67 protein-coding genes and 1 pseudogene (1 of these 68 running past the window's edge) are annotated in these 54245 nt (G+C 46.7%); 44 read left to right on the top strand and 24 right to left on the bottom strand.

Annotated elements, in window-relative coordinates; translation table 11 throughout:
* The 7 genes and pseudogenes from FNE76_RS04810 to fusA form a co-directional block, all read left to right on the top strand.
* Window positions 1–1089, top strand: partial view of an SEL1-like repeat protein gene (locus FNE76_RS04810; protein WP_120948272.1) — the 3' portion only. 771 nt of this gene lie to the left of the window's left edge; the window shows 1089 of its 1860 coding nt (coding positions 772–1860); its start codon lies beyond the left edge, outside the window; it ends in the stop codon at window positions 1087–1089.
* A gap of 17 nt (window positions 1090–1106) precedes the next feature.
* Window positions 1107–2066 carry an HrgA protein gene (locus FNE76_RS04805; protein WP_143928403.1) on the top strand — a complete coding sequence of 320 codons (960 nt, stop codon included), beginning with the start codon at window positions 1107–1109 and terminating at the stop codon, window positions 2064–2066.
* Window positions 2067–2789 (top strand): hypothetical protein, encoded by a 723-nt coding sequence (locus tag FNE76_RS08545; protein WP_235852248.1) that lies wholly within the window; start codon window positions 2067–2069, stop codon window positions 2787–2789.
* 109 nt (window positions 2790–2898) lie between these two features.
* Window positions 2899–3502: pseudogene (locus FNE76_RS04795) on the top strand (RNA-guided endonuclease InsQ/TnpB family protein); the annotation flags it as partial.
* 498 nt (window positions 3503–4000) lie between these two features.
* Window positions 4001–4402, top strand: a complete 402-nt coding sequence (rpsL, locus tag FNE76_RS04790) for a 30S ribosomal protein S12 (protein WP_120948270.1) — start codon at window positions 4001–4003, stop codon at window positions 4400–4402.
* An 18-nt stretch (window positions 4403–4420) separates the two neighbouring features.
* Window positions 4421–4888, top strand: a complete 468-nt coding sequence (gene rpsG / locus FNE76_RS04785) for a 30S ribosomal protein S7 (RefSeq protein ID WP_120948269.1) — start codon at window positions 4421–4423, stop codon at window positions 4886–4888.
* A gap of 9 nt (window positions 4889–4897) precedes the next feature.
* A complete protein-coding gene (gene fusA, locus FNE76_RS04780) occupies window positions 4898–6976 on the top strand; it encodes an elongation factor G (RefSeq protein ID WP_120948268.1) in 2079 nt (692 codons plus the stop codon).
* 32 nt (window positions 6977–7008) lie between these two features.
* Here fusA and FNE76_RS04775 read toward each other — a convergent pair whose 3' ends face one another.
* From FNE76_RS04775 to FNE76_RS04700, 17 genes are all read right to left on the bottom strand, one after another.
* On the bottom strand, window positions 7009–7869 hold the full coding sequence (locus FNE76_RS04775; RefSeq protein WP_120948267.1) for an outer membrane protein: 861 nt from the start codon (window positions 7867–7869) through the stop codon (window positions 7009–7011).
* A 180-nt stretch (window positions 7870–8049) separates the two neighbouring features.
* Window positions 8050–8214: a hypothetical protein gene (locus tag FNE76_RS08260; protein WP_162983078.1), complete on the bottom strand. Its 165-nt coding sequence runs from the start codon at window positions 8212–8214 to the stop codon at window positions 8050–8052.
* An 18-nt stretch (window positions 8215–8232) separates the two neighbouring features.
* Complete coding sequence (gene rplQ / locus FNE76_RS04770; protein ID WP_120948266.1) at window positions 8233–8583, bottom strand: 50S ribosomal protein L17; 351 nt, start codon at window positions 8581–8583, stop codon at window positions 8233–8235.
* Window positions 8583–9599: a DNA-directed RNA polymerase subunit alpha gene (locus tag FNE76_RS04765; RefSeq protein WP_120948265.1), complete on the bottom strand. Its 1017-nt coding sequence runs from the start codon at window positions 9597–9599 to the stop codon at window positions 8583–8585. The genes rplQ and FNE76_RS04765 overlap by 1 nt, the downstream gene beginning before the upstream one ends.
* 15 nt (window positions 9600–9614) lie before the next feature.
* Window positions 9615–10241: a 30S ribosomal protein S4 gene (rpsD, locus tag FNE76_RS04760; protein WP_120948264.1), complete on the bottom strand. Its 627-nt coding sequence runs from the start codon at window positions 10239–10241 to the stop codon at window positions 9615–9617.
* Window positions 10242–10250: 9 nt separating this feature from the next.
* On the bottom strand, window positions 10251–10643 hold the full coding sequence (rpsK, locus tag FNE76_RS04755) for a 30S ribosomal protein S11 (protein ID WP_120948263.1): 393 nt from the start codon (window positions 10641–10643) through the stop codon (window positions 10251–10253).
* Between the two features lie 9 nt (window positions 10644–10652).
* Complete coding sequence (gene rpsM / locus FNE76_RS04750) at window positions 10653–11015, bottom strand: 30S ribosomal protein S13 (RefSeq protein ID WP_006016748.1); 363 nt, start codon at window positions 11013–11015, stop codon at window positions 10653–10655.
* Between the two features lie 2 nt (window positions 11016–11017).
* A complete protein-coding gene (gene rpmJ / locus FNE76_RS04745; protein ID WP_006016749.1) occupies window positions 11018–11131 on the bottom strand; it encodes a 50S ribosomal protein L36 in 114 nt (37 codons plus the stop codon).
* A gap of 60 nt (window positions 11132–11191) precedes the next feature.
* Entirely contained in the window at window positions 11192–11410 is a 219-nt protein-coding gene (infA, locus tag FNE76_RS04740; protein WP_013890401.1) for a translation initiation factor IF-1, read from the bottom strand.
* A 27-nt stretch (window positions 11411–11437) separates the two neighbouring features.
* The gene (gene era, locus FNE76_RS04735) at window positions 11438–12328 is read right to left on the bottom strand and encodes a GTPase Era (RefSeq protein WP_120948262.1); all 891 of its coding nucleotides are present in this window, start codon (window positions 12326–12328) and stop codon (window positions 11438–11440) included.
* Window positions 12325–13650, bottom strand: a complete 1326-nt coding sequence (hslU, locus tag FNE76_RS04730) for an HslU--HslV peptidase ATPase subunit (RefSeq protein ID WP_185962998.1) — start codon at window positions 13648–13650, stop codon at window positions 12325–12327. Before hslU ends, era begins: the two co-directional genes overlap by 4 nt.
* A gap of 11 nt (window positions 13651–13661) precedes the next feature.
* Entirely contained in the window at window positions 13662–14204 is a 543-nt protein-coding gene (gene hslV, locus FNE76_RS04725; RefSeq protein WP_104758768.1) for an ATP-dependent protease subunit HslV, read from the bottom strand.
* Between the two features lie 5 nt (window positions 14205–14209).
* Window positions 14210–14656 (bottom strand): 50S ribosomal protein L9, encoded by a 447-nt coding sequence (gene rplI / locus FNE76_RS04720; RefSeq protein WP_120948261.1) that lies wholly within the window; start codon window positions 14654–14656, stop codon window positions 14210–14212.
* Window positions 14657–14718: 62 nt separating this feature from the next.
* On the bottom strand, window positions 14719–15774 hold the full coding sequence (locus FNE76_RS04715; protein ID WP_120948284.1) for an SEL1-like repeat protein: 1056 nt from the start codon (window positions 15772–15774) through the stop codon (window positions 14719–14721).
* A 39-nt stretch (window positions 15775–15813) separates the two neighbouring features.
* Complete coding sequence (locus tag FNE76_RS04710) at window positions 15814–17106, bottom strand: 2,3,4,5-tetrahydropyridine-2,6-carboxylate N-succinyltransferase (protein WP_120948260.1); 1293 nt, start codon at window positions 17104–17106, stop codon at window positions 15814–15816.
* Window positions 17093–18184 (bottom strand): flavodoxin-dependent (E)-4-hydroxy-3-methylbut-2-enyl-diphosphate synthase, encoded by a 1092-nt coding sequence (gene ispG / locus FNE76_RS04705; RefSeq protein WP_185962997.1) that lies wholly within the window; start codon window positions 18182–18184, stop codon window positions 17093–17095. The genes FNE76_RS04710 and ispG overlap by 14 nt, the downstream gene beginning before the upstream one ends.
* Window positions 18185–18236: 52 nt before the next feature.
* The gene (locus FNE76_RS04700) at window positions 18237–19304 is read right to left on the bottom strand and encodes an ATP-binding protein (RefSeq protein ID WP_143928401.1); all 1068 of its coding nucleotides are present in this window, start codon (window positions 19302–19304) and stop codon (window positions 18237–18239) included.
* Between the two features lie 135 nt (window positions 19305–19439).
* Between FNE76_RS04700 and rpsJ the strand changes: the two genes are divergently transcribed.
* Genes rpsJ through FNE76_RS04590 form a run of 23 tightly spaced genes read left to right on the top strand, consistent with a single transcriptional unit; the run spans window position 19440 to window position 30870 of the window.
* Window positions 19440–19757, top strand: coding sequence for a 30S ribosomal protein S10 (gene rpsJ / locus FNE76_RS04695; protein ID WP_120948258.1), 318 nt, complete (start codon window positions 19440–19442; stop codon window positions 19755–19757).
* A 41-nt stretch (window positions 19758–19798) separates the two neighbouring features.
* Window positions 19799–20383, top strand: a complete 585-nt coding sequence (gene rplC, locus FNE76_RS04690; protein ID WP_120948257.1) for a 50S ribosomal protein L3 — start codon at window positions 19799–19801, stop codon at window positions 20381–20383.
* Entirely contained in the window at window positions 20380–20991 is a 612-nt protein-coding gene (rplD, locus tag FNE76_RS04685; RefSeq protein ID WP_120948256.1) for a 50S ribosomal protein L4, read from the top strand. Before rplC ends, rplD begins: the two co-directional genes overlap by 4 nt.
* 10 nt (window positions 20992–21001) lie before the next feature.
* Window positions 21002–21283, top strand: a complete 282-nt coding sequence (locus tag FNE76_RS04680; protein WP_120948255.1) for a 50S ribosomal protein L23 — start codon at window positions 21002–21004, stop codon at window positions 21281–21283.
* 9 nt (window positions 21284–21292) lie between these two features.
* Window positions 21293–22123, top strand: a complete 831-nt coding sequence (gene rplB / locus FNE76_RS04675) for a 50S ribosomal protein L2 (protein WP_120948254.1) — start codon at window positions 21293–21295, stop codon at window positions 22121–22123.
* Window positions 22123–22404, top strand: coding sequence for a 30S ribosomal protein S19 (gene rpsS / locus FNE76_RS04670; protein ID WP_053941807.1), 282 nt, complete (start codon window positions 22123–22125; stop codon window positions 22402–22404). Before rplB ends, rpsS begins: the two co-directional genes overlap by 1 nt.
* 30 nt (window positions 22405–22434) lie before the next feature.
* Window positions 22435–22761 carry a 50S ribosomal protein L22 gene (gene rplV, locus FNE76_RS04665; RefSeq protein WP_120948253.1) on the top strand — a complete coding sequence of 109 codons (327 nt, stop codon included), beginning with the start codon at window positions 22435–22437 and terminating at the stop codon, window positions 22759–22761.
* Complete coding sequence (gene rpsC, locus FNE76_RS04660; protein ID WP_006016769.1) at window positions 22762–23463, top strand: 30S ribosomal protein S3; 702 nt, start codon at window positions 22762–22764, stop codon at window positions 23461–23463.
* Window positions 23464–23465: 2 nt separating this feature from the next.
* Window positions 23466–23891 carry a 50S ribosomal protein L16 gene (gene rplP / locus FNE76_RS04655; protein ID WP_120948252.1) on the top strand — a complete coding sequence of 142 codons (426 nt, stop codon included), beginning with the start codon at window positions 23466–23468 and terminating at the stop codon, window positions 23889–23891.
* Window positions 23878–24078: a 50S ribosomal protein L29 gene (rpmC, locus tag FNE76_RS04650; RefSeq protein WP_120948251.1), complete on the top strand. Its 201-nt coding sequence runs from the start codon at window positions 23878–23880 to the stop codon at window positions 24076–24078. Before rplP ends, rpmC begins: the two co-directional genes overlap by 14 nt.
* Complete coding sequence (rpsQ, locus tag FNE76_RS04645) at window positions 24068–24328, top strand: 30S ribosomal protein S17 (RefSeq protein ID WP_006016772.1); 261 nt, start codon at window positions 24068–24070, stop codon at window positions 24326–24328. The genes rpmC and rpsQ overlap by 11 nt, the downstream gene beginning before the upstream one ends.
* Complete coding sequence (gene rplN, locus FNE76_RS04640) at window positions 24329–24697, top strand: 50S ribosomal protein L14 (RefSeq protein WP_104629617.1); 369 nt, start codon at window positions 24329–24331, stop codon at window positions 24695–24697.
* Window positions 24698–24925 (top strand): 50S ribosomal protein L24, encoded by a 228-nt coding sequence (gene rplX / locus FNE76_RS04635; RefSeq protein WP_006016775.1) that lies wholly within the window; start codon window positions 24698–24700, stop codon window positions 24923–24925.
* 3 nt (window positions 24926–24928) lie between these two features.
* On the top strand, window positions 24929–25474 hold the full coding sequence (gene rplE, locus FNE76_RS04630; protein ID WP_120948250.1) for a 50S ribosomal protein L5: 546 nt from the start codon (window positions 24929–24931) through the stop codon (window positions 25472–25474).
* The gene (locus tag FNE76_RS04625) at window positions 25474–25659 is read left to right on the top strand and encodes a type Z 30S ribosomal protein S14 (protein WP_143928400.1); all 186 of its coding nucleotides are present in this window, start codon (window positions 25474–25476) and stop codon (window positions 25657–25659) included. The genes rplE and FNE76_RS04625 overlap by 1 nt, the downstream gene beginning before the upstream one ends.
* A 9-nt stretch (window positions 25660–25668) precedes the next feature.
* The gene (gene rpsH / locus FNE76_RS04620) at window positions 25669–26064 is read left to right on the top strand and encodes a 30S ribosomal protein S8 (RefSeq protein WP_120948248.1); all 396 of its coding nucleotides are present in this window, start codon (window positions 25669–25671) and stop codon (window positions 26062–26064) included.
* Between the two features lie 9 nt (window positions 26065–26073).
* Window positions 26074–26610: a 50S ribosomal protein L6 gene (gene rplF / locus FNE76_RS04615; protein WP_120948247.1), complete on the top strand. Its 537-nt coding sequence runs from the start codon at window positions 26074–26076 to the stop codon at window positions 26608–26610.
* A 12-nt stretch (window positions 26611–26622) separates the two neighbouring features.
* Window positions 26623–26979: a 50S ribosomal protein L18 gene (rplR, locus tag FNE76_RS08255; RefSeq protein ID WP_120948246.1), complete on the top strand. Its 357-nt coding sequence runs from the start codon at window positions 26623–26625 to the stop codon at window positions 26977–26979.
* Window positions 26980–26988: 9 nt separating this feature from the next.
* Complete coding sequence (gene rpsE / locus FNE76_RS08250) at window positions 26989–27429, top strand: 30S ribosomal protein S5 (protein ID WP_013890422.1); 441 nt, start codon at window positions 26989–26991, stop codon at window positions 27427–27429.
* Window positions 27430–27438: 9 nt separating this feature from the next.
* Window positions 27439–27843: a 50S ribosomal protein L15 gene (gene rplO / locus FNE76_RS04605; RefSeq protein WP_120948245.1), complete on the top strand. Its 405-nt coding sequence runs from the start codon at window positions 27439–27441 to the stop codon at window positions 27841–27843.
* Window positions 27843–29102 (top strand): preprotein translocase subunit SecY, encoded by a 1260-nt coding sequence (secY, locus tag FNE76_RS04600; protein ID WP_104638572.1) that lies wholly within the window; start codon window positions 27843–27845, stop codon window positions 29100–29102. Before rplO ends, secY begins: the two co-directional genes overlap by 1 nt.
* Entirely contained in the window at window positions 29102–29863 is a 762-nt protein-coding gene (gene map, locus FNE76_RS04595; protein ID WP_120948244.1) for a type I methionyl aminopeptidase, read from the top strand. The genes secY and map overlap by 1 nt, the downstream gene beginning before the upstream one ends.
* A gap of 2 nt (window positions 29864–29865) precedes the next feature.
* Complete coding sequence (locus FNE76_RS04590) at window positions 29866–30870, top strand: L,D-transpeptidase family protein (protein WP_185962996.1); 1005 nt, start codon at window positions 29866–29868, stop codon at window positions 30868–30870.
* A gap of 350 nt (window positions 30871–31220) precedes the next feature.
* Here FNE76_RS04590 and FNE76_RS04585 read toward each other — a convergent pair whose 3' ends face one another.
* From FNE76_RS04585 to edd, 4 genes are all read right to left on the bottom strand, one after another.
* Entirely contained in the window at window positions 31221–32879 is a 1659-nt protein-coding gene (locus FNE76_RS04585) for a cation acetate symporter (protein WP_120948243.1), read from the bottom strand.
* Window positions 32866–33207 (bottom strand): DUF485 domain-containing protein, encoded by a 342-nt coding sequence (locus FNE76_RS04580; protein WP_120948242.1) that lies wholly within the window; start codon window positions 33205–33207, stop codon window positions 32866–32868. Before FNE76_RS04580 ends, FNE76_RS04585 begins: the two co-directional genes overlap by 14 nt.
* Window positions 33208–33296: 89 nt before the next feature.
* Complete coding sequence (locus tag FNE76_RS04575; RefSeq protein ID WP_120948241.1) at window positions 33297–33929, bottom strand: bifunctional 4-hydroxy-2-oxoglutarate aldolase/2-dehydro-3-deoxy-phosphogluconate aldolase; 633 nt, start codon at window positions 33927–33929, stop codon at window positions 33297–33299.
* Window positions 33930–33948: 19 nt separating this feature from the next.
* Window positions 33949–35736, bottom strand: coding sequence for a phosphogluconate dehydratase (edd, locus tag FNE76_RS04570; RefSeq protein ID WP_120948240.1), 1788 nt, complete (start codon window positions 35734–35736; stop codon window positions 33949–33951).
* Window positions 35737–35816: 80 nt separating this feature from the next.
* Here edd and FNE76_RS04565 point away from each other — a divergent pair, with 80 nt between their 5' ends.
* Genes FNE76_RS04565 through FNE76_RS04545 form a run of 5 tightly spaced genes read left to right on the top strand, consistent with a single transcriptional unit; the run spans window position 35817 to window position 41663 of the window.
* A complete protein-coding gene (locus FNE76_RS04565; protein ID WP_120948239.1) occupies window positions 35817–37160 on the top strand; it encodes a glucose-6-phosphate dehydrogenase (NADP(+)) in 1344 nt (447 codons plus the stop codon).
* A complete protein-coding gene (pgl, locus tag FNE76_RS04560) occupies window positions 37153–37833 on the top strand; it encodes a 6-phosphogluconolactonase (protein WP_120948238.1) in 681 nt (226 codons plus the stop codon). Before FNE76_RS04565 ends, pgl begins: the two co-directional genes overlap by 8 nt.
* On the top strand, window positions 37826–38797 hold the full coding sequence (locus tag FNE76_RS04555) for a glucokinase (RefSeq protein ID WP_407925314.1): 972 nt from the start codon (window positions 37826–37828) through the stop codon (window positions 38795–38797). Before pgl ends, FNE76_RS04555 begins: the two co-directional genes overlap by 8 nt.
* Window positions 38798–38799: 2 nt before the next feature.
* Window positions 38800–40455: a glucose-6-phosphate isomerase gene (pgi, locus tag FNE76_RS04550; RefSeq protein ID WP_120948236.1), complete on the top strand. Its 1656-nt coding sequence runs from the start codon at window positions 38800–38802 to the stop codon at window positions 40453–40455.
* The gene (locus FNE76_RS04545; protein ID WP_120948235.1) at window positions 40455–41663 is read left to right on the top strand and encodes a sugar MFS transporter; all 1209 of its coding nucleotides are present in this window, start codon (window positions 40455–40457) and stop codon (window positions 41661–41663) included. The genes pgi and FNE76_RS04545 overlap by 1 nt, the downstream gene beginning before the upstream one ends.
* 41 nt (window positions 41664–41704) lie before the next feature.
* Here FNE76_RS04545 and FNE76_RS04540 read toward each other — a convergent pair whose 3' ends face one another.
* Both FNE76_RS04540 and FNE76_RS04535 read right to left on the bottom strand, forming a co-directional pair.
* Complete coding sequence (locus tag FNE76_RS04540; RefSeq protein ID WP_120948234.1) at window positions 41705–43060, bottom strand: MFS transporter; 1356 nt, start codon at window positions 43058–43060, stop codon at window positions 41705–41707.
* Between the two features lies 1 nt (window position 43061).
* A complete protein-coding gene (locus FNE76_RS04535) occupies window positions 43062–43268 on the bottom strand; it encodes a hypothetical protein (protein WP_120948233.1) in 207 nt (68 codons plus the stop codon).
* 80 nt (window positions 43269–43348) lie between these two features.
* Here FNE76_RS04535 and sppA point away from each other — a divergent pair, with 80 nt between their 5' ends.
* Window positions 43349–44209, top strand: coding sequence for a signal peptide peptidase SppA (gene sppA / locus FNE76_RS04530; RefSeq protein WP_120948232.1), 861 nt, complete (start codon window positions 43349–43351; stop codon window positions 44207–44209).
* On the opposite strand, the gene FNE76_RS04525 is transcribed toward sppA, so the two are convergent.
* On the bottom strand, window positions 44206–45213 hold the full coding sequence (locus FNE76_RS04525; RefSeq protein WP_328591491.1) for an outer membrane protein: 1008 nt from the start codon (window positions 45211–45213) through the stop codon (window positions 44206–44208). The two genes, sppA and FNE76_RS04525, sit on opposite strands and share 4 nt — an antisense overlap.
* Before the next feature lie 214 nt (window positions 45214–45427).
* Here FNE76_RS04525 and FNE76_RS04520 point away from each other — a divergent pair, with 214 nt between their 5' ends.
* From FNE76_RS04520 to FNE76_RS04485, 8 genes are all read left to right on the top strand, one after another.
* Window positions 45428–45865 carry a copper resistance protein CopD gene (locus FNE76_RS04520; protein ID WP_120948230.1) on the top strand — a complete coding sequence of 146 codons (438 nt, stop codon included), beginning with the start codon at window positions 45428–45430 and terminating at the stop codon, window positions 45863–45865.
* Window positions 45866–46000: 135 nt separating this feature from the next.
* A complete protein-coding gene (locus FNE76_RS04515; protein ID WP_143928399.1) occupies window positions 46001–47467 on the top strand; it encodes an amino acid permease in 1467 nt (488 codons plus the stop codon).
* A 34-nt stretch (window positions 47468–47501) separates the two neighbouring features.
* A complete protein-coding gene (locus FNE76_RS04510; protein WP_120948229.1) occupies window positions 47502–48914 on the top strand; it encodes a 4Fe-4S dicluster domain-containing protein in 1413 nt (470 codons plus the stop codon).
* Entirely contained in the window at window positions 48911–49522 is a 612-nt protein-coding gene (locus tag FNE76_RS04505; protein WP_120948228.1) for a molecular chaperone TorD family protein, read from the top strand. Before FNE76_RS04510 ends, FNE76_RS04505 begins: the two co-directional genes overlap by 4 nt.
* A gap of 9 nt (window positions 49523–49531) precedes the next feature.
* Complete coding sequence (locus tag FNE76_RS04500; protein WP_013890748.1) at window positions 49532–49741, top strand: hypothetical protein; 210 nt, start codon at window positions 49532–49534, stop codon at window positions 49739–49741.
* A gap of 18 nt (window positions 49742–49759) precedes the next feature.
* On the top strand, window positions 49760–52567 hold the full coding sequence (locus FNE76_RS04495; protein WP_143928398.1) for a formate dehydrogenase subunit alpha: 2808 nt from the start codon (window positions 49760–49762) through the stop codon (window positions 52565–52567).
* Window position 52568: 1 nt separating this feature from the next.
* A complete protein-coding gene (fdh3B, locus tag FNE76_RS04490; RefSeq protein WP_120948226.1) occupies window positions 52569–53207 on the top strand; it encodes a formate dehydrogenase FDH3 subunit beta in 639 nt (212 codons plus the stop codon).
* Window positions 53208–53216: 9 nt separating this feature from the next.
* Window positions 53217–54092 carry a formate dehydrogenase subunit gamma gene (locus FNE76_RS04485; RefSeq protein WP_120948225.1) on the top strand — a complete coding sequence of 292 codons (876 nt, stop codon included), beginning with the start codon at window positions 53217–53219 and terminating at the stop codon, window positions 54090–54092.
* The last annotated feature ends 153 nt before the right edge of the window (window positions 54093–54245 follow it).

Below are 54245 nucleotides of genomic sequence, written 5' to 3'. Positions count from 1 at the left end.
GAGTCCAAAAAAGACCTCATTAGACTCTTAAACGCTGAGGCTAAGAAATACCAAGATGGGCAAGATTATGACAACGCCCTTAAGCTTTACCAAGAGGTTGCTAATGCAGGCGATCCGGATGGTTATGTCCATATCGGGTTGTTGTATATAGGGGTGCAGGGGGAAAAAGGTGCCCAACAAGCCCTAGAATACTTTCAAAAGGCTACAGATAAGGGCAGTTCTTGGGGTTATGTGGAGCTGGGCAACATGTATAAAGATGGCAAGGGGGTAGCCCAAGACTACCAAGAGGCGATCAACTACTATAAAAAAGGCATGCAAACGGGCAATGCTTTGGGCTACTATAGCATGGCCTCCTTATACCTTGAGGGCAAAGGCGTGCCTAAAAGCCCAACAAAAGCGATCGAGTATTACCAAAAAGCGGCCTCTTTGGGGAAGGGTGATGGTTGGTTTTATATCGGACAAATGTATGAGATGGGGCATGGGGTCAAACAAGATGATGCTAAAGCCATTCAATACTACCAAAAAGCTATCCGAAAGGGGAGTGCCTTGGCTTATGCGCGTCTAGCTAACTTCTATCAAAATGGGCGGGGGGTCAAACAAGACTATGCAAAGGCTATGGAGTTTTACCAACAAGCTGCCAAGTTAGGAGACATTGCAGGTTATGTGGGCATGGGGCAGTTATACAAAAATGGCTATGGGGTGAAACAAGATTATAGCAAAGCCATCAAGTATTACAGAAAGGCTGGAGAGGCAGGGTATTATTCTTTGGCTCTTGCCTCTCAGCAAGGTTTAGGGATGGTGCGCGACTACTTGGGTGCGATTACATACTACAGGCGTGCCATCAACGCGGGCGATACAAGAGGCTACGCTGGTTTGGGCTCACTCTATGAGGGTGGGCACGCCTTCCGCCAAAACTTCGCCAAAGCCTTAGAACTTTATAAAAAAGCAGGGGATGCTGGCTATGCCGGGCTAGGCGCGCTCTATGCAAGGGGTTTAGGCGTGCCTAAAGATGCACAAAAAGCCCAAACATACTACAAAAAAGCCTGCGATCTAGGCTATGAGCAAGCCTGCACGCTTTTAAGCAAATGAACAACGGGGGCTAAGAGATGAAAAAAGACTACCTAGACATTGTCCTAGCCGTGCTCAAAGAGGCAAAAGCCCCCGTGTCCATCCATGCGCTTTATAGCAGGGCACAGGAACTTTACAGCGCGGGCAAGATTAGCCAGATGTTTAGTACAGCAGAAGATGGGACTTATTACCCCGTGTGGTTGGCTTTAAAGAACAAAGAAGACTTGCCCTTTGTGCAGGTTTCACAACGCCCTATCACTATTGCCTTAAAAGAATATGCGCTCAATGCAAAGAGCTCAACCCCGGCTTATGGCAGGATAGAAACCCACCACGAACGCCTATTACACCCTTTACTAGCCCACTTTGCTTACACCAAATGGGGCGCACACACCAAGACCATTTACCACGAAAAAGCCTTAAAGGGCACAAAGGGTAAAAACTCTTGGCTTTATCCGGACATGGTGGGGGCAAGCTTTACCTACCAAAACTTTGAGCCCACCTTGCGCCAATTTGTAGAAAACTTTGGCAATTTGCCCTTGAAACTCTTTTCTTTTGAGCTCAAAAAGGAGATGGATTTAAGCCATTGCAGAGAATATTACTTCCAAGCCATTAGCAACAGCTCTTGGGCGCACGAGGGTTACCTAGTGGTGGAGAAAATCAACACACAAGATAGCGATTTAATGGACTTGCTCAAACGCTTGCACACCAGCTTTGGCATTGGGGTTGTCTTGCTCAATGTGCAAGACATGCAAAAAAGCCAAGTGTTGTTAAACGCCAAATTTAAAGAAAATTTAGATCACGCCATGTTGGGCGAATTGTCCCAAAACAGCCCCGATTTTAAAGACTTCTTAAACGCTTTGACTCTCTATCACGAGGCGATTAAGGCGCACATGAGTGAGCAAACCAACTTTCAAGCCTTTGATAGCGTGCTAGACAAAGCGGCATTGCAAAATTATATCAGTATGGAGATCCTGCAACAAGCCCCCAAAGAGTTATAAATGGCGATTAATAATGTCGTGCAAAGGGGAGGTAAGGTGTGTGCCTACGATGAAAATGGCGAGGAGCTTTTTAGTAAATCTGGGGAGTTGGTGCGCTACACAAGCGATGCCGTATTTGTGAGGCGGGGCAATCGGGTTTGCCAACTTGATATGTATGGCTATGTGGTGGATGGAAATGTTAAGGAAGAGACGCAATCTGGAAATGAGCTTGCAGGTCTTATCTTTCTTGTATTGGGTTTATTCTATGGCCTCTTTTGGCTTCTGCGTTTCTCATTGCGGCACTACCGTATCACATCAGTGATTGTTGTCATTCTTTTTGGGTGTGTTCTGCTAGCAGGTCTTTTTTCCCCAAGTCTTAAGCCACACCAAGAAAAAGCTGTGTCCTTTAGCAAAGATTACAACCACCGGCAACAAGCCTTTCACGATGCCATGGGGCTTTTTACAGAGCAAGAATACAAAAAAGCCCTAGAGCGTTTTATTTGGCTTGCCCAAATCAAATACCGCCCTGCCTTTAGTTCTTACATGGCGGGGCAATGTGCTTATAAAGAGAAACACTACCAAGAAGCCATTAAATTTTATCAACAAAGCCTAGCGATTAAAAAACAGGCAAGCTACACAGCCATTTTATTAGAAAACCTAGCCAATGCCTATAAAGCCCTCAAAGATGAGAAACATTATGCGCATTACAGGCATCTTTTAGAACAACAAAGAGCAAGGGATTGACAATAAGGGCGCAAGATTTAAGCCCCACCCCCTTTTCAAGTTTTGATCTCTTAGAGTGTGCGCGAGAGGGGGGAGCGACTAGCCCTCCAACTTTTCTTTTAACAGCGCGTTGAGCGCGCTAGGGTCTGCCCTTAAAAAAGAGAAGTTTCCTTTTGTTTATGAGGTTACCAAATACGCCAGTCCAGCCTTTTAAGCACTTAAACCTAGCGTTTCAAAAATTCTTTAGAGATTTAAAACTTGGCAAGGTGAGCTACCCCCGATTTAAACGCAAAAGAGAATATCAAGGGAGCTTTTATATTGTGGGCGATGCTATTAAGGCGATTCAAGGCGATACCAAAGACTATCTCAAAGCCCCCAACTTGCCTAAAATCAAGATGACTAAAAAACTAGGATTTCAAGGCAAGATCAATGGTGCAACCATCACGCAAAAGGGAGATAATTTTTTCGTTTCGATCCAAATAGACACCACGCAGGAGGAGTTTAAAGCGCACCACAAGCCCATAAAGAGTCATTGCACTTTAGGTGTGGATACGGGCATTAAAGCCTTTGCTAGTCTATCTAATGGCTTACGAGTCCAAGCACCCAAGCCCTTAAATAGGCTGATAAGATGGCAACAAAGACACTGCAGACAACTTAGCAAAAAACGGCATTGCAAAACCAAGAATGAAGGGATTAAAAAGTCTCGCAACTATCTTAAAGCCAGCTTGCGCCTAAATCGATGACAAGAAACAAATAAGATGGAGTCCGCATTAGAAAACCTAGCGATATTGGAAAGGTTTTGGGCATGGACTGCTAGTGGTGGGTAAAATGTAGCTGGCCGACTTATTGGAACTCAAAGGTTTAGGTGCATGGGTTTAAAAAATTCGAATACAAGCTAAAAATCCCAAAACAAAGGCAGAATATCCTAAAGTCCCTAAGCCCTTAGTTAGGTTGGCTGTCTGGGGTTTTTGGGGTTCTATGGTGCCTTTGGTGGGGACTTTGGTGGGTGCCGGTGTGGTGGCTGTTATGGGAGGGGTGATAAGCCTTAAGAATATTAAGAACGGTCAAAGCGATCAAAATCCTAATACCCTTTGACCCATGCGGACAGCATAGGACTTTGAGCAGATTGCACGCTCTTGATTAACTTAGAACATAAAGCTGGCAAGTCAAGCCAAGATCAAGCTTTTTTAGTGTATAATGAAACTTTTTGAACTTAGCAATAAAGGACAAGTTTGCCTACCATCAACCAATTAATCCGCAAAGAAAGGAAGAAAATCCTTAAAAAGACTAAATCGCCCGCTTTAGTGGAATGTCCTCAAAGACGCGGGGTCTGCACGCGTGTATATACCACAACACCCAAAAAGCCTAACTCTGCCTTGCGTAAAGTGGCTAAGGTGCGTTTGACAAGCAAGTTTGAGGTGATTAGCTATATTCCCGGGGAGGGGCATAATTTGCAAGAACACTCCATTGTGCTTGTGCGCGGTGGCCGGGTAAAAGACTTGCCCGGGGTGAAATACCACATTGTGCGTGGGGCGTTAGATACCGCTGGGGTGAATAAACGCTCTGTATCGCGTAGCAAATATGGGGCTAAGAAAGCTAAGGTAGGGGAACAAAAGGGCAAGCCCAATAAGTAACACAAAAGAGGTGCAAAGATGAGACGAAGAAGAGCTCCCGTTAGGGAGGTGCTAGGCGATCCGGTTTATAATAGCAAGGTAGTTACCAAGTTTATCAACAAGATGATGTATGAGGGCAAAAGAAGCGTGGCTGAGAAAATTATCTACGCTGCCTTGCAAAAAATTGAGGAAAAAAGTGGGGAAAAGGGTATTGAAGTTTTTGAAAAGGCTTTAGAAAATGTCAAGCCCTTAGTGGAGGTGCGCTCACGGCGTGTAGGCGGGGCAACTTACCAAGTGCCCGTCGAGGTGCGCCCAACTAGGCAACAATCCTTGTCGATTCGCTGGATTTTAGAAGCTAGTCGCAAGCGCAATGAGCGCGCCATGGTGGATAAACTAGCCAATGAGTTATTGGATGCAGCCAGCGATAAGGGTGCGGCGTTTAGAAAAAAAGAAGAAATCCACAAAATGGCAGAAGCCAATAAAGCTTTTGCCCATTACCGCTGGTAAGGGGTCTTTATGGCACGCAAAACTCCTTTAGAAAAAATCCGCAATATTGGGATTGCTGCCCACATTGATGCAGGCAAAACCACCACTTCCGAGCGCATTTTGTTTTACACCGGTGTGAGCCACAAAATCGGCGAAGTGCATGACGGCGCGGCCACGATGGACTGGATGGAGCAAGAGAAAGAAAGAGGCATCACCATCACCTCTGCGGCCACCACTTGTTTTTGGAAAGATCACCAAATTAATTTGATTGACACCCCCGGGCATGTGGATTTCACCATTGAGGTTGAGCGATCCATGCGTGTGCTAGATGGTGCGGTGGGGGTTTTTTGCTCAGTAGGTGGGGTACAACCCCAGAGTGAAACCGTGTGGCGACAAGCCAATAAATATGGCGTGCCCCGAATCGTTTTTGTCAATAAGATGGATCGCATCGGGGCAAATTTTTATAGCGTCGAAAACCAAATTAAAGAACGCCTGAAAGCTAACCCTGTGCCCATTAATATTCCCATTGGGGCAGAAGACACTTTTCAGGGTGTGATCGACTTGGTGGCGATGAAAGCCATTATTTGGGCTAATGAGGCGATGGGAGCCAAATATGAAGTCCAAGACATCCCTAGCGATTTGCAAGCCAAAGCCCAAGAGTACCGCGACAAACTCTTAGAGGCGGTGGCTGAACAAGATGAAACTTTGATGGAGAAGTATTTGGGTGGGGAGACTTTGAGTGTGGAGGAGATTAAAAGAGGCATTAAGCTAGGATGCTTGAACATGTCCTTGATCCCTATGCTCTGTGGGTCTTCTTTTAAAAATAAGGGTGTGCAAACTCTATTAGATGCGGTGATTGACTATCTACCCGCCCCCACAGAAGTAGCCGACATCAAGGGGGTTGATCCTAGAAATGAAGAAGAAATCAAGGTGCAATCTAGCGATGAGGGGGATTTTGCCGGGTTGGCTTTTAAGATCATGACCGATCCCTTTGTGGGGCAACTCACTTTTGTGCGTGCTTACCGGGGCAAGCTTGAATCGGGGAGTTATATTTACAACTCCACGAAGGATAAAAAGGAGCGCGTAGGGCGACTCTTAAAAATGCACTCCAACAAGCGTGAGGACATCAAGGAAGTTTATGCTGGGGAAATTTGCGCCTTTGTAGGGCTCAAAGACACACTGACTGGTGACACCCTTTGTCATGAGAAAAGCCCGGTAGTGTTGGAACGGATGGAGTTTCCTGAGCCTGTGATCCACATCGCCGTAGAGCCCAAAACCAAAGCCGACCAAGAAAAAATGGGCGTGGCTTTGGGAAAACTGGCTGAAGAAGACCCCAGCTTTAGGGTGATGACCCAAGAGGAAACGGGGCAAACCTTGATCGGCGGGATGGGTGAATTGCACCTTGAGATCATCGTGGATCGCTTGAAACGGGAGTTTAAAGTCGAGGCGGAGGTGGGCCAACCCCAAGTCGCCTTTAGAGAAACCATTAGAAGCGCGGTGCAAAAAGAGCATAAATACGCCAAACAATCCGGCGGGCGTGGGCAATACGGGCATGTCTTTATTAAGCTTGAGCCTAAAGATCCGGGCACAGGTTATGAGTTTGTCAATGAAATCAGCGGGGGCGTGATCCCCAAAGAGTATATCCCGGCGGTGGATAAGGGCATCCAAGAGGCGATGCAAAGCGGGGTGCTCGCCGGCTATCCGGTCGTGGATTGTAAAGTTACCCTATATGATGGCAGTTACCACGAAGTGGATTCTTCAGAGATGGCCTTTAAAATCGCCGGCTCTATGGCGTTTAAAGAGGCTTGCCGTGCGGCTAACCCTGTGCTTTTAGAGCCCATGATGAAGGTAGAAGTGGAAGTGCCCGAGGAGTATATGGGTGATGTGATTGGGGATTTAAACCGCCGCAGGGGGCAAATCAACGCGATGGACGACAGATTGGGGCTTAAAATCGTCAATGCCTTTGTGCCTTTGGTGGAAATGTTTGGCTACTCCACCGATCTGCGCTCTGCTACGCAAGGACGGGGCACTTATTCTATGGAGTTTGATCACTACGGCGAAGTCCCCGCTAACATCGCTAAGGAAATTGTGGAAAAGAGGAAGGGGTAAAGGGGCTTTGCCCCCTAAAGTTATTCTAGCCTTTAAAAATTGACAACATAATTGACGAACGCTACAATGTTGCGTCTGAGAATGAGTGTGCTGTCGATCTTAATTTTAAGCATTCTCCCCATTGCATAAGTGCCCCTATCGGCATAGTAAAGGTTGTTGATAGTCGGAATCCGCACGCCCACCTCAAAACCTTGATGTTTGGTAAAATTAAACCTAAACCCTAGATTGACAAGGAGTTGCACAAAAGCAGGTGAGAAAGAAGATTTGAGGCCAGGATAGAATTTATGGTTAATGCGCACTTGTTCATTAAAGAATTCGTTCATTGTGATACAACCACTAGAGCCACCCCCGCGTTTGTGGATAGATGACCAACGGCATTGTTTATCCTTGCCCATTGACCAAGAGCTCCACCCCACCATCACGCCTGCAAAAACACCAAAAGAACGCTTATTGCTATCATAGAAGTTGTAGAGCATGTCCATCCCCCCACCATAGAAAAGATTAGTGCCGGGCTGATCGGTAACAACAAATTTAGGATCGGCATTGCTATTCTCAACAGAGTTAGCATACCCTGTCTGCCCACTAAAAAAGCCATAGAGACGCAAGCCAAAGCGTCTTGTTTGACCAAAGAACAGCTTATAACCCACTTGGATATTCCCCCCAAAAAGATTGCCATTGTAGGGGTTTTTGATTTTGGTTGTCAAGGTGGGTGTTCCTGGTATTGTGTATTGCATAACCGTATCTTGCTTGAAAGCACCCGAAGCGTAAGAATACTGGAATCCCCCTTCTATGAATACACCGCTACTCTCTGCACCTAAAGGGAGCAAGGAGAAAAACCCTATTCCAAAAAAGACTCGTGTCTCCCGCACAAGTTGTTTAAGAACCATTCTCATTTAGCACTCCTTTTTCTATAAGCTTGTTCTAAAGTGGTTGAGGCTAACTTGCGTGTTTTTCTCAAAATAATCGAGCTTGAGGGCTCTTGCTTAAGAGTGTAGGGGATAAAAAGATTGTTGGTAGATGGGTGGAGCATGGTCTTTTATCGGGCTAGTGCCCGCTCCAAACTTGGGTAAGCCCTACAAGTTCATATTAGGCAACACGCTAGAGCTATGCGCAACAAACATGACCAGTTCCACCAACCACATCGTTACAAAGAGCCCAAAGGCTAACCGCTCCCATGCAGGTTTAAAAAAGATGATCGCTACCACGATCAGAGTAACGGCAAATCCCAAAAATTCCATGTGCCCTCCTAAGAAAGGCTAAATAAAGGCAATAGAAGCCAAAACAGAGGCATCGCCCCTTCTAATGGCACTCCTATGGATGCTGGTATACCCCCCCTTGCGTTCGGCATACTTGGGAGCAATCTGGGTAACTAGCTTGTGTGTAGCCCTCTTGTGTTGCAAATAAGCAAAGACTTGGCGGTGGGCGTTAAAGTCGCCTTTTTTGGCAACACTAACCAGTTTTTCGATGTAGGAGCGCAACTCCTTGGCCTTAAAGACACCCGTTTCAATTTTTTCATACTCAATCAAAGAGATAGCTAGGTTTTTGAGCAACGCTTTTCTGTGGGAACTCGTCCTGCCTAATTTTCTAAACCGATTCTTGTGGCGCATTAGTTTTCCTCATTTTTCATTTTGTCAATCTTGGCTTTCAAAGAAGCTTTAAAGTCGCTGGAAAGATCAGAACCCACGGGGTACTTTAACTGCTCGAGTTTTTCAGCAATCTCATCGTAGGACTTTTTACCCAAGTTCTTAATGCCCTTGAGCTCGTAACTGTCCATCAAAACTAACTCACCGACATACTTAATCCCGATTTTGTCCAAACAATTAAAACAGCGTGCGCTTAGATTAAGTTCTTCGACCTTCATGGTCAATTCCTTGACCTCTAGGCTGTCTTCCAAATGCCCGTGCGCGGCTTTAAAGTCTGCCATGTTCCCATTGAAGATATGTAACTGGGCATTCATGGTTTTGATCGCTTCTTGGAAGGCGTGCTGGGGGTCAATCTGCCCATCGCTTTCAATCTCAAAGATCACTTTTTCAAAATTAGGGTTGCCATCTACAAGTATATTTTCGATGTTATAGACGACCTTTTTAATGGGGGTGAAGTAGGCATCTAGGGGGATGTAGTCGCTGGAGATGTAGCCTCTAATGATCTCACTGGGCACATAACCCATGCCCTTTTGCAAAATAATAGAAAAATCCAACTGAATATCCTCGTTGATGGTGGCTAGGTAGGCTTGCTGATCCACCACATCCACTTCTTCATTGATCAAATCTTTGCCACTCAACTTAGCCGGACCTTTGAAGGAATAATGCACCACCACCTGGTCATTGGGGGCATTTTCTAAGTGCTTGCCCACTAAGCGGATATTTTTTAAGTTGGCAATAAACAATGCCACATCTTCGGACATTCCACGTAACGAATCAAACTCATGGGCAATATTTTCAATCTTGATTCCAATAGGCGCATACCCCACAGAGCTTTGCAAGAGTAGGCGGCGGATGGGGTGCGCTAGGGTGATGGCATACCCACTCTCAAAAGCAGAGACACAGACCTTGATATGTCTGTCGCTAATCTTTTCCACACTAATGTCCGTAGGGACATGGGGAGCGACTTTAATCACTTTCATCAGAGCACCGCCCTCTTATTTAGAATAAAGCTCAACAATCAAGCGTTCTTCAATGGGGATCACCACTTCGTCCCTTTCAGGGTAGCGGGTAAAAACACCCATTTTTTGATCTTGATCCACATCAATCCAAGGGGCGATCCCCACTTGGTTGCTTAGCTCCACAGCGCGCATGATTTGGGCATTCTGCTTACTTTTTTCCCTAATCTCTACCTTTTGCCCGCTTTTAATAAAAGCCGAAGGAATATCCATGCGTTTGCCATCTACCAGCACATGTCCGTGGGTTACCAGCTGACGCGCAAAACTCCTCGTGGTTGCAAAGCCCATGCGATAAACCACATTGTCTAAACGCCTTTCTAGCAAACGCACTAAATTTTCTCCCGTATTGCCCTCCATACGGTTGGCTTCAACGAAAATAGAGCGGAATTGTTTTTCGGAAATACCATACATGGCCTTGGCTTTTTGCTTTTCTCTTAGCTGCAAGCCATAATCTGAAATTTTACCTCTTCTTTGCCCATGTTGTCCGGGTCCATAGGCGCGCTTATCCACAGCACTTTTGCCACTCAAGCGGCGCTCACCTTTTAGGGCTAAAGAAATGCCAAACCGACGTTCTAGTTTCTCCACTGCACCTCTGTATCTTGCCATGTCTGCTCCTTACACTCTTCTTCTCTTGGGTGGCCGGCAACCATTGTGTGGTAAGGGCGTTACATCCTTGATCCAAAGCACCTTAATGCCCTCCACACTCCCCACACTCTTAATAGCCGTCTCACGCCCGCTACCTGGACCCTGCACCTTGATCCCCACTTCTTTAAGTCCATGTTCTTTAGCTTTCACCATGGCATTTTCGACAGCTTGCTGGGCGGCATAGGGCGTGGATTTTTTAGAACCTCTAAAGCCTAGCCCTCCAGCGGTCGCCCAACAAATGACATTGCCCATTTCATCGGTAACGGTGATGTTGGTATTATTAAATGAGGCTGCAATATGCACCACGCCCCGTGCAATATTCTTTTTAACAACTCTCTTTTTGACGCCTGTTCGTTTTGCCATCTGTGCTCCTTACTTGCTACCCACGGTTTTTTTCTTGCCTTTGCGGGTGCGGGCGTTGTTTTTCGTGGTTTGTCCGCGCACTGGCAGGCCCTTGCGGTGTCTAATCCCTCTATAGCTCCCCAAATCCATCAAAGCTTTAATATCCATCTGCACCTTTTTACGCAAATCCCCCTCCACGACATAGTTGGCTTGAATCTCTTTGGTGATGCTAGACACTTCATCCTCGCTCAATTCATGTACTCTTTTATCCAAAGAGATTTGCACTTTGGCTAAAATATCCCGTGAGCTCTTTAAACCCACACCATAGATATAAGTTAGGGCGTATTCTACACGTTTTTTCTTGGGTAAATCTACCCCTGCAATCCTTGCCATATTTATCCTTGTCTTTGTTTGTGTTTGGGGGTAACGCAAATCACGCGGATCACACCCCGCCTTTTAATGACCTTGCATTTATCGCACATTTTCTTAACAGAAGGTCTCACTTTCATCTCAATCTCCTTATGCAAAACTTCTACTCTATTTTATCATCACTTAAAAAACACTTAAGTTCATTTGTAGCGGAAAGTGATCCGCCCTTTATCCAAGCTATAAGGCGTGAGTTCCAAACGCACCCGATCGCCTAGAGCAATCCGGATATAATGCATGCGCATCTTGCCCGAAATGCGGCACAACACGATATGCTTATTCTCCAACTCGACTTTAAAGGTAGCATTGGGCAAGCACTCAATCACCCGCCCATCCACCTCAATCACATCATCTTTCGCCATTTAAATCTCCGCTTCAATTAAAAGCCCTCATTCTACCACATAGCCCATTTTTTTTAACTGATCTTTGTGAGAACTCCAATGCTTTTGCACAACGACCTCTAGCTCCAAAAACACCTTTTTTTGCCCAAAATCCTGCATTTTAAGCCGTGCAACCCGTCCAATCTTTTTGATCACTTGTGCGTTTTTGCCAATAACCATCTTTTTTTGGCTCTCTTTAGCCACAATGATTTGTGCCTTGATTTTGTCTAAATATTTGCTCTCTTGGAAACTGAGAATCAAAACATCGCTCTCGTAGGGGATTTCATCACTCAAAAATTGGAAAATCTGCTCGCGAATCATCTCTTGGTAAATTTCCTTGATCTGTGCATCGCTGATTTGATCGCTATCATAATAAAAGGAGCTAGAGGGCAAGAGTGGGGCTAGCTGGGCTAATAGAACCTCTAAATTTTGCAACTTAGAGGCACTCAAGGGCACTAGTGCCTGAAACTTCGTGGCAAAGGGCTGGTAGTCTCGCATTTTGGCTAGAATTTGGGCGGGCGTGGCGGTGTCAATTTTATTAAGGGCGACGATATGGGGTTGGTGGCATAATTTCAAAAACTCCAAATACCCTTGCAAACCATCATGCACGCTGGCTAAAAACACGGCTACATCACAGCCTGTTAAAGCACGCAAGCTCTCTTGCACCATCACTCGGTTTAAAAGTTTGTTAGAGTGGCACAGACCCGGGGTGTCCAAAAAAATCATTTGGCATTCTATGTTGTCTTGGTCCGTATAGGGGATAATCGCCTTTAGGGCTTTGCGCGTGGCATTGGCCTTGTGTGAGATCAAGGCTATTTGGGTATTTAAGAGGGCATTTAATAGCGTGCTCTTGCCCGCATTGGGGCGGCCTATGAGTGCAATAAAGCCCGCTTTAGTCATAAAATAAAACGAGTCGCATCCACATTATCAACCAAGTTTTGCAAGCGTTGGCTCACATATTCCTTAGTGATTTGGAAACGCTCTCCCTTGTATTCAGAAGCACTAAAGCTAATGTCCTCTAGCACCTTTTCAATGGTGGTGTGCAAGCGGCGCGCGCCAATGTCCTCTGCGTTTTGGTTAGCCAAATAAGAGAGTTTGGCTAATTCTCTTAAGGCTTCAGGCTCAAAGACTAAATCTACATCTTCAACAGCCAACAAGGCTTGGTATTGCTTGATGATAGAAGTCTTGGTTTGGGTGAGGATTTTATACATGCTCTCCTCAGAGAGGCTTTCTAGCTCCGCGCGTAAGGGGAAGCGCCCTTGTAACTCGGGGATCAAGTCGCTAGGTTTGCTCAAGTGAAACGCCCCAGCGGCAATGAACAGGATATGATCGGTGCTAATGGGTCCGTACTTGGTGTGAATCGTGCTCCCCTCAATGATGGGCAACAAGTCGCGTTGCACACCCTCTTTACTAGGGTCTTGCCGCCCGCCCTCCTTGACACCCACCGCGATTTTATCAATCTCATCAATGAAGATCACACCTGATTGGGCTGCCCTTTTTAATCCCTCGCGTTGCACCATCTCCATATCCAAGATCGCTTGGGAGACATCATGTCTTAATGCCTCTTTGGCCTCTTTGATTGTCATTTCTTTGGTAACTTTTTCGCCCTCTTTGTTGAAAACCTTAATCAAGCTTTCTTGCACCTTGACAATTTCTGGGGGCATGTTATTAAAATCTCCCTCTAGGTGTTTCTTGTGCAACTCGATCTCTATTTTTTGCTGATCAAGTGCATTGCTACGCACCTTGTCCTTAATCTTGGCAAAACTCAAAGCATATTCTTGTTTTTTGTCCGCACTCACACCACTAGGCAGAGCAGGCAATAACTTTTTGGCGATGCGCTCCACAATGAGCTCTTCAATTTTCTCTTTGTTTTTCTCTTTTTCCTCATTTTCCACCAAGTGGATACTGGTAGCGACCAAATCGCGCACCATCGACTCTACATCACGCCCCACAAAGCCCACCTCCGTGTATTTGCTCGCCTCTACCTTGATAAAAGGAAACCCCTTCACTTTGGCTGCACGGCGTGCGATCTCGGTTTTACCCACGCCCGTAGAGCCGATCATTAAAATATTTTTGGGGGTGATCTCTTCTTGGATGTCCGCACTCACTTGCAAACGCCGCCAGCGGTTACGCAAAGCAATGGCGATTGTCTTTTTAGCCTCATGTTGTCCGATGATATAATCATCTAGGTAAGCCACAATTTCTTGGGGCGTTAAATCCATTCCATCTTTCATCAAAGTTCCAAGATTTTAATGTTTTGGTTGGTGTAAATGCAAAGATTGCCCGCAATTTTGAGCGACTCTTCCACAAGAGTTTTGGGCTCTAGTTTGGCGAATTGATCCAGTGCGCGGGCGGCACTCAAAGCGTAATTGCCTCCACTTCCAATGGCAGCGATTTTGCCATCTTCAGGCTCGACTACATCACCCGTCCCGCTCAAAATAAAAATGGATTGTTTGTTAAGCACAATCATCATCGCCTCTAAACGGCGCAAAAACTTATCCTTACGCCACTCTTTGCTAAAATCCACCACGCTTTTAAACAAATCCCCCTTCTTGCCCTCCAAAATGCGCTCAAACATGTCAAACAAACTAAAGGCATCGGCGGTGCTACCCGCAAATCCGCTTAAAATCTGCCCGTGGTGCAAGGTGCGGATTTTTGTCGCATTGCCTTTGAGCACGCAATTATTAAAGCTAACCTGCCCATCTCCGCCAATAATGGCATAATCCTTGCCTTCAAAATGCGTCTTATAGCCTAAAATCGTGGTGGCGTGGAACATCCTACCTACTCAGCCACGACATCTACTTTTAATACGCCATGCACGCCTAGTCCAAGCTTGACCTCAATTTCGTAAATCCCCGTGCTTTTGATAGGGGTTTTGAGCTCTAGGGTCTTTTTGTCTAAGTTAATGGGGTGACTGGCATGCAACGCCTCAATGACCTCTTCTTTGGTGATCGAGCCAAAGAGCGCGCCATTTGCCCCGACTTTTTTAACGATCCTAAGCGTGATATTCTCTAGGGTTTTGGCTAGCTCTTGCTTATTGGCTAAGTCTTGAGCCTCTTGCTCAGCACGTTTTTTAGCACTGGCTTTGTACTTGTTGATCACCTCGTTGGTGGCTAGTTGGGCTAGGGATTTGGCGATTAAAAAGTTATTGCCATACCCGTCCTTGACCTCAACCACATCGCCTGCCTTGCCTAGATTTTTCACATCTTGTAATAACAACACTTTCATCGCGATCCTTTTTTGCAGATTTGCCATTATAGGGCGTTTAGTTTAAAGTGTCTTTAAGTGCTCTAGCGCAAACTCGGGTCTAGTGGCGCGAACAAATGCCCGTAATTGGGATTATCCCGCAAGAGTTTATTTTTAAAGACGCTGTAATTATTACACCCAGATTGCAAGCCATAACTACACACATACGAAAAGAGATCGAGAGCGCGTTTATCGCTTTGAGGCACACCCAAGCCCTTTTGATACAATACCCCCAAATTATTGCAACTAGACAAATTCCCCCCATCGCACGCCAACTGAAAATATTTTGAGGCATAAAAGTTATTCACAGGCACGCCATTAGCCCCCTTGGCATATATCCAACCCAAGTTGGCGCAACCCTGAATGTCTCCCGCATTACAAGCCAAATAATTAAGATCGACCGTGCTCAATTGTGCTTTATCAATGCCATAGATATTTTTAACATTGCTCATCAGACCCAAATTATAACAACCCAAATCGCTCCCATTGTCGCACGCGTATTTGTAATATTCTAGGGCTTTGTAATAATTCTTAGGTACACCCACCCCATTAGCATACATCCATGCTAAATTATTGCACGCCAACACATCGCCCCCAGAGCATCCCACTGCATAGAGTTGGGCGGCTTTTTCTTTGTCATCAGGGGTCGGATTTTGTTTGTAGTCATAGGTTTGGGCTAAGTTGGCACACGCACTCGCATCGCCCCCGCTACAGCCCATTTCGTAATAACGCGTAGCTTTTTCTGGGTCACTTTGAATCCCCACGCCATTATCATACATCGTGCCCACCGCAAAACAGCCCGCTGGGTTACCCTGATCGCAAGATTTAGCAAAGAGTTTAAAAGCACTGCGGTAATCGCCGACCTTGATTGCGCTAATGCCCGCACTCAAAGCATCTTGTGCCACTGCTGGGGGAGTTAGGCGATCATTCATCGGGGGCTGGGCTTGGGGGGTTGTAAGAGGGGGTTTAGTAGGTTGTTGTTGGCTTAGGGGTTGGTTGGTTTGGGGATTGTTGGGGGCTTGCTGGTTAGGGGTATCTTGGGCGCATAAAAACGCACCCATGAAGAGGACAGCCAAAACCCATCTCACACTCATTAACATCATGTCCCACCTTGATAAAAGTTTAACACAAGCCCAGCATCAGTCATGCAAGCTCTGATTGAGGGTAATCTTGCGCGTGCTTCTAAAAGCCACCATTTTTCCACTTTGGCTACATTGTCTAAAATGCACGCCATGGAGCTCTGAAAGCTCTTTTCCTTTATACAGATTATCTGCACGGGGTTTAAAATCGGTATTCACAGCTTGAAGTTGCTCTGCATCCTCGCTTGAGAGTTCAAAAATTGTGCCCGCCAACACTCCAATGCCCCCATCCACAATGCACCCATCGCCCAAACTGATGCCCACCACGCAATTAGCCCCCAGCAAGCAATTCTTACCAATGCTAATGGGTTTGCTATTGCCTCCAGAGAGTACACCTAAAATGCTTGCCCCTCCGCCAATATCTGTGCCCTCGCCAACAATCACAGAGGAGCTGATCCGCCCCTCATTCATGCAAGCCCCCTCTACACCAGCATTAAAGTTAATGTAACTAGCCCCGGGCATTTGGGTATAACCCCCCTTACCCAAATACGCCCCAAAGCGTGTCTTAGCACTATCTAATAGGCGGATATTATCATATTGAGGGATCACCTGCATCAAGTAACGGGGGAATTTATCCACAAAATCAATACAAGGGTAGGCATCCCGCATTTTTAAATTGACCTCTTGCTCTCTGAGCCAATCAAGTTCATAGGGAGTATTCCCACTCCAAGCGACATTGGGCAGGAGATTAAAAATACCCTCTAAATTCAAACTACGCAATGGGGCTTTACCCAAAGAGAGGGCTAAGAGTTTCATGTAAGCACTCTCCAAACTTTGGCATGGCTTATCCGCATACAGCACCACCAAATGATAATTAAAACAATCTTGCATGGAGACTTTAGAAACATGTTGCTGGGTTTCATGGTCGTAACTGGTGTAGGGATCAAGACTAGAAGGCGTGTAATAAAGGCGTTTCTCTCTAAAAGCCTTGATGAGTTCCACAAGCACTTGGATATTTTTATGCTTGTTTTCATCTTGCAAGGTCTCTTCCAAGAAGGGGGCATAGAGTTTGAGGGCTTGTTGGATAAAGGCTTTATCCACGCCATAAACCACTTCAGATGCTTGCTTGTCCTCTGCATCCATTTGATACAGCGGGACACTATCTTTCACCACGCCCATAAAAACTGAATAAGAGCCTAAATTTTCCTCCCCCCAGTTTAAAACTGGATAGGTCACGCTCAAGGGTTTCCCGCTCTTTTGTCCGCGTTGGACTTTGGCAATCCCAAAGGCTAGGGGTTTGCGGTATTCTGGGGAGTTTTGGTAATTACTCACAAAGAGTTTAAATTTTTGCATATTTTTCCTCGTTTTGGTGTTGGTTGGCTAAAGCTTGCACCTCAGCAACAAAGGTTTCTAACAGTTGATCTTCGGGAAGTTTGTGGATCACCTGCCCTTTTTTGATAATTAAACCGCTTTTTTTGCCAAAGGCAATGGCGATGTCGGCATGCTTTGCCTCCCCTAGGGCATTGACCACACAGCCCATCACGCTCACATCTAAGGGGATTTTAATATGGGCTAGACGTTGCTCTACTTGTGCCATCAAAGCGACTAAATTAGATTCAATGCGCCCACAAGTGGGGCAAGAGATGAAGGTAATACCCTCTTTTTGCCGTCCGCTGTAGCGCAAAATCGCCTTAGCGACTCTAATTTCTTCCTCTAGCTCGCCCGTGATAGACACACGCATGGTATCTCCAATGCCTTGCCGCAATAAATGCCCCAAAGCCATCGCACTTTTAATGCTTGCATGGAACAAGCTCCCCGCCTCTGTAACACCCAGGTGAAAAGGGTATGCAATCAAAGGGCGTAATTGCTCGTAGGCTTGTATTGTGCGTTCCACATCGCTAGCCTTAAGCGATATTTTAATATTGTTAAAGCCCGCATCTTCAAGCAACTTAATATTATAAAGGGCAGATTGCACCATGCCCTCAGCACTCGCGCCATATTTGATCTCAAATTGCTTTTCCAAGCTCCCCCCATTGACCCCAATACGGATTGGCAAGTTGCGGGCACTGCAAGCCTTAGCCACCGCCTCGATCTTGTCTTTAGAGCCGATATTGCCCGGATTGATGCGGATACCATCCACGCTTTCAGCGGCAATTAAAGCCAAGTGGTGGTGGAAGTGTATGTCGGCAATTAAAGGCAAGCTCGCCACTTTTTTAAGCTCTTTGAGGGCGTTTGCGTCCTTTTTATGGCGCACCGCCACGCGTACAAAGTCCGCTCCGGCTAACTTCAAGCGGTCAATTTGCCCCTTAGTGGCTTCTATGTCGCAGGTTTGGCTATATGCCATGCTTTGGGTGCTAATGGGCGCACCCCCACCCACAGGCACAGTACCGACAAAAATTTGCTTGGTTGGCACACGGGCGATCAAAACCATCCTTTAGACTTGGATCAAAAGGGTATTTTAGCCCAAAGTGGCTAAGAGAGAATTAAAGGGTCGGGAGAATATTGAGGCAAAAATGGCTAAAACTATAAGTTTGGTAGGTCTGCCCACTAGCAATCCGACCGACATGGGTGTAGTTGATAGAGATAACCAAGATGGGCATGGGGGGCAGGACTTTTAGGAGTAAGGATAGATGGTGTTCTAAACTCTCTGGGGTGGGGAAAGCATAGGGAAAACAAGCAAAGGGGCTAGAACTCTGCACGATCAAACAAGTGCCGTGGTAGTGTAGAGATTTTGAACCAAAGTGGCGGATTAATTCCAAAGCGACCATATTCTCAAAAACGGGGACTAGGGAGTGGGTGTGGCTAAAAGCATAGGGCAGAGCAAAGTCGTAGAAGTAAATTTTGGGGGGGGCTTTAAAATAGCTAGGGACTAAAAAAAGAGTTAGGCTTTTTTGCAAGGTAGCTAAAAAAAAATAAAGCGTGTCTTTGGAGGTTCTGATGTGTTTTTTAAGCTGGGTGTAGAGGTGGTGGGTGCTGATACTCTTGGCTTGGAAAAAAAGAAGGGCTTTAAACAGATCAAAATGCGCACCAAAGCTAAGAGCACAGATGTCTTGTTTGTAGCGAATTTTGGCATGGGCGGGTAGAAACAGCATAGCGGGCAAATTGCCTTCTTTTAAGAAACGGGCCAGGAGGGCGGGAGGGTCTTTTTTGCAAAAATGCACAAACTCGGCAAAATTTAAGGGCATGATGGGCTGGCAGATAAAGTGAGCGGGGGCGTGGATGGGCGTGCTATCTATGATGATGGTGGGCACGCTGGGGGGGGTAAAATCTGCAGGCGGGCGGTTAAGAATCAATAAGCCTAGGGGGTTGGTATCACAAAAGGTGTGGATATGAGCACGCATGGAATCTATGAGGCGTGCATCTTGAAAATCCACATAGACAATCTTTTTAAACGCACGTCCAAAGCAGAGAGCCAAACTATTTTTGCCCGACTTAGGGGGTCCATATAAGAGCATGGAGGGCTTGAGGGTATAAAAACGCGTGGCTAATACCCGCTGGGTGCTGGCTAGCTCAAAGCTACTTTCTAAAATGCTGCTCACCATCTCTTGCATAGGTTATCCTAGTCTAGTTTTCCTTTAAAAAAGGATAATAATATTTAAACCTATGCCCGTAAAAGCCCATTTTAACCTTGACTAATGCTTTATTTTATAATAAAATCGTGGTTTTTAAATTTGCCAAGGATTAAGATGGAAAAGATACGACTCAAATTAAAAGCCTATGATCACCGCGTTCTAGATCGTTCGGTGGTGGCGATCGTTGAGGCTGTCAAACGCTCCGGCTCAGAGATTAGGGGTCCCATTCCTCTGCCCACCAAAAATAAGCGTTATACGGTCCTACGCTCCCCACATATCAACAAGGACTCTAGAGAGCAATTTGAGATCCGCGTGCATAGCCGTTTGATTGACATCATGTCCGCTACGCCTGAAACCGTGGATAGCTTAATGAAATTAGATTTAGCTCCAGAGGTAGATGTAGAGGTAACTTCTATGGAAGGGAAATCCTAGCAGGCACTCTGTGTGCGTGATTTTTTAATGGGAGAAAAATAATGGAGTATTTAGTCCAAAAGATTGGCATGAGCCGTATGGTTGGGGCACAGAGTGTCCCGGTTACCTTGCTGAAGGTTTTAGAGAGTAAGGTGTGCGCGCTTAAGGAAAATGGGAAGGCTTTGGTCGCTTATTCTTTGTACAAACGACACAATAAAGCCATTGCAGGACAACAAAAAAAATACCAGCTCAGTAAGGAGTTTAACCGCTTTGCAACTTTGAGTGGTCCAGAAGAACTAGGCGATCTAAAAACAGATGCTCTAGAGAGTGCCCACAAAGTCAAAGCCACTTTTTACACCAAAGGACGGGGCTTTAGCGGTGCGATGAAGCGTTGGAACTTCCAGGGTGGTCCAGCAGCGCATGGGAGTCGCTTCCACCGCCGTTTGGGTTCTATTGGTAATAGAGAATGGCCCGGGCGTGTGCAAAGGGGCAAGAAAATGGCAGGTCGCTATGGGAATGAAAAAGTAACATGCCACAATGAAGTGATCTCCTTTGATAAAGAAAGTAAAATCCTCGTGCTTAAGGGCTCTGTAGTGGGCTATGCGGGAGCTTATGGTCGGATCAGTGTCCAGAAGGAGAAAAAATGAAAGCACAAGTCTTAGATGCCCAATGCCAAGTGGTGGGTGAATTGGATTTACCCGCTAGGTATGCCCAAATTAATGCCCATAATCTTTACTTGTATGTCAAGCATTACCGCGCCCTAGCCCGTGCCAACACAGCTAAAAGCAAAAATCGGGGCGAGGTGAGCGGAGGCGGTAGAAAACCTTGGAGTCAAAAGGGCGGGGGGCGCGCGCGCGCAGGTAGCATCACTTCGCCCGTGTTTGTAGGTGGGGGCGTATCGCATGGTGCGACCAATAACCGCAATTATGATCTCAAAATCAATAAAAAGCAGAAAAAACTTGCTCTAGAATATGCACTAGGTCAAAAGGCTCAAGATCGAAGACTCTTAGTGGTGGATCAAATTGAAATCCCTAGTCGTAAAACCAAAGATGCGCAAGTTTTTGTCAAAAATCTCAACCAGCGCGATGTGCTCTTGGTGGTGCAACATCTACAAGAAGGCACAGACTTAGCTTTTAGAAATTTACCCAATTGTTTTTTGGTGGAAACAAGCGAACTGAATGCCTTTTTAATCGCTACATTTAGTGCGGTGGTTATCGAAAAAGCAGCGTTTAACACGCTTGTGTCAGTTCAATGAAGGAGTGGTAATGGCAGATATTACAAACATCAAATCCATACTTTACACTGAAAAATCCCTATCTATGCAAGAAAATGGGGTGATTGTGGTGCAAACCACCATGGGTGTGAGTAAAAACCAGCTCAAGGCGATTTTTAAAGATTACTTTGGTTTCGTCCCCCTAAAAATTAATTCTTTGAGACAAGAGGGCAAGGCGAAACGCTTTAAGGGTCGTTTGGGACGGCGCAATGACTATAAAAAGTTCTATGTCAAAGTCCCCAAAGATGCCAATATTACCGCTTTGAGCGCATAAGGAGAATGCATGGCAATTAAAACTTATAAACCTTACACACCTAGTCGCCGTTTTATGAGTGGCTTAAGCTCTGGCGACATCACAGCTAAAGCAGGTATCAAAAAACTTTTAGTCAAATTGCCCGTGCATGCAGGGCGCAACCACAGCGGGAAGATCACCAGTCGCCACAAGGAGGGTGGAGCTAAAAGACTTTACCGCATCATTGATTTTAAGCGCAATAAATGGGACATTGAGGGCAGGGTGGCAGACATTGAATACGATCCTTATAGGAATGCGCGCATTGCCCTAGTGGTGTATCCAGATGGGGACAAACGCTACATTTTACAGCCTAGTGGGTTGAAAGTGGGTGATGTGGTGGTCGCCGCTGAGGGTGGGCTAGACATTAAAACTGGGTTTGCCATGAAGCTTAAAAATATCCCTATCGGGACCATCGTGCATAATGTGGAAATACACCCAGGGGCGGGCGGACAGCTGGCTAGGAGTGCGGGCATGAGCGCACAGATCATGGGTAAAGAGGGCAAATACACGATTTTGCGCATGCCCAGCGGAGAAATGCGCTATATTTTGAGCGAGTGTATGGCCACAATCGGGACAATGGGCAATGAGGATTTTATCAATGCTAGCATTGGCAAGGCAGGGCGTAATCGCTATAAGCGTGTGCGCCCGCAAACTAGGGGAAGTGCCATGAACCCTGTGGATCACCCACACGGGGGTGGTGAGGGCAAAACTGGTTCTAGCGGGCACCCCGTATCACCTTGGGGACTTCCTGCCAAGGGCTATAAAACTAGACGCAAAAAAGCAAGCGATCGTTTGATCATTTCACGCAAGAAAGGCAAGTAATGGGAAGGTCAATTAAAAAGGGTCCTTTTATAGACAAGCATCTAATGGATAAGACGCTCAAACACAAAGCCAAAAAAGACAACCGCCCCATTAAAACATGGTCGCGCAGAAGCACCATTTTACCCGATATGATCGGACTCACCTACAATGTGCATAATGGGCGCATCTTTATCCCTGTCTATATCACTGAAAACCATGTTGGCTATAAACTCGGCGAATTTGCCCCGACTAGGACTTTTAAGGGGCATAAGGGCACCGTGCAAAAAAAGATAGGCAAGTAACATGGCAAATTATCACACAAAGGACAACTCATGAGCGTGGCGTTACTCCGCTATACCAGACTTTCTCCAACCAAGGCGCGTTTGTTGGCTAGACAAGTGCAGGGCATGAACGCCGAAGTGGCGATTGCTCGCCTGGAATTCACCCCCAACAAGGCTGCCCGCATTCTCTCTAGGGTGATCAGCGCAGCAGTCTATAACGGACAATATGACTCTAAAGAGGTAGAGGTCTTAAGTTGCCGTGTAGATGCGGGTCCCGTGCTAAGAAGACACATGCCCCGCGCAAGAGGGCGCGCCACTTCTATTAGAAAGCCCACCGCACACATTAGAGTGGAAGTGGGCAAGGGAGGACAAAAGTAAATGGGACAAAAGGTCAATCCAATTGGTTTAAGACTGGGTATTAACCGCAACTGGACTTCCCGCTGGTTCCCTAGCCATGAAACCGTTGCCAACATTGAGGAAGACTACCGCATCCGCAAATTCCTTAAAAAAGAGCTCTACTATGCTGGAGTCAGTGAGATTTTGATTGAACGCGCGGCTAAGAAGTTGCGCATCACCGTTGTAGCCGCACGCCCGGGACTCATCATTGGTAAAAAAGGCGTGGATATTGAAAAAGTCAAACTCTCTTTAAAAAATCTGATCCGTAAAGAAATTTCGGTGAATATCAAAGAAGCCAAACGCCCTCAAGCAGACGCACAACTTTGTGCCGAAAATGTGGCCACCCAGTTAGAAAAACGGGTTGCCTTTAGACGGGCGATGAAAAAGGTCATGCAAACGGCTATGAAAGCGGGGGCTAAGGGCATTAAGGTGCGTGTTTCAGGGCGTTTAGCTGGGGCTGAAATCGCACGCACGGAGTGGTATATGGAGGGGCGTGTGCCACTGCATACCTTGCGGGCTAAAATCGATTATGGCTTTGCGGAGGCTTTCACGGTTTATGGCAATATTGGTGTAAAAGTTTGGGTTTTTAAAGGCGAGGTGTTGCATAAAGGCATCCAATCTGAGAAACGCGAGGAAAACGAGGAACGCGCTCCCAGAGCGCGCACTAGGAAAGGGAGAGAATAGCCATGTTGATGCCTAAAAAGACCAAGTATAGAAAGCAGATGAAGGGGCGCAACCGGGGCAAGTCCTACCGAGGCGTACGGCTTGCCTTTGGCGACATTGGCATTAAAGCTATAGAACATGGGCGCATTGACTCACGCCAAATTGAGGCGGCACGGGTGGCGATGACGCGTCACATCAAGAGAGCGGGTAAGGTGTGGATTCGGGTTTTCCCCGATAAGCCTTTGACAGCCAAGCCCTTAGAAACTAGGATGGGTAAGGGTAAGGGCTCCGTGGAAAAATGGGTGATGAATATCAAACCCGGGCGCATTGTCTACGAAATGCTAGGCATTGAGGAGGGTTTAGCACGGGAGGCATTGGCTTTGGCACAAAGGAAATTGCCTTTCAAAACCAAGATCGTAACCAAAGAGAGCGAAAATGAAATTTATTGAGTTGCAAGACAAAAACAAGGTGGATTTGGAGGAGTTGCTGAAAAATAAGAAGTTAGAACTCTTTGAATTGCGGGTCAAACTCAAGACGATGCAACTAAGTAACCCCAATGAAATCAGAAGAGTGCGTAAAGACATCGCTAGGATTAGCACCGCTTTAAGCACATTAAAGGCAGGACATGGAAACTAAGCAACCGCATAAACGCACCATTCAGGGCAAGGTCGTGAATAAAATTGATGCGTGTAGTGCTGTGATTTTGGTTGAAAGAAAGGTGCTCCACAAAAAATACCGCAAAATTGTTAAACGCTTTAAAAAATACACCATTGACGATCGCCAAGATCGCACGCAGGTGGGCGATTTTGTGAGTGCTGTCGAATGCAAGCCCGTTTCTAAAACTAAAACCTTTGCGCTCAAAGAAATCATTGTTAAGGGAGTGTAAGTGATTCAGAGTTTTACTAGGTTAGTGGTGGCAGATAATAGCGGGGGCAAGGAGATCATGTGCATCAAAGTCTTAGGAGGTAGCCATAAACGCTATGCGAGCGTGGGCGATGTGATTGTGGCTTCTGTAAAAAAGGCAATCCCTAATGGCAAAGTCAAAAAGGGGCAAGTTGTCAAGGCGGTGATTGTGCGGACAAAAAAGGAGGTGCAGCGGCCTAATGGTTCTTTGATCCGTTTTGATGATAACGCAGCGGTGATCTTAGATGCTAAGAGAGACCCCATCGGCACGCGTATTTTTGGACCGGTAAGCCGGGAAGTGCGTTATGCCAATTTTATGAAAATTGTCTCTTTGGCTCCGGAGGTTTTGTAAATGAAGTGCAAGATTAAAAAAGAGGATATGGTGAAGGTGATTGCTGGAGATGATAAGGGCAAGGTGGGTAAGGTGTTAGCAGTCTATCCTAAACGCTCTTTAGTCGTGGTAGAGGGTTGCAAATTAGTCAAAAAAGCCATTAAGCCCACAGATGATAACCCCAAGGGCGGGCATATCCAAAAAGAAATGCCCATGCATATCTCCAATGTTAAGAAAGAGAAGGAGTAAAACATGCATGGCTTGAAGAGCTTCTATGAAAAGGAAGTGAGACAGAAATTAGCTCAAGAGTTGGGAATTAAAAATCCCATGTTACTCCCTAAACTAGAAAAGGTTGTGTTGAGTGTGGGGGCGGGGGACTATGCCAAAGACATGAAAGTGATGCAGAACATTGCCCAGACTCTCTCTTTGATCGCGGGGCAAAAGGCGGTGATCACCACAGCTAAAAAATCAGTCGCGGGCTTTAAAATCCGTGAAAAAATGGCTGTAGGTGTGAAAGTTACTTTGAGAAATAAGGTGATGTTCAACTTCTTGGAAAAGTTGATTGTGATCGCTCTGCCTAGAGTGAAAGATTTTAGGGGCGTGTCTAGGAATGGCTTTGATGGGCGGGGTAATTATGGCTTTGGGTTAAACGAACAGCTCATTTTTCCCGAGGTGGTTTATGATGACATCATGGTAACCCATGGGCTCAACATCGCCATCATCACTTCGACAAACAGCGACAAGGAGGCATTTAAGTTGTTAGAATTACTTGGAATGCCATTTGCGAAAGGACGCTAATGGCTAAAAAATCAATGATCGCAAAAACCCAAAGAAAAGCCAAGTTCAAGGTGCGTTCCTACACCCGTTGCAACATTTGCGGACGACCACATTCTGTCTATAAGGACTTTGGCTTGTGCCGGGTGTGCTTGAGAAAAATGGGCAATGAGGGACTCATTCCGGGTCTTAGAAAAGCAAGTTGGTAAGGGGTAGCCATGGTGAATGATATTGTAGCGGATTCTTTGACTCGCATCCGGAATGCAAGCATGAGGCGTTTAGAAGTAACCCAACTTTACTATGCTAAAATTGTGGTTTCGATCCTAGACATCTTCAAGGTAAGGGGCTTTATTGCCAACTACCACATCAAGGAAAAGGATAATAAGCCCTTTATCTCGGTGGAGTTGGCTTATGATGAAAAGGGTAGATCGCTGATCAATGAGATCAAACGTTTGAGCAAGCCGGGCAGGAGGGTTTATAAACAATCCAAAGAGCTCAGACGCTTTAAGAATGGGTATGGTGTGATTGTGGTGAGCACTTCTAAGGGTGTGATCACCAATGAGGAAGCCTACAAGCAAAATGTAGGTGGCGAAGTGCTTTGTAGCATTTGGTAGGAGCATGGCATGTCAAGAATTGGAAAACGCGTGATTAATATCCCTAGTGGGGTTCAGGTTAGCCTAGAGGGTTCATGCCTGCATTTTAAGACCAATAAAGCTAGCCAGCAACTTGAAACGCATGGACGGGTAAAGATCATCTTGGAAGGTAGCACCTTGCGTTTCGAGCCCGTAGGAGAAAGCGCACAAGATCGCGCTTTTTGGGGGACTTATGGGGCTTTGGCACATAATATTGTTGTGGGGCTGGATAAGGGCTTTAGCAAGAGCTTAGAGGTGAATGGCGTGGGCTATAAAGCGGCTTTGGGGCATAGAGTTTTGGAGCTCACTCTAGGTTTTAGCCATCCGGTTAAATACCCTATCCCTGAGGGTGTGGAAATTGCGGTAGATAAGAATGTGATCACCATCAAGGGAGCTAACAAACAACAGATCGGACAGATTGCTGCAGATATCCGAGCCTTCCGTCCCCCAGAGCCTTACAAGGGCAAGGGAATCAAATACAGCGACGAAGTGATTATCCGCAAAGCCGGTAAAACATCTAAAAAATAGGCAGAGGTTACCATGACAAAGAGTGTTTTAGAAAAAAAGAAGACTCAAAGAGTCAAACGCAAGTTGCGTATCCGCTCTAAAATCTTTGGGACTTTGGAGCGGCCTAGAGTGAGTGTGTTTAAGTCCAATAAGCACCTCTACGCCCAAGCGATTGATGATAATAACCACACCACCCTAGCCCATGTCGATGGGAAAAAACTAGGGCTAGGCAAGAATATCGAAGATAGCAAAAAGGTTGCGATCGCTTTTGCTGAAAACTTGAAAGCTAGGGGTATTACCCAAGTGGTCTTTGATCGCAATGGGTATCTATACCATGGCGTGGTGGCAGCTTTTGCTGAAACTTTACGCGAAAATAATATCGCCCTTTAAAGGATGGACATGGAAATTAATCGAGAAGAGTTCCAAGAAGTGGTCGTCAATATCGGGCGGGTTACCAAGGTTGTCAAAGGTGGTCGCCGCTTCCGCTTCAATGCCTTAGTGGTTGTGGGTAATAAAAATGGCTTGGTGGGCTTTGGTTTGGGCAAGGCTAGAGAAGTGCCTGATGCGATCAAAAAAGCCATTGATGATGCCTTTAAAAACATCATTGAAGTCAAGATCAAGGGCACGACTATTGCGCACGATATCGAGCAAAAATACAACGCAAGTAAAATTCTCTTAAAGCCTGCAAGTGAAGGAACGGGGATCATCGCTGGGGGCTCTACCCGCCCCATGATTGAATTGGCTGGCATTAAAGATATTTTGACGAAGTCTTTGGGGTCTAACAACCCCTATAATGTGGTGCGCGCTACCTTCCATGCGCTCTCTAGAATCAAGGCTTAAGGAGTTTGCATGGCATTAGAACAACTCAAACCCGCTAAGGGGAGTGTCAAGGGCATTAAACGCGTGGGTAGAGGGCAGGGCTCTGGTATGGGTAAAACCTCCACGCGGGGGGGCAAGGGACAGACTGCCCGCACGGGTTATAAACAAAAAAGGGGCTTTGAGGGGGGGCAACAACCCTTGCAACGCCGTTTGCCTAAAGTGGGCTTTAAAAGCCGCACTAAAGGGCTCACCTACAGCATTAATGTTGGCAAGCATCCCGAGATTTTGAAGCTAGAAACCTTGAGTTTGGAGCTGATTAAAAAAGTCCATCACTTCCCCAGTTACATTGAAAGGGTGAAGTTAATTGGCATGGGGGCAAAAGATTTAGCCTCTAGAATCCAAGATGAGAGAATCACCACTAGCGGACAAAAATAATGACAAAAGCCATTGCCACTAAGATTTTCATCACACTGGGCTATCTCTTCCTTTACAGAGTTTTAGCCTATGTCCCCATCCCGGGAGTGGATTTGGCAGCCATCAAATCGTTTTTTGACAGCAATTCTAGCAACGCTTTAGGCTTATTTAACATGTTCAGTGGGAATGCGGTTTCGCGTTTGAGTATCATCTCTCTAGGCATCATGCCCTACATCACCGCTTCGATTATCATGGAGCTATTAAGCGCAACCTTTCCCAATCTAGCTAAGATGAAAAAAGAGCGCGATGGCATGCAAAAATACATGCAGATCGTGCGCTATGCGACTATTTTGATCACCATTATCCAAGCGGTGAGCGTATCTTTTGGATTACGCAGTATTGGGCATGGTTCTAATGGGGCTATTATGATTGGCATGCAAACTTTCTTGTTGATCGCTACCTTTTCGATGCTCACCGGTACGATGTTGCTCATGTGGATTGGTGAGCAGATCACCCAAAGAGGGGTGGGCAATGGGATCAGTTTGATTATTTTTGCTGGGATTGTCTCGGGGATTCCTTCTGCCATTGCGGGAACCTTCAATCTAGTCAATACTGGGGTCATCAATGTTTTGGTCTTGATTGGTATCTTTGCTATCATCCTAGCAACAATCTTTTCCATTATCTATATCGAGTTGGCCGAAAGACGCATCCCCATTTCCTATGCTAGAAAAGTGATGTTGCAAAACCAAAACAAACGCGTTATGAACTACATCCCCATTAAGCTAAACTTAAGCGGGGTGATTCCGCCCATTTTTGCTTCTGCTTTGCTAGTTTTTCCCTCCACCATTTTGCAAGCCTCCTCTAATCACATCTTGCAAGCCATCGCGGATTTTCTCAACCCACATGGGTATGCCTATAACATTTTAATGTTCTTGCTCATCATCTTTTTTGCCTATTTTTACTCTTCCATTGTCTTTAATGCTAAGGACATCGCCGATAACTTAAAGCGCAATGGTGGGTTTATTGCAGGTTTGCGCCCGGGCGAGGGGACAGCTAACTTTTTAAATAGTGTAGCGAGCCGTTTGACTTTTTGGGGGTCTTTGTATTTGGCGGTTATCTCTACATTGCCTTGGATTTTGGTTAAGGCGATGGGCGTACCCTTTTACTTTGGGGGGACAGCGGTGCTCATCGTGGTACAAGTGGCGATTGACACCATGAAAAAGATCGAGGCGCAGATTTACATGGGCAAATACAAAACCCTCAGTGCTGTGGGCTTTTGATGGCGATTGCCCTAAGAAGTCCTAAAGAAATTGCCCTTTTAGCCAAAGCGGGTCAGGTCGTGGGGCAAACCTTAAAACTCTTGGAGCAAAAGGCACAGGTGGGGGTGAGTTTGTTAGAGCTGGATGCTTTGGCTGAAGAAAATATCTACAAAATGGGGGGCAAGCCCGCCTTTAAGGGGCTCTATGGTTTTCCTAACACCCTTTGCACTTCTGTCAATGAAGTGGTGATCCATGGGATTCCCACAGATTACAAACTCCAAGAGGGCGACATTGTGGGGCTGGACTTAGGTGCATCTATAGAGGGCTATTTTGGCGATGGGGCGATCACTTTGGCAATCGGGCATATAAGCCATTTGGATCAAAACTTGATCGCTTGTGCTAGGGATTGTCTGTATGAGGCCATTGGAGCCTTGAGGGTGGGCATGCACTTTAAGGAGTTGAGTCAAATTTTAGAGCAGGGAATCACTAAGAGGGGATTTGTGCCCTTGCTGGACTTTTGTGGGCATGGAATTGGCAGATACCCTCATGAAGAACCCCAAATCCCCAACTACCTAGCCCCGGGGGCGAGCCCTAAAAGTGGTCCTAAGATCAAAGAGGGCATGGTTTTTTGTTTAGAACCGATGGTGTGTCAAAGAGAAGGCAATCCCAAGATTTTAGAAGATCGATGGAGCGTAGTTTCTAGCGATGGACTGAGGACCAGCCATTACGAGCACACCATTGCGATCACCAAGGGCAAAGCGAGAATTTTAACGGAGATTTAAAGATGATTTGTTTTAAGGGTGCGCGGGCTTTAGCCCTATCTGTCTTGTTGGGTGTGGGTGCTCAGGCAGATTCGTTGGTAGATTTTGTCAATACCTATCGCCAAAAGGGCATTGAGGCCTTAGATAAGCTCTTGCAGTCTTATTTGACCCAACAGCAGTTTTGGGAAGATGTTTTGTCCAAGCAAGATACTATTTATGGCTATTATGAAAAATTAGATTATCTTTTTGTGATCAACAAGGCTAGACCCCAACTCTCGCTTTATAAGATCGAAGATGGCAAGCTTGATAGAGTGGGGGATAGTAAGGCTTTAGTGGGTTCTAAGCCCGGATATAAGTTATTGGAGGGGGATAAAGCAACGCCTATTGGTGTTTACCAAATCATGCGCAAACTCACCGGTCTGAGTGCCTATTATGGACCCTTTGCCCTAGAGACTAATTACCCCAATGCTTACGATCGGGCTTTAAAGCGCACCGGACATGGCATTTGGATTCATGGACTCCCCTTGAATGGCAATCGAGACGATCTCAATACAAAGGGGTGTATTGCTATTGATAACAATATTTTAAAGGACTATGACAAATTAGTCAAGGGCAAAAAAGCCTTGTTGGTGGTCTATGAGGGGCAATTTGCACCTGCTACTAAAAAAGACTTAGCGTTAGTTTTGAGTAGTCTGTATGCGTGGCGTTTAGCATGGGCTAAAAACGACCTTGCCTCCTACCTCGAATTTTATGCCTCTGACTTTAAGCATGCCAGTGGGATGGATTTTAAAGCCTACCAACGCTTTAAAGCCAAGATTTTTGCTAAAAATGAGAATAAAACGATCCGCTTCTCACAAATTAATGTTACTCCCTACCCCAACAACGAGGATCGTTCCCTATTCCGTGTCGCTTTCATACAAACCTACGAGGCTTATAAGCATAAAAAACTTGCTTATTCTTCACATGGTCTCAAAGAGCTCTACGTAGAGATCAAAAACAACAAGATGCAAATTTTGACAGAAAAGTAATACCTGAGCCTTAATCATAAACTAGACAAATAGGACGGTATTTTGAGTGGGAGTTTGTATGAAAACCCAGTCCTCGATTCGGCGATGCCAAAAGAGCACTCCAAGCACCCTAGTTATGAGCTAGGACTTAGACAAAATAACCGATACAAAGACTAAAAAAAAAGCAAAGTTGATAGGGATGGGGCAACCTTGATGGGCGACTTGCCCGAACTCTCAATAAGCCTAAGTCCGCACTACCCGCTAAGAGAGTAGCGAATGGAACTTGAGGAGATTGTCAGAAGCGTGGAGGTAGTTAAAGCCCATATTTGCACAGGTGCCGGATTTACTTAAACGCTCTCCACTCCTAAGCCTTAGTGTACTAAGGCTTGTGCGCTCCCCACGCCACTTTGGGCACGGAAATCTTGCGCTTTAAAGCCTGCCCGATCGACTTGGGCTCTGGGACTCTTGTCCAATTTAGAAATCAAAATGATGAGAATGAAGGTTAAGGGCATAGAGAAAAGGGCAGGGTGATCGTAGGGGAAAATGGCTTGGGCATGTCCAAAACTCTTCACCCAAATGCTAGGGCTGAGTAAAACCATTGTGATCACCACTAGCCAGCCAATTAACCCACCCCAGAATGCGCCCTTAGTTGTGAGATCTTTCCAATAAATGCTCAAAAGCAAGATGGGGAAATTCACGCTAGCAGCAATCCCAAAGGCCAACCCCACCATAAAGGCGACATTTTGGTTTTCAAACACCAACCCCAAGACAATGGCTAGTAACCCTAAAAATAAAGTCGCAACCTTGGTTACCTTGATCTCTAGCTTGGGATCGCATGTGCCATTTTTATAAACATTGACAAAGAGATCATGGCTAATCGCGCCCGCTCCTGAGATGGCCAGCCCTGAGACCACCGCTAAAATAGTGGCAAAGGCGACTGCTGAAATGAAACCCAAAAAAACATCGCCTCCCACCACGCCGGCTAGATTGATCGCCACCATGTTTTTTAGCCCGTTATAAGTGCCATCGGGATTGACAAACTCACTTTGGGTATAGAGCAAGGCGATCGCCCCAAACCCAATAATGAAGGTGAGGATATAGAAATACCCAATGAAACCGGTGGCATAAAAAACCGATTTGCGCGCCTCTTTGGCATCTTTGACCGTGAAAAAGCGCATGAGAATATGGGGCAAACCTGCTGTGCCAAACATCAAGGCTAGACCTAGAGAGATAGCGGCGATGGGATTGGGTAAAAAGGTGCCCGGGGACATGATCGCCTCCCCTTTAGGGTGGTGTTTGATGGCTTGCCCAAAGTAGTGGCTCAAGTCAAATTTGGTCAAGTATAAGATCATCACCGCCATGAACGAAGTCCCCAATAAGAGCAAAATCGCCTTGATAATTTGCACCCACGTTGTGGCGTGCATGCCCCCAAAGGCGACATAACAAATCATCAACACACCCACCAGCACCACCGCCAGCCAGTAGGGCAAGCCAAAGAGCAACTGGATCAACTGCCCCGCACCAACCATTTGGGCAATCAAATAGAAGACCACCACGCTTAGAGCTGAGATGGCTGAGATCACACGGATAGGCTTAGAATCCAAGCGGTAAGCCGTGATGTCTGCAAAGGTGAATTTGCCCAAATTGCGGAACTTTTCGGCAATTAAAAACAAGATGATAGGCCAGCCCACCAAAAAGCCCACGGAGTAGATGAGACCATCAAAGCCATTGGTAAAGACTAGAGCAGTGATGCCCAAAAAGCTTGCCGCACTCATGTAATCCCCGGCAATGGCGATTCCATTTTGTAAGCCGGTAATATTGCCCCCAGCGGTGTAAAACCCACTAGCACTCTGGCTCTTCTTGCTAGAATAGTAGGTGATGCAAAGCGTACTGAGCACAAAAACCAAGAACATGCCCACAGCAGTGGGGTTAAACGCACTTTTAGCACCCCCTGTGCTCTCAAACCCCGCTCCCAGTGCCACTTGCGCGCCAGCCAACCACAAAATGAGATAAAGTTTAAACTTTGCCATGTTTGCACTCCTCTAACGCACCGCTTTGCTCCAAATCATGCAGAATCATCTCTTGTTGCTTGTCAAAATGCGTATTGGCAATGAATGTATAAACCCCGGTGAGCGCAATGCAAAGTATGATTAAAAAAATGCCTATGAGGATGCCCAGGGTGATGGCACTAGGCCCTAAACGATAACCCAAAATCTCAGGGAAGAGCCCAATACTCAGCACGAAACTATAATAAGATACCAGCACAACAACGGAGAGCCATAAGGCAACTTTGTTACGTAAAGAAACAAAATGTTTAAACGATTGGATTGCTTGGCGTGAAAAAGACAGATCGGACATCAAAACTCCTTTATTTGTTTTCCCTAGTTTGGCACATTATGGGTTAAGTGCCCTCTAGTCTTTTTCAAAAATACTCAAAACTCCTCTTACTATGTGTTTTTTTGTAGCATTCCCAAACTCTCTTGTGCAATCTGGGTAATATTCTCCCATTTGCCATTAGCGACCAAATCCTTAGGAGCCAGCCACGATCCCCCCACACACAGCACATTTTTAAGGGCTAAGTAGCTATGCATGTTTTCTAGGCTAATGCCCCCGGTTGGGCAAAAATACACCCCCTCAAAGGGCCCGCTCAAAGATTTGAGCATCCCCACCCCTCCAGCCGCTTGGGCAGGGAAAAATTTTAAGTGGTTCAAACCATATTCTAAAGCCAACATCACCTCGCTAGCCCCCGCCACACCCGGAATCAAGGGCAAATCAAATTGTTTAGCCTCTTTGGCTAAATGCGGGGTGAGCCCCGGACTAATGGCAAAACGCGCACCGGCTTTTTGTGCCTCTTCTAAATGCTTAGGGTTTAAAATCGTGCCCGCTCCCACTAAGGCTTCCGGGACTTCCTGAGCGATCAGGCGAATTGATTCTAAAGCTTGCTCGGTGCGCAAGGTAATCTCTAAAATCTTAATCCCTCCAGCCACTAAGGCGCGCGCTAGAGGTACGGCATCTTTGGCATGCTCGATGACCATTACTGGGACAATGGGGCTTGTGGTTAAAACTTGGTGGCTATTCATGTTATCTCCTTTAAATTCTTTAAAATCCAAAGCTAGTTGCGCCACTTTCAGCACTGCTAGCCAATTGTCTAAAACCCCCAAAAAGTTCGCGCCCGCTCCCCACACTAGCGCGCTCAAAGGGCTGACTCTCTCTATTCTGCCACTCTTTGGGCTCAAGCACTTCTAAAATACCCTCTTTGGCATCTAAAAGTAGCAAATCGCCTTCTTGAATCTTGGCGATATGCCCTCCTAAAAGGGCTTCAGGGCTCACATGGATAGCTGCTGGGACTTTCCCAGATGCCCCGCTCATGCGCCCATCGGTGATCAAAGCCACCTTAAAGCCTTGATCTTGAAGCGTGCCTAAAATGGGTGTGAGTTTGTGCAATTCGGGCATGCCATTGGCACGGGGACCTTGATAGGGCAACACCGCAATAAAATCACGTTGTAGTTCTTGATTGTTAAAGCGATCAATCAAATCTTGCTGGGATTTGAACACTAGAGCAGGAGCTTGGATTTTGTAATGCTCAGGTTTGATAGCTGAAATCTTGATCACCGCGCGCCCGATATTGCCCTTCAAGACTTTCAAACCCCCATCGGGACTAAAGGGTTCTTTAACACCACGCACGATCTCTGTGTTGAGGCTCTCTTGAGTGCCCACTTGGTAGGTGAGTTTGCCCCCAATTAGAAAGGGGTTTTGTGTGTAGGGCTCTAACCCGATTCCCATAATCGTTTCACAATCCTCATGTAAAAGCCCCGCTTGAAGCAACTCGCGCACCACGAAAGCTAACCCCCCAGCAACTTCAAATTGATTGACATCGGCTTTTCCATTGGGGTAAATTTTAGTCAAAAGCGGGGTGATGCTAGAGATCGCATCAAAGTCATCCCAATTGAGGATAATGCCTGCCATTTTGGCGATGGCGATTAAGTGGATCGTGTGGTTGGTCGAACCGCCCGTTGCCATCAAACCCACCATCGCATTGACAATATTTTTTGCACTAATCATCTGTCCAATGGGCTTGGGGGTGTGTTGTGCCATGTGGGTTGCGGCTTGTTGGATCAAAGCCTTTCTTAGGGGGGTGTTGGGGTTAATAAAAGCCGAGTTGGGCAGGTGCAAGCCCATTAGCTCGACCATCATTTGGTTAGAATTAGCCGTTCCATAAAAGGTGCAAGTCCCCACAGAATGGTAAGACTGCATTTCGCTTTCTAACAAGTCTTGGCGTGAAACTTTACCTTGCGCGAAGAGTTCGCGGGCTTTGGATTTTTGGGCATTGGAGATTCCGCTAGTCATAGGACCCGAGGGAACAAAAATAGCCGGCAAATGCCCAAAACTCAATGCGCCCATCAAGAGCCCGGGCACGATTTTATCGCACACACCCAAATAAAACGCGCCATCAAAAACATTGTGGGAGAGCGCGGTCGCCGTGCTCATTGCAATCACATCACGCGAAAAAAGGCTTAATTCCATGCCCGCATAACCTTGTGTAATCCCATCACACATGGCGGGCACCCCCCCGGCAAACTGGGCGATCGCCCCATGTTCTGATAAAGTCTCTTTGAGAATATCGGGGTAGGTCTTAAAGGGCTGGTGGGCAGAGAGCATGTCATTGTAAGCGGAGATGATGGCAAAATTAGGCTTGTTGGTGTCTTTAATGGCATCTTTCAAGTGTTCGGGCAAACTGGCATAAGTGTGGGCGAGATTGGCACAGCCCAAATCCTTACGGGCAATTTTGCCACTATGCCCGGCGATGCGTTCTAAATACGCTTCCCGTGTGGGCTTGCTCCTTTCAATGATACTTTTTGTAATGTCCTCTAGGGTTTTTTTAGGCATGGTTGTCCTTATAATGATCGAATTACAGCTATAATTATGCTATCTTTTTTATTATAAAACCATAGCCCTAAAGGAGTCGCATGTTAGAATGCCATTTGATTTTACTAGGCGCAACAGGCGATCTAGCCATGCGTAAGATTTTCCCCGCCCTTTATTTGGCTCACCAAAGCAAGCTGTTAGCCCCGATTATTAGCGCAGTGGCGCGTAGCAAATTAGATAATGAGACCTTCCAAGATAATTTAACCAAAAAAGCCCAAGAATATATCCCAAATCTAGACCCACAAAGCTGGGGACTCTTTTGCCAAAACATCCGCTATCTTTCTATTGATCTCACCCAGCCCGATGATTTTAAACAACTCCAGCACCGCACACTCCCCAACACTTTAATCTATTTTTCCATCGCCCCAGAGTTTTTTGCGATGGCATGTGCGCATTTGGCACAGGTGGGCTTGAACGCCCCCGGGGTTAAGATTGTGCTAGAAAAACCTTTGGGGTCTGATTTGCAATCTTGTAAAGACATTTACGCTCAAATCTCTAAATATTACCAAGAAGATCAGATTTACCGCATCGATCACTATCTGGGCAAGCAGAGCGTGCAAAATCTTTTAGAACTTAGGGCCAAAAACCCAATCCTAGGTGCCCTGTGGAACAAAGAGCAGGTCGATCATGTCCAAATTAGCGTGCTGGAGACTTTGGGTGTGGAAAACCGCGGGGGCTTTTATGACACCGCGGGGGCTTTACGCGACATGCTCCAAAACCACATGCTCCAAATGTTAAGCCTAATCGCTGTACCCACCCTCAAAAACCCCAACGCCCAAGCACTTAGAGATGCTAAGCTAAGCGTGCTTAAAAGCCTCAAGCCCCTAGATTTTCAAGCTTTTGTTAAGCAAGTCGTGCGCGCCCAATACGGCTCTAGCGATGGGCTCAAGGGTTACACCCAAGAGTCCAATATTCCCGCTCAGAGCCAAACTGAGACTTTTGTTGCTCTAAAACTAGAGGTGCAATCGTCTATGTGGGCGGGCGTGCCTTTTTACTTGCGCACGGGCAAACGCATGGGCAGTTCCTTAGTGCAAATCGTGCTGGCTTTCAAAGGAGGCGGGGCACTGATCTTAAACTTACAGCCCCAGTACACCCTAGAACTGAACTTAAAGGGCGTGCCCCCCTTACAAGCACACTTGGATCAAGGCATGGATGCTTATGAAAAACTCATTTTGGAGGCTGTACGGGGTAATCCGGCCCTCTTTAGTCATCAAGACGAGTTGGAAGCCGCCTGGGCATGGGTCGATCCCATCTTAAAGGCATGGGAGCAAAACCAAGTGCCCCTATTCACCTACCCAGCCGGGAGTTTTGGTCCCAAAGTGGCTTTTGATCTCCTAGAATCTGAGGGACGTAGCTGGCACACGCCAAAGGATGGTTATGTTTGATTTTTTTGATTTGGGGTCATCTTTGGAGCGTTTTGGGGCTCAAGGTTGCCAATTCTTAGATGCCTTAGAGCAAGCCAACCCCTCTGGTGTCCATCTGGCCTTTTCAGGAGGCAAGAGCCCGATTCCATTTTTGGAGGTTTTAGCCGGGTTGCATGTGTGGAATCACTATATACTAAGCTTAGTCGATGATCGCATTGTTCCCTTTCATCATGGGGACAGCAACGCACGCTTGATCCAAGAGCATTTGATTGATCCAGTTTCTTTTAAATGGGGGATTGATGTCCCCTTTATGCCCTTTTTCACGCAGGCTAGCCTCCCCTATGAGGTAATTTTGCAACAAGCCCTAGATCACTATAAACAACCCCATTTGGCTGTGCTGGGCATGGGTCTAGATGGGCACACTGCCTCGCTTTTCCCCGATGCGCCCGAGTTTGAGCATGCCATTAGCACGACAGACCCCCTCGTACTCACCACCCCACAAAATGCACCCCACACGCGCATTAGTTTGAGTTTACATGCCCTAGAGAATTGCCAAGAGCTTTGGTTGCTGATTTCGGGCACACAAAAACGTGCTGTCTTTGAAGAGGCGGCTAAAAAGTTAGACTCCAAACTCCCTATTTCTCTAATCTTACATTCCAAAAAGGTGCTCTGCCATGTCTTCTACACTGCCTAATACTTATCCCCGCTTGCTGGCTGATATTGGTGGGACGAACGCGCGCTTTGGACTAGAAAGAACCTCAGGGGAAATCGATTCAGTTGAGGTCCTAGCTTGCCACGATCACCATAGCGTGGTGGATGCAATCAAGTGTTATTTAAACAAAGTGGGTAATCCGGCTGTGAAACTAGCTGCCTGTGCCATTGCTAACCCGGTCATTGGGGATTGGGTGCAGATGACTAACCACCACTGGGCGTTTTCAATTGAAACCACCCGCCAGGCTTTGGGGTTTGATACACTTTTATTCATTAATGATTTTGCCGCCCAAGCTTATGCGATCACACAATTAAACGATGATGAGTTGTTGCAAGTGGGGGGGACAGCCTGCGCGCTCCACGCACCTAAGTTGGTCATTGGACCGGGCACTGGGCTAGGAGTGAGTGCCCTCATTCCTTGCCACAATGGGCATTACATTGCCTTATCTGGAGAGGGGGGGCATGTGAGCTTTGCGCCCTTTGATGATACTGAAATCGCCATTTGGCAATATGCCAAGAAAAAATACGGGCATGTTTCAGCCGAGAGGCTTTTAAGCGGGGCGGGATTAGTGTTGATCCATGCTGCTTTAGCCGAACGCGAGGGGATCAAGACTCCCAAAATGAGCCCAGAGATGATTAGCGAGCAGGCTTTGGGCGGGAAATCGCCTCTATGCCGTCTTACCCTAGATATTTTTTGCACAATCTTGGGCACGGTGGCTTCTAACATGGCGTTGGTTTTGGGGGCGCGCGGGGGGGTGTATTTATGCGGAGGGATCATCCCCAGATTTATTGATTACTTTAAAACTTCACCCTTTAGGGTGCGTTTTGAAAATAAAGGGCGTTTTGATGCCTACTTGGCAGCCATTCCAGTTTATGTCGTCTTGGCCAAATACCCCGGTCTAGCCGGAGTTGCTATCGCCCTAGAAAACCATTTAAACAAAGAGTGAGCATGAGAGAACACTTAACTAAATTAAATGCCTTTAAACGCCTGCAAGAACATTTTAAGGCGATTCAAAACACCCACATGCGTGATATGTTTAAAGAAGATCCTGAGCGTGCCATGCGTTATTTTTTACAAGCTGGTCCTATCTCTTTGGATTATTCTAAAAACCGCATTAATGATGAAACTTTGCAATTATTGCAAGATTTGGCTAAGGAGTGCCAGTTATCTACCAAAATCAACGCCATGTTTGGGGGCGAAAAGATCAACACCACTGAGGAGCGCGCGGTTTTGCACACTGCTTTGCGCTATCAGGGTGAAGAGTCGATCATGGTAGAGGGGCAGGATGTCATGCCCGCTGTGCGTGAAGTGTTGGCACGCATGGAGAGTTTTAGCGATGCGGTGCGTTGTGGGGAGTGGCTAGGCTATACCAACCAAGTGATCACCGATGTGGTCAATATTGGGATTGGGGGGTCGGATTTGGGGGCTTTGATGGTGTGCAAGGCGTTAAGACGCTATGCTAGTCCCCGCTTGAACATGTATTTTGTTTCCAATGTCGATGGGACACAGATTCAAGGGGTTTTAGATAAGGTCCATCCAGAGACCACCCTTTTTATTGTCGCCTCTAAGACTTTTTCCACCCAAGAGACTCTTACCAATGCCCTCAGTGCACGGCAATGGTTTTTAGCCCACGCCCTAGATGAAGCCCATATCGCTAAACACTTTGTGGCGGTTTCGACCAACAAGCAAGCTGTTAAAGATTTTGGGATTGACACGCACAACATGTTTTCCTTTTGGAACTGGGTGGGGGGGCGTTATAGCTTGTGGTCAGCTATTGGGCTCTCCATCATGATCTATTTAGGCAAGCAGAATTTTAGAAACTTATTGCAGGGGGCATTTGAGATGGACAAGCATTTTAAAGAAGCCCCCTTTACGCATAACATGCCCGTAATTTTGGCTTTGCTGGGCGTGTGGTATGTCAATTTCTTTGATGCCGGAAGCCACTTAATTGCCCCCTACGATCAATATTTGCGCTATTTCCCACGCTTTATCCAGCAACTAGACATGGAAAGCAATGGCAAACGCACCACTTTAGGGGGGGAAGTGGTGGATTATGACACCGGTCCCATTATTTGGGGCGATTTGGGGATCAACTCCCAGCATGCCTTTTTCCAACTCCTCCACCAAGGTACGCACCTAACCCCCATTGACTTTATCGCCTCTTTGAGTAAGGAGGGACATTTGTCTGGACATCACGAGATATTACTCAGCAATCTTTTTGCCCAAGCCCAAGCCTTTATGAAAGGACGGGATTATAACCAAGCCTGCGATCAGCTCTTGCAAATGGGCATGGAAGAGCAAAAAGCGCGCAAGCTTGCTTCTCATCGTGTCTTCTCAGGCAACCGCCCTAGTAATGTGATCTTATTAGATGCGATCACGCCTAAGAGCATCGGGGCTTTGATCGCCCTTTATGAACATAAGATTTTTGTGCAAGGAATCATTTGGGATATTAACAGCTTTGATCAATGGGGCGTGGAGCTAGGCAAGGAGTTAGCTAAGGATATTTTAGCCCAATTACATGGCAGGCAAGCCCCCAGCACCCATGAAGATAGTTCTACACAACATTTAATTACACTTTATAAAACTTTTAATCAAGGAGTCTAATGCAAACCAAAAGTAATAATTTTGCTCTAGCAGCCCTAACAGCTTTATTTTTTGCTATGGGCTTTATCACCGTCCTAAACGATATTCTCATCCCACATCTCAAAAAAATTTTTGATCTCTCACACTTCCAAGCCTCTCTTGTGCAACTTTGTTTCTTTGGGGCTTATTTTATCACGGGGGGTTTTTTTGGCAAACTTTTAGAAAAGATCGGCTATCCAATCGGGGTGGTTTTGGGGTTTGTGCTCACCGCCATAGGGTGTCTTTTGTTTTACCCGGCTGCTTCGATGGCTTCCTATGCTATCTTTTTAGGCGCGCTTTTTATTTTGGCTAGCGGGGTGGTCTTGCTCCAAGCAGCGGGCAACCCCTTTGTAACCCTTTTGGCTCCGGGCAAGGAGGAGCGGACCTTAACTTTAGTGCAAGCTTTCAATTCTTTGGGCACTTTTATAGGACCTTATTTTGGCTCTATGCTCATTATCTCTAACACAACAGAGGTTGTGGATAAAGTCAAAGAAGCCCAGTCTGTGCAAGGCCCCTACTTGATGATTGCCGGAGCCTTGGTTGTTTTAGCCATTGTGGTTTATTGGTTGCGCTTGCCCGATGTGCGCGAACAAGCCCAAGAAGTGAGCGAACATAACCACGATGGCAAAAAAAGTGCCCTAGAGTATCCTCACTTTACGCTAGGGGCTTTTGCGATCTTCTTTTATGTGGGGGCTGAGGTTTCTATTGGTTCGTTTTTGGTTTTAACCATGTTTGAGGTCGCCCAAATTCCCGAAAAAACGGGGGCACAATATATCGCCTATTATTGGGGTGGGGCGATGGTGGGGCGTTTTATTGGGAGTGCGATCATGCAAAAAATCGCGCCCAACAAATGCTTGGCTTTCAATGCCATTATCAATGTGGTCTTGCTCTTTGTGGGGATCATCTTAGACGACAAGATCAGCATCTTTTTCCTAATTGCCATCGGGCTCTTCAACTCGATCATGTTCCCCACGATCTTTTCTCTGGCCACCAAAGGGCTAGGCAAATTCACCTCCCAAGCCTCTGGGATTATCTGCATGGCAATTGTGGGCGGTGCCCTGCTCCCTCCTTTGCAAGGTCTCATGGCCGATCATGTTGGGCTGATCCTCTCTTACATTGTGCCCATGCTGGGTTACTTCTACATCTTGTTCTTTGCCTTGCAAGGTTATAAGCGCATCAGACATATCTAGGCAGATAGCCCAAGCGGGCGTAAAGGCGTAAAATTGTGGTGTTAGTGGGTGGGGGATTTTCTAAAAGCCACAGAGGCTTGGATGATCTTTTCTTCGCTAATTTGTGAGGCATCGTATTTGACAATGATCACATTTTGCGTTTCATTGACATACCATTCTAAAATGCCCCCGACCATACCCTCTAAAGCCTGGAATTTTTCCCGCTCAAAAGCATCTAAGGGGAAATAGACATTTTTTTGCTGACCAGGGTTATTTAAAAAGAACACCAGCCCCAACCACAGCACGCACACCCCCACCACAATAAAGGCTGTTTTTTCCACGCCCAAAAGCTTATAGCCCACCCCGCCTAGCAATCCGCCCACAAAAGAGCCCGCATAGCCGTAAGTTACAAACAAGCCTAAAACCAAGCCTCTTTGGTGGGCTTTACACAATTTGCTGGCTAGAGATTGCATGATGGGCTCAAGCGTGCCAAACCCGGCAAAAAAGATCATAATTCCAGTGATAAAAAGCCAAGTGGTGGGCGAACTGGCATGCCGATCGGCTAGAGCCAAGCACAGATAAGCCACCAAAAACATCGCTACCCCGCTTAGCAAGACACCCTTAGCCTTGTTGAATTTTTCGGCAATGATGGACGCAGGTGCCATGCTCACCATCCCCAAGAGCGCGCCCAAACTATAAATTTCCCATAATGCCGACTTATCCATTTTAAAATCATGCACAATGGCTAGGGGGATCAGCACAAAAATTAAGGTCATCAAACATTTTTCAAAGAACGAACAAATATTGATAATGAAAATATCCTTGTCTTTGAGCGCATCGCTCATTCTGGGCTTTTCTTTGAGAGAATAGAAAATTTTAGGTGGGTTGGGGACTTTGAACGCCATTAAAAACATTGCAAACAAGCTGAGTAGTGCGGTGAGTAAAAAGAGCCATTCCTCGCCAAATTTAGCCGCTACACTAGGACCTATGACCATGCCAGCCGTGAAAGCCATAAAAATCCCTGCCCCCATGAATGCCATCGCTTTTGTGCGCTTCTCCTCCTCTACCACATCGGCGACCATTGCGCTTAAAACCCCCCCCATTGCCCCCATGCCCTGAATCAAACGCCCTAAAACTAGAGTATGGATATTGTGAGCCAAAAAGCAAATGAGCGATCCTAGCACAAACACCGCCAAGCACCACAGCACAACCGCCTTGCGGTTGTAGCGATCGCTTAAAACCCCAATGGGTGTTTGGAAGAGAATTTGCGTCAAATACGCTCCCCCCACAGCCAGACCCATCATTAAGGCATTAGCTTGGAAGTGTGCAGCATAGAGGGCAATCACGGGCAAGACAATAAAGAGTCCTAAAAACCGCAAGGAAGACACCAAGACAAAAGGCAAAACTTTAGCGAACATGCTAATCCTTAAAGACTTGTTGGCATGCATGTTTGTCATGCCCTAAAACACAATCGCGTTGGAGTTTTTCAAAGGCTTTGACCCGCTGTTCTTGTTCTTGGTGGGCTTGATTCATTTGGTAGGCATAGACTCCATAAAAAGCCACCCCTGCCACCAGAACGAATAACAAATCAGTCGGTTTGATTTTAGGGCAGAATTTGCACGCCATGTTCTGGATTCTTTTTGATTTGTGTTATAACACACTTTCATTTAACCTAGTATAATAAAACTAAAATTGTAGGAGAGCGCATGTTTTCTAAGATAGGCAGAGCGATCATTTCGTGTTTGGACTTCGTCACGAAGTATTTTAAAACCTTTGTCTTTTTAACTTTGGTGGCTTTTGTGTTGTTGAGCAACACCGATCACAAAGTGCAAGAACCTAATTTAGCCAAACTCTACCTCTATGGTCCTATTTTTGAGAGTGAGAGTTTTGCCGATCAGATTGCTAAGATCAAGCAAAACCCCAGCATTAAGGGCGTGTTGTTGATCATCGACTCTCCGGGGGGGAGCATTAGTGCCAGTGTGGAACTTAGCGACATGGTGGCGCATTTGGCTAAAAAAATGCCAGTGGTGGCTTATGTGCGTGGCGTGATGGCAAGCGGGAGCTATTATGCGGGCATGGTGGCTAATAAAATTTATGCTAACCGCGGGGCGTTGGTGGGCTCTATTGGGGTGATCTTTAGTGGCATGAACATTGCCCCCTTGATGGACAAACTCGGGATCAAGGCACAAGGCATGTCCAAAGGGGCTTATAAAGAGGTGGGGACCTTCACGCGCGCTTGGACTTCTCAAGAAAAGCAATACCTAGATGCCCTGCTAGACGAGCAATATGGTATGTTCGTGGGTGATGTGGCTAAGGCAAGGCATTTAAACCCTAAAGATGCGCCCAAATTTGCCGAGGGCAAGATTTTTAGTGCCAAACAGGCTCTAGAGCTCAAGTTAATCGATCATGTGGGGACCTATGAGGAGGCGGTAGTGGCTTTACAAGATTTAAGCGCGGTCAAAAAACCCGTTTGGTTGCAAAGAGATAAGCTAGAAATGTTAATGGATAAAGTGCTCAAATCCAGCACCCAAGCCCTCGTGCAAGTTTTGGGCTATCAGTTACACTAGAAACTATAAATATAGCGCAAATACATGGAGTATTGCCGTCTAAAGGTTTGGCTGAGGGTGTAATAGCCCTCACACGGACCATCACAAACGCCTTTCCCATTGGGGGTGAGGTATTTTTGTGCAACACCCTTGTAGTAAAGAAGAGGGATGGTGGGGATTTTGATCCCAAATTCAATGCCATGGTGTTCGATGAAATTGGCCCGAATCCCCACATTCACCAAAAATTGGAAATGCGTGGTAGTTACACGGCTGGTTAAAGGTCCGGTGGTAACAAGACTAGCGGTATTAATCTGTCCATTTGTGCCAACAGATACACTGGGGTCTGGAGTATAACCCGATGCACATGGGTTAACATTCGATGGATCAGGAACATAAGCACACTCACCGGGCACCGTGCCGATGAGATAACCCTGTTTAAGACGGCTGACTTTATTACTCGTCCAAGTGTTACCGGCAAATTGTGCGCCCAAAAAAAGCCCCACGCTGAGTTTGGGTTTGTTGATAATATTAAAGAGCATGTCTGTGCCCACGCCATAAGTATACATATCTACTTTGTCATTATTTTGAAAAAAGACACTCGTATAATTGGAGGCGGTAGCGTTAGAGAAATTGCTATGCCCGTAGTCAAAAAAGCCATAGTAGCGCAACCCAAACCAACGCTTTTTGCCAAAAAATTGTTTGTAACCGGCAATCACATTCAAGCCAAACATGGGTGCATTCCTGCCCGGGTTTTCCGCCCCCTGCAGAGTTTTGGCATTGTCGCTAGGCATCATCCCGGGGGTCCATTCTGCCTTACAATTACCCGGGTTACAATCATTAAGCCCGGTGTCTTTGAGCGTTCCATCAGGATTATAGGCACTGGGCGGTGGATTAGCTGCACTCAATGCCACTGTGCCTTGAGGCACTTGGAAGATTTGCCCGTTTTTCTCCCCCACAAGCTTTTTATCGGCTCGCCCGATTTCCAAACCAACCCCGATAAAACCCGCATTTTTTTCAGCTTGCAAGCCCAAAGGGAGAGCCAAAAGAAAAATTGCACCAGCTTTTTTTGCATTTTGGCTAAACAATAATATTTGTTGAGACTTTTTAGGCAACATGGCTCTTATCATTCCTTAGAAAAGTATTACAAGTTAAATATTTTTATTATAACAAAATATTTACTCCAAAATCAAGCGGACATGTTACAATCCACACTCTAATTTTTGTAAGGACATGGAAACGATGCAGGCCCTCTACCCCTATTTGCTCATCTCCCATCTTCTGTGCGCGATCATTTTTATCGGATATCTCTTTTTTGATGTGGTGATCTTCCCCAGTGTCAAAAGAATGTATGGGGAGGAGATCGCCCAAAAAGCCCAACAAGGCATCTCAACACGTGCCATTAAAATCATGCCCTTGTGTGTCCTGTGGCTCTTGCTCAGTGGTGGGATGATGTTAAGCGTGTATGTGGGGGGTGATAAGGGATTTTTGGAAACACCCTTCCAAAAGGTTTTGATGCTTAAAGTGTTGTTGGCATGCACGATTTTTGCGATGGTGGCTATCTCGTTGGCTTGCAAGTTTTTAAACAAAAAAAACCCCCTAGCCTCTGTAATCCACCATTTAGCTTTGCTACTGGGCTTGGGTATTGTAATCTGTGCCAAGTGGATGTGGTTTGCTTAAGCTAGCCATGTGCCCCATTTACACCGCTCTTCCCCCCCACTATCTTAAACTTGCCATTTGGCATGCCTTTTTGAGGCGTTAAACTAGCATTGGATACTCACTAAATGTTTTTAACGCACCCATAAGGAAAGAGAAATGGAAAAAGAAAAGGTTAAACCAGATCAACAGGGTTTGAGTCGGGATATCCATTTAGGGCAATTACTGATGATTGCTCTAGGCGGGACGATTGGGACTGGGTTATTTGTGGGCACGGGGGGCAACATTGCCAATGCCGGTCCTCTAGGGACTTTGATTGCCTATCTAGTCGGGGGTGTGATTGTCTATTCAATCATGCTATCTTTGGGCGAACTAGCCAGCGTTTATCCTAGCACGGGGAGTTTTGGGGATTATGCCGATCGTTTTATTGGACCGGCAACCGGTTACATGGTGTTTTGGATGTATTGGGTGGGTTGGATTGTCACCGTGGCAGTGGAATACTTTGCGGTGGGCGTGCTCATGCAACGCTGGGTTGATCCAAAAGTCGTCCCTATTGAGTATTGGGTGGGGGCTTGTGTGTTGCTGATATTCTTGCTCAATGTGTTTTCGGTGCGCATTTTTGCCCGGGGAGAATTTCTCCTAGCCTCAATCAAGGTTTTAGCGGTTTTTATTTTTATTATTTTAGGGATCGTGGGGATTTTCCACCAAGTCTATTTATACGGCTGGGAGAGTGTCTTGCATAATTTCTATATCAGCACCCCCGATCCACAAAATGGGCTAGAAGCAGGGGTTTTCCCCAAGGGAATCCATGCCGTCTTTGGTGCGATCTTGGGCGTGATTTTTGCCTACACGGGCACCGAGATCATAGGCGTAGCCGTGGGGGAGACTAAAAACCCCAGCGTGGTGATGCCAAAAGCCATTAGGGCAACCTTGTGGCGCATCGTGTTTTTCTTTTTGGGCTCCGTCTTTGTGATTGCGGTGTTTTTGCCTATGACAGATTCTAGCATTGTCAAAAGTCCCTTTGTGAGTGCTCTAGAGCGTATCCCTTTGCCCTTTTTTGGGACGGGAATTCCCTATGCTGCCGACATTATGAATTTTGTAATCATCACCGCCATTCTCTCCACAGCCAATTCGGGGATTTACGCTTCTAGCCGCATGGTCTATGGTTTAGCCCAAAAAAAAATGTTCCCTCCCATTTTTGCCAGACTCAACAAACAGGGCACGCCCATTTACGCAATGTATTTATCCATGGGCTTTACTTTGCTAATTATGTTTGGCAACGAATACGCTAGAAATGGCAAGATTAAAGAAATGATGGAAGCCCTGATCAACATCATTAGTTTTAGCGTGATCATTGTATGGATTAGCGTGAGCGTGGCACAATACAATTTTAGAAAGCAATTCTTGGCTTCGGGCAAATCCTTAGACGAACTCCCCTACCGCGCGCCCTTTTTACCCTTAATCCAAGTGATTGGCATTAGTGGGTCTTTAATTGGCGTTTTTGGGGCTTATATTGACCCCGAACAGCGCACGGGGGCTTATTTGACCATTGGGTATGGGATTTTGTGCTATGTGGGCTATTATTTGACTAAAGATCGTTGGAAAGACAAGCAAAATTCATGTTAATTTTTCATTTAAGCCCCTATTTTAAGATCAGGACATGCTAGAGTTTCTCTATATTAAAAACCCTCAATGTCCCGACTTGCCCCTGCACGATCACATTGAGGTTTTAGACAGGGTGGATTCAAGCCTAGAATGCGTGGTTTCTAATGTGCCCTTGCAGGGGGCTAAGAGGGTGGGTAGGGAGATCAATTTTTTGCTAGAAAATAGCGCCCAAAGCCCCCTAGAACTCGCCCAAAGCCTCTCTTTACTCTATGAAGTCCACGGCCTGCAATTTGATTTTGACTCCACCAAGCACACCCCCACGCCGGAGGGCACTTTTAGCGAATTCTTTAGCTATAACAAGGAGATTTGCCAATACCACCAACGGCGCGTAGAGTGTTGTGGCAAATGCAGCGAAGTTTGCCCCACTCAAGCGATCACTAAATTAGACCCCCAAATCGCTCTAGATCAAGGCTTAGAGTGTGAAGACAACCGCCATTTGCTCATCAAGCACCAAGCTTGTATTGATTGTGGTCAGTGTATTAGTGTGTGTCCTAGTGGGAGTTTGAGTTATGCTAGTTTTAGCTTGGAGTGCATGCAGGAGGTGGCTAAACTCTATAGGGGTTATATCCCCCTGCTCTTAGATCACAGGGCAGATTTACCCCTCACTCCCCTTAAAAAGGAGGTTTTGCCCCTCTGTGTCAATCTGAATATCTTAGAACAAGTCGCCCTGCTCACGCTATTACAAGAGAGTGGGAGTCAAATTGTACTCTATGCTCCCCAAGATTTGGGCGTGGGCACTTTGGAGAGCATCGCCCTGCTCAATGGCATTTACGCCCAACTCTACCAAGAAGAAGCGATCTTGCTAGCTAGCGATCTTGCTAGCTTACAAGCGTGCTTGCAGCGCGCCAAGTGTTTAGAATCCACCCACTTCACCCCCCCCACTATCCCCGCACGCACCAAACGCGATCTATTCGCCCAACGCCTCCAGCACGCCATAGGGCAGGGGGATTATGGGCGCGTGCCCTCAGCGAGTTTTATCCGCTATGGGCACATAGAGATCAACTCTAATTGCACCCTCTGTCTCTCTTGTGTGGGAGCGTGCAATACCAATGCCTTGAGCATTGATGGCAATACCTACACCCTTTTGTTTAACCCCAGTCTGTGCACCACATGCGGGTATTGCGAGGCGACCTGCCCTGAAAAAGATTGTTTGCATTTAGAGCGCGATGGGATCGCGCTAAACCCCTCTTACTCCACGCCCAAAATCATGGCGCAAGATAGCTTGTTTGGCTGTAAAATGTGTGGCAAGCCCATTGGGACCACTAAGAGCGTGCAAAAGATCGCCCAAATGATGATCCCTAGATTTCAAGGCGATGCGCGCAGAATCGCCACTCTATACGCCTGCCCAGATTGCAAGGTCAAGATCATGCTAGAAGACATGCTAGACATCAACTCCATTTTCAAATGACATCTATAGACCCTAATCTCATTTACGCGCGCGCGATCTACTACCGCCTATGGCATTACATGGTGGTGTTTGTGCACACGCAAGGCGTGTTTAGCGAATTAAAAGCCCTAGTGGCGCATTTAAAAAACTTCCCCTTTGATGTGAGTAGCGCGCAGGCGTGGCAGGAGTTTGACACTTTTTTAGCGCAGGGCTTGCAAGCCTTTGAGGCGGAGCAAAACGCCGTGTTGTTTGCCCCTGGGGAGGTGTTTGTGCCCTTAAGCGCGTCCTACTATCTAGAAGGCCAAGACAATGGCAAGAAACGCCTAGAAGCCATCGCGCTTTTAAAGCAATCAGGCTTACACATAGAGAGTTACACAATCACTAGCCCCATTGCTGAAGACGATTTAGCTTTTTTAACTCTGATGATGAACGCGTTTTTACAGCAACTCTTAGAGGATCAGGGCTTTTTTAGCCTGCATGAAAAACTCTTTAAGGATTTCTTCCATCTCTTCAGCGATGCCTTTTTGGAGGCTATCAGCACGCATAAAAAAAGCGTGTGTTATCAAAGCTTCGCTATAATCTTAGGTGCATTTATCCAACACGAGAGGTTGTTTTTCAACCTGGCTTAGGAGGTTGTCATGGAGAATAGAAGAGAGGCGTTAAAGAAGTTAGGCGCACTGGGCGTGGGGGCTCTAGCAGGGCAGAGCTTGCTAGCCACCATGCCCGAGAGGCACTTCCCCAACACGGATAAGGGTAGCAATGGCGTAGTGGTGGGCAAGAGCAATAAAAAGGAAATTCTCTACCATAAAACCCCCGCTTGGGAGATTTTCTATAAAAGTGTGTGGTAGTTTGAGAAAGGAAGTAACATGGGAAAATTAAGTCGGCGTTCCTTTTTGAAAATGGGTGCAATTGGGGCAGGGGCAGGGGCAAGCTTAGCCTTTGCCAGCACCAAAGCGAGTAAAAAAGAGAGTGTGATCGACCCCAATGAGGGGGTTAAAAGAGTTAAAACCATTTGTAGCATCTGTTCGGCAGGCTGTGGAATCATCGCCGAGGTCAAAGACGGGGTGTGGATTCGCCAAGATGTTGCCCAAGATCACCCCATCAGCGCGGGTAGCCACTGCTGTAAGGGCGTGGATCAAATTGACTTAGTCAAATCTAAAATGCGCCTCAAATACCCGCTCAAACGCGAGGGCGGGCAGTGGAAGCGCATCAGCTACGAGCAAGCCATCGATGAAATCAGCGCAAAAATGCTCAAAATGCGCGAAAAATACGGCCCAGATAGCATGATGTTTATGGGGAGTGCTAAAATGAACTCCCAGCAAGCCTATTATTGGCGCAAATTTGCCGCCTTTTATGGGACGAATAATATCGATCATGTAGCCCGCATTTGACACAGCACCACAGTCGCCGGTGTGGCGAATACATGGGGTTATGGTGCGATGACAAACCATTTCGGGGACATTGTCGGGCATTCTAAAGCGATCTTGATGATCGGGCTTAATACAGCCGTGAGTAATCCGATCGGCTTTAAGCACTTCTTGCAGGCCAAGGATCGCAATAACGCTAAACTCATCGTCATCGATCCGGTCTTTACCAAGAGCGCGGCTAAGGCGGACATCTATGTGCGGATTCGCTCGGGCACGGACATTGCCTTTATCTATGGCATGTTGCACTTGATCTTTAAGCATGGTTGGGAGGATAAAGAGGTCATTAGAACCCAATCCTTTGGGATCGAGGAGATCAAAAAAGAAGCCTTGAAATACACGCCCGAAGTGGTGGAAGACATCACGGGTGTGCCGGCCAGCTTACTCATTCAAACTACCCGCGTTTTTGCAACAGCTAAGCCGGCCACGCTGGCGTGGGCTTTAGGGATCACACAGCATAGCGTAGGCAGTGGAAACACGCGCATGCTGTCTATTTTGCAATTAGTGCTCGGCAACATGGGCAAAAAGGGCGGGGGTTGTAATATTGTGCGTGGGCATGACAATGTGCAAGGTTCTACGGATATGTGCTGTTTGGCAGATAATTTGCCCGGTTATTATGGCCTGAGTGAAGCTAGTTGGCGTTATTATGCCAAGTGCTGGGGGGTGAGCTTTGAGAGTTTGCAAAAACGCTTTTTTGCCCCCGAATGGATGCACAAAAAAGGCTTTAGCATCTCACTTTGGCATGAGGGCGTGTTACAAGAATCTAAAACCCACTCCAACGCCCCCATTAAGGGGCTTTGGGTGCAGGGCAATGGGGTTTCCTCCCTAGCGCACAATGTCAAAATGGCAGAGGCGATTGAAAAGCTGGATTTAATGGTGATCGCCGAACCCTTTTTAAACGAGGCGGCGATCCTCACAGAAAAACCCGATGGGGTGTATGTCTTGCCCATCGCAACCCAGTTTGAGTGCGAGGGGATCGTGGTCGCCACAAACCGCGCCGCCCAGTGGCGATCCCAAGTGGTCAAGCCCCTCTATGAAGCCAAGCAAGACCATGAATTGATGTTTGAAATGGCCAAGAAGTTTGGCTTTTATGAAGAATACACCAAAGCCCTACTCTGTGATTTTGATAAAAACGGGGATTTGGTGCAGGTGAGAAAGAACTTTAGCTGGCCCGAAGACGCCACCCGTGAGATCGCGCGCACGGTTAAGGTGATAGGGCTTGGGGGCTGGACACCTGAACGGCTCAAAGCCCAGCAAGAAAATTGGCACATGTTTGATTACATCACCCAAGAGGGCTATGGTCCTATGAAAGGGCAGTATTATGGCTTGCCATGGCCAGCTTGGACAGAAAAACACCCCGGCACGCCCATTTTATACGACATTAGCACCCCCACCAAAGAGGGGGGCATGGGCTTTAGGGCGCGCTTTGGGGAAGAGTATAAGGGGCAGGATTTGTTAGCCGATAAGAGTGTTACGATCAAGGGCTCGGCGATCAAGGGGGGGTACCCTGAGATCACTAAGGCTAATATTGAAAAGGTGTTAGGGATCAAGCTCACAGATCACGAAAAGGCGATCATGGGGGATAACTGGAAAGTCGATACCAGCGGGCTTATCCAAAAGAAATGCGATGAAAAGGGCGTTTGTGTCTATGGGAATGCGCGTGCGCGCGCCATTGTGTGGAACTTCATCGATCAAATCCCCTTGCACCGCGAACCCTTGCACTCCCCGCGTCCGGATTTAGTGCAAAAATACCCCGCCATTAAAGACCAAGTGAATAACTTTAGGGTGGATGTGCGCTATGCCAGCGAGCAAAACAAACAAGAGTGGGCTAAAGAATTCCCCATTGTGATCGCTTCTATGCGCTTGGTGAATTTGAGCGGGGCGGGCATGTTGGAGCGCACCAGCAAGTATCTATCCCACATCACGCCCGAGATGTTTTGCCACATCCACCCCGATTTGGCACTCAACCACGGAATTAAAGATGGGGAAATGATGTGGGTGCATTCGCCCGAGGGGACTAAAATTAAGGTCAAGGCAATCTTTAGCCACTCCGTAACCCCCGATCGCATTTGCATGCCCTATAGCTTTGCGGGGGTGTTGCAGGGCGTGGATTTGAGTCATCGCTACCCTGAGGGCACCAAGCCCTACACCACTGGGGAAAGCTCGAACACAATCACCAATTACGGCTTTGATCCGGTCACCCAAATCCCTGAGTTTAACGCCGGCTTGTGCCGCATTGAAAAGGCTTAACATGGCAAACTTAGAACCTGCTAAACAAATCCCCAATGCCAATCGCATGAAGTTTTATTGCGATGACAACCGCTGTATTAGTTGTTTTGCCTGCTCTGTGGCGTGTTCGCACTCCAACGATTTAGAAGTGGGCTTGAATCGGCGCAAGGTCATTACCCTTTATGAGGGCGTGGAGGGCAAGGAAAAGTCTATCTCGATCGCCTGCCAACATTGCACAGACGCGCCCTGCGCGCAGGTTTGCCCCGTAGATTGTTTTTACATCCGTGAGGATGGGATCGTCTTGCACGATAAAGAAACCTGTATTGGGTGTGGGTATTGCCTGTATGCCTGTCCCTTTGGCGCGCCCCAATTCCCCAGAGATGGGGCGTTTGGCGTGCGTGGCGTGATGGACAAATGCACCATGTGTGCGGGCGGTCCTGCACCCACCCACTCACAAAAAGAGATGGAATTATACGGGGTCAATCGCATCGCCAGCGGGCAAGTGCCCATGTGTGCGGCGACTTGCTCGACTAATGCCCTCTTGGTGGGCGATGCGCTGAGTATCGCCGATATTTATAGACGGCGTGTCATGGCCAAATATGCCAACGCCCAAGATTTTAAAACCAAAGCCACGCACCAAGTCGAGGGCGCAACGCCTTAAGGGGGATTGATGAAACATTTTCTCACTTTAGCGGGCTTGAGTGCCATTCTAAACGCTCAAAGCACCCCCCTAGATCAAGAACGCATTTTAGGCATTCTGCCCTATGGACAGAGAGACACGACCAAGCTAGGCGAACTTTGGACGCTTTGGCAGGGGCATTATTTTTTATGGCTCTTTTTAGCCGTGGTGCTAGGTGTGGGCTTTGGCTTTTTAATGCACTATCTTGTCATTGGCCCTAAACAATTCAAGCACAGTGGCCAAAAAATCCCTTTTTTTAGCTTGTTTAACCGCATCATCCACTGGATAGCAGGGGTCAGTTTTATTTTGCTTGTGCCCACCGGACTGATTATGATCTTTGGGGATTTCTTTGGGGGCGGGGCGTTTGTGCGCTTTTGTAGAGTTGCGCATAGCGTGGGTTGCGTGGTGTTCATGGTGGCGGTGTTGCCTATGCTCTTCATGTGGCTTAAAGACATGTTCTTTAGACTGGCAGACATCAAATGGCTGGTGATCATGGGGGGCTATCTCTCCAAAGAGAAAAAACCCGTGCCCGCTTATAAATTTAACGCCGGGCAGAAGATGTGGTTTTGGATTGCCACTTTGGGGGGGTTAGTGATGATTGCTAGTGGGGGGATCTTATATTTCAATACGGAGGATTTAAGCACCATTGCTAACTTTTTTGGGCTTTACCAAATTTCTTTGTTGCGCCTAAGCGCATTGGCGCATAATTTCTTAGGACTGGTGCTGGTGGGCTTTTTTATCGTGCATATTTACATGTCCTTGTTTGCGATCAAGGGGTCTTTGCAATCCATGGTTGATGGGAACAAAGAGGAAGAGGAAGTCAAGGTTTTGCACAGCTTGTACTACCAAGAACAGATGAGAGTCTAAGACTTCTAACCCGTTTATGCTAAAATGGGGCCTCATCTTAAAAAACTTTAAAAAAATCGCCAGCCAGAAGTGTATTAAAAGAAGACCTAAGCTGTGCAAAAGGAAACTAAGGAATGGCACCAAAATTCAGTGTCCTTGCAGGGGTGCTTGCTG

Origin of the sequence: Helicobacter mehlei (assembly GCF_007280785.1) — a bacterium.
GTDB classification, from domain to species: domain Bacteria; phylum Campylobacterota; class Campylobacteria; order Campylobacterales; family Helicobacteraceae; genus Helicobacter; species Helicobacter mehlei.
The sequence above is the reverse complement of the archived record's forward strand: the minus strand, read 5'-3'. Positions and strand labels throughout refer to the sequence as shown.

What these genes read in the sequence shown, in the direction of transcription:
- FNE76_RS04765 (WP_120948265.1), bottom strand. Translation starts at nt 9,599, where the DNA reads ATGAAAGTGATTAAAGTCGCTCCCCATGTCCCTACGGACATTAGTGTG.
- FNE76_RS04515 (WP_143928399.1), top strand. Translation starts at nt 46,001, where the DNA reads ATGGAAAAAGAAAAGGTTAAACCAGATCAACAGGGTTTGAGTCGGGAT.
- rpsC (WP_006016769.1), top strand. Translation starts at nt 22,762, where the DNA reads ATGGGACAAAAGGTCAATCCAATTGGTTTAAGACTGGGTATTAACCGC.
- pgl (WP_120948238.1), top strand. Translation starts at nt 37,153, where the DNA reads ATGTTTGATTTTTTTGATTTGGGGTCATCTTTGGAGCGTTTTGGGGCT.
- rpsE (WP_013890422.1), top strand. Translation starts at nt 26,989, where the DNA reads ATGGAAATTAATCGAGAAGAGTTCCAAGAAGTGGTCGTCAATATCGGG.
- ispG (WP_185962997.1), bottom strand. Translation starts at nt 18,184, where the DNA reads ATGGTTTTGATCGCCCGTGTGCCAACCAAGCAAATTTTTGTCGGTACT.
- secY (WP_104638572.1), top strand. Translation starts at nt 27,843, where the DNA reads ATGACAAAAGCCATTGCCACTAAGATTTTCATCACACTGGGCTATCTC.
- infA (WP_013890401.1), bottom strand. Translation starts at nt 11,410, where the DNA reads ATGGCGAAAGATGATGTGATTGAGGTGGATGGGCGGGTGATTGAGTGC.
- FNE76_RS04680 (WP_120948255.1), top strand. Translation starts at nt 21,002, where the DNA reads ATGGCAGATATTACAAACATCAAATCCATACTTTACACTGAAAAATCC.
- FNE76_RS04700 (WP_143928401.1), bottom strand. Translation starts at nt 19,304, where the DNA reads ATGCAAGAGATGGTGAGCAGCATTTTAGAAAGTAGCTTTGAGCTAGCC.
- FNE76_RS08545 (WP_235852248.1), top strand. Translation starts at nt 2,067, where the DNA reads ATGGCGATTAATAATGTCGTGCAAAGGGGAGGTAAGGTGTGTGCCTAC.
- fusA (WP_120948268.1), top strand. Translation starts at nt 4,898, where the DNA reads ATGGCACGCAAAACTCCTTTAGAAAAAATCCGCAATATTGGGATTGCT.
- rpsD (WP_120948264.1), bottom strand. Translation starts at nt 10,241, where the DNA reads ATGGCAAGATACAGAGGTGCAGTGGAGAAACTAGAACGTCGGTTTGGC.
- rplI (WP_120948261.1), bottom strand. Translation starts at nt 14,656, where the DNA reads ATGAAAGTGTTGTTATTACAAGATGTGAAAAATCTAGGCAAGGCAGGC.
- FNE76_RS08260 (WP_162983078.1), bottom strand. Translation starts at nt 8,214, where the DNA reads ATGGAATTTTTGGGATTTGCCGTTACTCTGATCGTGGTAGCGATCATC.
- rplC (WP_120948257.1), top strand. Translation starts at nt 19,799, where the DNA reads ATGGAGTATTTAGTCCAAAAGATTGGCATGAGCCGTATGGTTGGGGCA.
- FNE76_RS04545 (WP_120948235.1), top strand. Translation starts at nt 40,455, where the DNA reads ATGCAAACCAAAAGTAATAATTTTGCTCTAGCAGCCCTAACAGCTTTA.
- FNE76_RS04575 (WP_120948241.1), bottom strand. Translation starts at nt 33,929, where the DNA reads ATGAATAGCCACCAAGTTTTAACCACAAGCCCCATTGTCCCAGTAATG.
- FNE76_RS04505 (WP_120948228.1), top strand. Translation starts at nt 48,911, where the DNA reads ATGACATCTATAGACCCTAATCTCATTTACGCGCGCGCGATCTACTAC.
- rplP (WP_120948252.1), top strand. Translation starts at nt 23,466, where the DNA reads ATGTTGATGCCTAAAAAGACCAAGTATAGAAAGCAGATGAAGGGGCGC.
- era (WP_120948262.1), bottom strand. Translation starts at nt 12,328, where the DNA reads ATGACTAAAGCGGGCTTTATTGCACTCATAGGCCGCCCCAATGCGGGC.
- map (WP_120948244.1), top strand. Translation starts at nt 29,102, where the DNA reads ATGGCGATTGCCCTAAGAAGTCCTAAAGAAATTGCCCTTTTAGCCAAA.
- hslU (WP_185962998.1), bottom strand. Translation starts at nt 13,650, where the DNA reads ATGGATTTAACGCCCCAAGAAATTGTGGCTTACCTAGATGATTATATC.
- FNE76_RS04775 (WP_120948267.1), bottom strand. Translation starts at nt 7,869, where the DNA reads ATGAGAATGGTTCTTAAACAACTTGTGCGGGAGACACGAGTCTTTTTT.
- rplQ (WP_120948266.1), bottom strand. Translation starts at nt 8,583, where the DNA reads ATGCGCCACAAGAATCGGTTTAGAAAATTAGGCAGGACGAGTTCCCAC.
- FNE76_RS04625 (WP_143928400.1), top strand. Translation starts at nt 25,474, where the DNA reads ATGGCTAAAAAATCAATGATCGCAAAAACCCAAAGAAAAGCCAAGTTC.
- rplX (WP_006016775.1), top strand. Translation starts at nt 24,698, where the DNA reads ATGAAGTGCAAGATTAAAAAAGAGGATATGGTGAAGGTGATTGCTGGA.
- rpsG (WP_120948269.1), top strand. Translation starts at nt 4,421, where the DNA reads ATGAGACGAAGAAGAGCTCCCGTTAGGGAGGTGCTAGGCGATCCGGTT.
- edd (WP_120948240.1), bottom strand. Translation starts at nt 35,736, where the DNA reads ATGCCTAAAAAAACCCTAGAGGACATTACAAAAAGTATCATTGAAAGG.
- rpsJ (WP_120948258.1), top strand. Translation starts at nt 19,440, where the DNA reads ATGGAAAAGATACGACTCAAATTAAAAGCCTATGATCACCGCGTTCTA.
- rpsQ (WP_006016772.1), top strand. Translation starts at nt 24,068, where the DNA reads ATGGAAACTAAGCAACCGCATAAACGCACCATTCAGGGCAAGGTCGTG.
- sppA (WP_120948232.1), top strand. Translation starts at nt 43,349, where the DNA reads ATGTTTTCTAAGATAGGCAGAGCGATCATTTCGTGTTTGGACTTCGTC.
- fdh3B (WP_120948226.1), top strand. Translation starts at nt 52,569, where the DNA reads ATGGCAAACTTAGAACCTGCTAAACAAATCCCCAATGCCAATCGCATG.
- rpsM (WP_006016748.1), bottom strand. Translation starts at nt 11,015, where the DNA reads ATGGCAAGGATTGCAGGGGTAGATTTACCCAAGAAAAAACGTGTAGAA.
- FNE76_RS04510 (WP_120948229.1), top strand. Translation starts at nt 47,502, where the DNA reads ATGCTAGAGTTTCTCTATATTAAAAACCCTCAATGTCCCGACTTGCCC.
- hslV (WP_104758768.1), bottom strand. Translation starts at nt 14,204, where the DNA reads ATGTTCCACGCCACCACGATTTTAGGCTATAAGACGCATTTTGAAGGC.
- FNE76_RS04535 (WP_120948233.1), bottom strand. Translation starts at nt 43,268, where the DNA reads ATGGCGTGCAAATTCTGCCCTAAAATCAAACCGACTGATTTGTTATTC.
- rplF (WP_120948247.1), top strand. Translation starts at nt 26,074, where the DNA reads ATGTCAAGAATTGGAAAACGCGTGATTAATATCCCTAGTGGGGTTCAG.
- FNE76_RS04540 (WP_120948234.1), bottom strand. Translation starts at nt 43,060, where the DNA reads ATGTTCGCTAAAGTTTTGCCTTTTGTCTTGGTGTCTTCCTTGCGGTTT.
- rplV (WP_120948253.1), top strand. Translation starts at nt 22,435, where the DNA reads ATGAGCGTGGCGTTACTCCGCTATACCAGACTTTCTCCAACCAAGGCG.
- rplR (WP_120948246.1), top strand. Translation starts at nt 26,623, where the DNA reads ATGACAAAGAGTGTTTTAGAAAAAAAGAAGACTCAAAGAGTCAAACGC.
- rpmC (WP_120948251.1), top strand. Translation starts at nt 23,878, where the DNA reads ATGAAATTTATTGAGTTGCAAGACAAAAACAAGGTGGATTTGGAGGAG.
- FNE76_RS04485 (WP_120948225.1), top strand. Translation starts at nt 53,217, where the DNA reads ATGAAACATTTTCTCACTTTAGCGGGCTTGAGTGCCATTCTAAACGCT.
- FNE76_RS04715 (WP_120948284.1), bottom strand. Translation starts at nt 15,774, where the DNA reads ATGTTAATGAGTGTGAGATGGGTTTTGGCTGTCCTCTTCATGGGTGCG.
- rpsH (WP_120948248.1), top strand. Translation starts at nt 25,669, where the DNA reads ATGGTGAATGATATTGTAGCGGATTCTTTGACTCGCATCCGGAATGCA.
- rpsK (WP_120948263.1), bottom strand. Translation starts at nt 10,643, where the DNA reads ATGGCAAAACGAACAGGCGTCAAAAAGAGAGTTGTTAAAAAGAATATT.
- pgi (WP_120948236.1), top strand. Translation starts at nt 38,800, where the DNA reads ATGAGAGAACACTTAACTAAATTAAATGCCTTTAAACGCCTGCAAGAA.
- FNE76_RS04710 (WP_120948260.1), bottom strand. Translation starts at nt 17,106, where the DNA reads ATGCAAAAATTTAAACTCTTTGTGAGTAATTACCAAAACTCCCCAGAA.
- rpmJ (WP_006016749.1), bottom strand. Translation starts at nt 11,131, where the DNA reads ATGAAAGTGAGACCTTCTGTTAAGAAAATGTGCGATAAATGCAAGGTC.
- FNE76_RS04565 (WP_120948239.1), top strand. Translation starts at nt 35,817, where the DNA reads ATGTTAGAATGCCATTTGATTTTACTAGGCGCAACAGGCGATCTAGCC.
- FNE76_RS04805 (WP_143928403.1), top strand. Translation starts at nt 1,107, where the DNA reads ATGAAAAAAGACTACCTAGACATTGTCCTAGCCGTGCTCAAAGAGGCA.
- FNE76_RS04520 (WP_120948230.1), top strand. Translation starts at nt 45,428, where the DNA reads ATGCAGGCCCTCTACCCCTATTTGCTCATCTCCCATCTTCTGTGCGCG.
- rplE (WP_120948250.1), top strand. Translation starts at nt 24,929, where the DNA reads ATGCATGGCTTGAAGAGCTTCTATGAAAAGGAAGTGAGACAGAAATTA.
- rplB (WP_120948254.1), top strand. Translation starts at nt 21,293, where the DNA reads ATGGCAATTAAAACTTATAAACCTTACACACCTAGTCGCCGTTTTATG.
- FNE76_RS04590 (WP_185962996.1), top strand. Translation starts at nt 29,866, where the DNA reads ATGATTTGTTTTAAGGGTGCGCGGGCTTTAGCCCTATCTGTCTTGTTG.
- rplD (WP_120948256.1), top strand. Translation starts at nt 20,380, where the DNA reads ATGAAAGCACAAGTCTTAGATGCCCAATGCCAAGTGGTGGGTGAATTG.
- FNE76_RS04580 (WP_120948242.1), bottom strand. Translation starts at nt 33,207, where the DNA reads ATGTCCGATCTGTCTTTTTCACGCCAAGCAATCCAATCGTTTAAACAT.
- FNE76_RS04585 (WP_120948243.1), bottom strand. Translation starts at nt 32,879, where the DNA reads ATGGCAAAGTTTAAACTTTATCTCATTTTGTGGTTGGCTGGCGCGCAA.
- FNE76_RS04500 (WP_013890748.1), top strand. Translation starts at nt 49,532, where the DNA reads ATGGAGAATAGAAGAGAGGCGTTAAAGAAGTTAGGCGCACTGGGCGTG.
- rpsS (WP_053941807.1), top strand. Translation starts at nt 22,123, where the DNA reads ATGGGAAGGTCAATTAAAAAGGGTCCTTTTATAGACAAGCATCTAATG.
- rplO (WP_120948245.1), top strand. Translation starts at nt 27,439, where the DNA reads ATGGCATTAGAACAACTCAAACCCGCTAAGGGGAGTGTCAAGGGCATT.